General features: G+C 68.0%; 52 protein-coding genes, 2 pseudogenes and 2 riboswitches. Of the genes and pseudogenes, 23 read left to right on the forward strand and 31 right to left on the reverse strand.

All coding sequences use genetic code 11. From position 1 onward, the window contains the following. A partial coding sequence (locus FV230_RS00665) for a hypothetical protein (RefSeq protein ID WP_147840811.1) occupies nucleotides 1-291 on the reverse strand: 291 nt, incomplete at its 3' end. A gap of 308 nt (nucleotides 292-599) precedes the next feature. On the opposite strand from FV230_RS00665, the gene FV230_RS00670 reads away from it, so the two are divergent. Further along, nucleotides 600-935 (forward strand): hypothetical protein, encoded by a 336-nt coding sequence (locus FV230_RS00670; RefSeq protein WP_056250420.1) that lies wholly within the window; start codon nucleotides 600-602, stop codon nucleotides 933-935. A 107-nt stretch (nucleotides 936-1,042) separates the two neighbouring features. Here FV230_RS00670 and FV230_RS00675 read toward each other — a convergent pair whose 3' ends face one another. Beyond that, nucleotides 1,043-1,288, reverse strand: coding sequence for a hypothetical protein (locus FV230_RS00675; RefSeq protein WP_147840812.1), 246 nt, complete (start codon nucleotides 1,286-1,288; stop codon nucleotides 1,043-1,045). 187 nt (nucleotides 1,289-1,475) lie between these two features. Between FV230_RS00675 and FV230_RS00680 the strand changes: the two are divergent. After that, a pseudogene (locus tag FV230_RS00680) lies at nucleotides 1,476-2,546 on the forward strand (IS630 family transposase). A gap of 245 nt (nucleotides 2,547-2,791) precedes the next feature. Further along, nucleotides 2,792-5,398: an AAA family ATPase gene (locus FV230_RS00685; RefSeq protein ID WP_147840813.1), complete on the forward strand. Its 2,607-nt coding sequence runs from the start codon at nucleotides 2,792-2,794 to the stop codon at nucleotides 5,396-5,398. A gap of 735 nt (nucleotides 5,399-6,133) precedes the next feature. Here FV230_RS00685 and FV230_RS00700 read toward each other — a convergent pair. The 4 genes from FV230_RS00700 to FV230_RS00715 all read right to left on the reverse strand — a co-directional run bounded on the left by FV230_RS00700 (nucleotide 6,134) and on the right by FV230_RS00715 (nucleotide 8,624). Then, nucleotides 6,134-6,847 carry a hypothetical protein gene (locus FV230_RS00700; RefSeq protein ID WP_147840815.1) on the reverse strand — a complete coding sequence of 238 codons (714 nt, stop codon included), beginning with the start codon at nucleotides 6,845-6,847 and terminating at the stop codon, nucleotides 6,134-6,136. A gap of 198 nt (nucleotides 6,848-7,045) precedes the next feature. Next, the gene (locus FV230_RS00705) at nucleotides 7,046-7,711 is read right to left on the reverse strand and encodes a hypothetical protein (protein ID WP_147840816.1); all 666 of its coding nucleotides are present in this window, start codon (nucleotides 7,709-7,711) and stop codon (nucleotides 7,046-7,048) included. Further along, nucleotides 7,708-8,310, reverse strand: coding sequence for a type II TA system antitoxin MqsA family protein (locus tag FV230_RS00710; protein ID WP_147840817.1), 603 nt, complete (start codon nucleotides 8,308-8,310; stop codon nucleotides 7,708-7,710). The genes FV230_RS00705 and FV230_RS00710 overlap by 4 nt, the downstream gene beginning before the upstream one ends. Further along, nucleotides 8,307-8,624, reverse strand: coding sequence for a type II toxin-antitoxin system MqsR family toxin (locus FV230_RS00715; RefSeq protein ID WP_187275328.1), 318 nt, complete (start codon nucleotides 8,622-8,624; stop codon nucleotides 8,307-8,309). Before FV230_RS00715 ends, FV230_RS00710 begins: the two co-directional genes overlap by 4 nt. Nucleotides 8,625-9,011: 387 nt before the next feature. Between FV230_RS00715 and FV230_RS00720 the strand changes: the two genes are divergently transcribed. The 3 genes from FV230_RS00720 (at nucleotide 9,012) to FV230_RS00730 (ending at nucleotide 14,114) form a co-directional block, all read left to right on the forward strand. Continuing rightward, nucleotides 9,012-9,410, forward strand: a complete 399-nt coding sequence (locus tag FV230_RS00720) for a hypothetical protein (protein WP_243924975.1) — start codon at nucleotides 9,012-9,014, stop codon at nucleotides 9,408-9,410. Between the two features lie 139 nt (nucleotides 9,411-9,549). After that, a complete protein-coding gene (locus FV230_RS00725) occupies nucleotides 9,550-10,857 on the forward strand; it encodes an efflux RND transporter periplasmic adaptor subunit (RefSeq protein ID WP_147840819.1) in 1,308 nt (435 codons plus the stop codon). Between the two features lie 11 nt (nucleotides 10,858-10,868). Then, nucleotides 10,869-14,114 carry a CusA/CzcA family heavy metal efflux RND transporter gene (locus FV230_RS00730; RefSeq protein WP_147840820.1) on the forward strand — a complete coding sequence of 1,082 codons (3,246 nt, stop codon included), beginning with the start codon at nucleotides 10,869-10,871 and terminating at the stop codon, nucleotides 14,112-14,114. Between the two features lie 222 nt (nucleotides 14,115-14,336). Here FV230_RS00730 and FV230_RS00735 read toward each other — a convergent pair whose 3' ends face one another. Further along, on the reverse strand, nucleotides 14,337-14,738 hold the full coding sequence (locus FV230_RS00735; protein ID WP_147840821.1) for a helix-turn-helix domain-containing protein: 402 nt from the start codon (nucleotides 14,736-14,738) through the stop codon (nucleotides 14,337-14,339). 99 nt (nucleotides 14,739-14,837) lie between these two features. On the opposite strand from FV230_RS00735, the gene FV230_RS00740 reads away from it, so the two are divergent. Further along, nucleotides 14,838-17,021 carry a heavy metal translocating P-type ATPase gene (locus FV230_RS00740; protein ID WP_147840822.1) on the forward strand — a complete coding sequence of 728 codons (2,184 nt, stop codon included), beginning with the start codon at nucleotides 14,838-14,840 and terminating at the stop codon, nucleotides 17,019-17,021. Nucleotides 17,022-17,025: 4 nt separating this feature from the next. Beyond that, nucleotides 17,026-17,553 (forward strand): signal peptidase II, encoded by a 528-nt coding sequence (gene lspA, locus FV230_RS00745; protein ID WP_056250438.1) that lies wholly within the window; start codon nucleotides 17,026-17,028, stop codon nucleotides 17,551-17,553. Nucleotides 17,554-17,700: 147 nt separating this feature from the next. Here the strand turns inward: lspA and FV230_RS00750 are convergent, their stop codons facing one another. From FV230_RS00750 to FV230_RS00770, 5 genes are all read right to left on the reverse strand, one after another. Then, complete coding sequence (locus tag FV230_RS00750) at nucleotides 17,701-18,447, reverse strand: phosphatase PAP2 family protein (RefSeq protein WP_147840823.1); 747 nt, start codon at nucleotides 18,445-18,447, stop codon at nucleotides 17,701-17,703. Nucleotides 18,448-19,019: 572 nt separating this feature from the next. Next, entirely contained in the window at nucleotides 19,020-20,933 is a 1,914-nt protein-coding gene (locus FV230_RS00755; protein WP_147840824.1) for a potassium transporter Kup, read from the reverse strand. Nucleotides 20,934-21,004: 71 nt separating this feature from the next. After that, complete coding sequence (locus FV230_RS00760) at nucleotides 21,005-21,205, reverse strand: Na+/H+ antiporter NhaA (RefSeq protein WP_243924977.1); 201 nt, start codon at nucleotides 21,203-21,205, stop codon at nucleotides 21,005-21,007. Between the two features lie 142 nt (nucleotides 21,206-21,347). After that, entirely contained in the window at nucleotides 21,348-21,749 is a 402-nt protein-coding gene (locus tag FV230_RS00765; RefSeq protein ID WP_147762561.1) for a DUF190 domain-containing protein, read from the reverse strand. Next, a complete protein-coding gene (locus FV230_RS00770; protein ID WP_147840825.1) occupies nucleotides 21,746-23,149 on the reverse strand; it encodes a voltage-gated chloride channel family protein in 1,404 nt (467 codons plus the stop codon). The genes FV230_RS00765 and FV230_RS00770 overlap by 4 nt, the downstream gene beginning before the upstream one ends. Nucleotides 23,150-23,172: 23 nt before the next feature. Then, a riboswitch (Fluoride riboswitch) is annotated at nucleotides 23,173-23,245 on the reverse strand. A gap of 192 nt (nucleotides 23,246-23,437) precedes the next feature. On the opposite strand from FV230_RS00770, the gene FV230_RS00775 reads away from it, so the two are divergent. From FV230_RS00775 to FV230_RS00785, 3 genes are all read left to right on the forward strand, one after another. Next, nucleotides 23,438-24,043: a TMEM165/GDT1 family protein gene (locus tag FV230_RS00775; protein ID WP_147840826.1), complete on the forward strand. Its 606-nt coding sequence runs from the start codon at nucleotides 23,438-23,440 to the stop codon at nucleotides 24,041-24,043. A gap of 50 nt (nucleotides 24,044-24,093) precedes the next feature. Beyond that, a riboswitch (Fluoride riboswitch) is annotated at nucleotides 24,094-24,165 on the forward strand. Nucleotides 24,166-24,907: 742 nt separating this feature from the next. Continuing rightward, entirely contained in the window at nucleotides 24,908-26,662 is a 1,755-nt protein-coding gene (xoxF5, locus tag FV230_RS00780; protein WP_243925037.1) for a lanthanide-dependent methanol dehydrogenase XoxF5, read from the forward strand. 91 nt (nucleotides 26,663-26,753) lie between these two features. After that, nucleotides 26,754-27,392, forward strand: a complete 639-nt coding sequence (locus tag FV230_RS00785; RefSeq protein ID WP_147840828.1) for a 2,3-bisphosphoglycerate-dependent phosphoglycerate mutase — start codon at nucleotides 26,754-26,756, stop codon at nucleotides 27,390-27,392. Here the strand turns inward: FV230_RS00785 and FV230_RS00790 are convergent. The 3 genes from FV230_RS00790 to FV230_RS00800 are packed head-to-tail and all read right to left on the reverse strand — an operon-like array spanning nucleotide 27,382 to nucleotide 29,167. Then, nucleotides 27,382-28,185 carry a phosphatase PAP2 family protein gene (locus FV230_RS00790; protein ID WP_147840829.1) on the reverse strand — a complete coding sequence of 268 codons (804 nt, stop codon included), beginning with the start codon at nucleotides 28,183-28,185 and terminating at the stop codon, nucleotides 27,382-27,384. The genes FV230_RS00785 and FV230_RS00790 overlap by 11 nt on opposite strands. Next, a complete protein-coding gene (locus FV230_RS00795; protein ID WP_147762555.1) occupies nucleotides 28,182-28,394 on the reverse strand; it encodes a hypothetical protein in 213 nt (70 codons plus the stop codon). Before FV230_RS00795 ends, FV230_RS00790 begins: the two co-directional genes overlap by 4 nt. A gap of 8 nt (nucleotides 28,395-28,402) precedes the next feature. Then, nucleotides 28,403-29,167, reverse strand: a complete 765-nt coding sequence (locus tag FV230_RS00800; protein ID WP_147840830.1) for a TMEM165/GDT1 family protein — start codon at nucleotides 29,165-29,167, stop codon at nucleotides 28,403-28,405. Between the two features lie 148 nt (nucleotides 29,168-29,315). Between FV230_RS00800 and FV230_RS00805 the strand changes: the two genes are divergently transcribed. Beyond that, the gene (locus FV230_RS00805; RefSeq protein WP_187275329.1) at nucleotides 29,316-30,164 is read left to right on the forward strand and encodes a MurR/RpiR family transcriptional regulator; all 849 of its coding nucleotides are present in this window, start codon (nucleotides 29,316-29,318) and stop codon (nucleotides 30,162-30,164) included. Between the two features lie 49 nt (nucleotides 30,165-30,213). After that, nucleotides 30,214-30,981, forward strand: coding sequence for a hypothetical protein (locus FV230_RS00810; protein ID WP_147840832.1), 768 nt, complete (start codon nucleotides 30,214-30,216; stop codon nucleotides 30,979-30,981). Nucleotides 30,982-31,397: 416 nt separating this feature from the next. Here FV230_RS00810 and FV230_RS00815 read toward each other — a convergent pair. Next, nucleotides 31,398-31,976, reverse strand: a pseudogene (locus FV230_RS00815) (STAS domain-containing protein); the annotation flags it as partial. A 206-nt stretch (nucleotides 31,977-32,182) separates the two neighbouring features. Here FV230_RS00815 and FV230_RS00820 point away from each other — a divergent pair. The 6 genes from FV230_RS00820 (at nucleotide 32,183) to FV230_RS00845 (ending at nucleotide 38,622) form a co-directional block, all read left to right on the forward strand. Then, nucleotides 32,183-33,280: a putative sulfate exporter family transporter gene (locus tag FV230_RS00820; protein WP_147840833.1), complete on the forward strand. Its 1,098-nt coding sequence runs from the start codon at nucleotides 32,183-32,185 to the stop codon at nucleotides 33,278-33,280. Nucleotides 33,281-33,381: 101 nt separating this feature from the next. After that, a complete protein-coding gene (locus FV230_RS00825; RefSeq protein ID WP_147840834.1) occupies nucleotides 33,382-34,521 on the forward strand; it encodes an adenylate/guanylate cyclase domain-containing protein in 1,140 nt (379 codons plus the stop codon). 194 nt (nucleotides 34,522-34,715) lie between these two features. After that, on the forward strand, nucleotides 34,716-35,939 hold the full coding sequence (locus FV230_RS00830; protein WP_147840835.1) for a molybdopterin-dependent oxidoreductase: 1,224 nt from the start codon (nucleotides 34,716-34,718) through the stop codon (nucleotides 35,937-35,939). 11 nt (nucleotides 35,940-35,950) lie between these two features. Next, a complete protein-coding gene (locus FV230_RS00835) occupies nucleotides 35,951-36,289 on the forward strand; it encodes a cytochrome c (protein WP_147762548.1) in 339 nt (112 codons plus the stop codon). 184 nt (nucleotides 36,290-36,473) lie between these two features. Then, on the forward strand, nucleotides 36,474-37,457 hold the full coding sequence (locus FV230_RS00840; RefSeq protein ID WP_147840836.1) for a beta-propeller fold lactonase family protein: 984 nt from the start codon (nucleotides 36,474-36,476) through the stop codon (nucleotides 37,455-37,457). Nucleotides 37,458-37,536: 79 nt separating this feature from the next. Further along, complete coding sequence (locus FV230_RS00845) at nucleotides 37,537-38,622, forward strand: sulfite oxidase (RefSeq protein WP_147840837.1); 1,086 nt, start codon at nucleotides 37,537-37,539, stop codon at nucleotides 38,620-38,622. A 3-nt stretch (nucleotides 38,623-38,625) separates the two neighbouring features. On the opposite strand, the gene FV230_RS00850 is transcribed toward FV230_RS00845, so the two are convergent. Genes FV230_RS00850 through FV230_RS00870 form a run of 5 tightly spaced genes read right to left on the reverse strand, consistent with a single transcriptional unit; the run spans nucleotide 38,626 to nucleotide 41,623 of the window. After that, nucleotides 38,626-38,997: a DUF202 domain-containing protein gene (locus tag FV230_RS00850; RefSeq protein WP_056203338.1), complete on the reverse strand. Its 372-nt coding sequence runs from the start codon at nucleotides 38,995-38,997 to the stop codon at nucleotides 38,626-38,628. Further along, entirely contained in the window at nucleotides 38,994-39,884 is an 891-nt protein-coding gene (locus tag FV230_RS00855) for a LysR family transcriptional regulator (protein WP_147840838.1), read from the reverse strand. The genes FV230_RS00850 and FV230_RS00855 overlap by 4 nt, the downstream gene beginning before the upstream one ends. Further along, the gene (locus FV230_RS00860) at nucleotides 39,881-40,690 is read right to left on the reverse strand and encodes an anti-sigma factor (protein WP_147840839.1); all 810 of its coding nucleotides are present in this window, start codon (nucleotides 40,688-40,690) and stop codon (nucleotides 39,881-39,883) included. Before FV230_RS00860 ends, FV230_RS00855 begins: the two co-directional genes overlap by 4 nt. Next, nucleotides 40,687-41,196, reverse strand: coding sequence for an RNA polymerase sigma factor (locus FV230_RS00865; RefSeq protein ID WP_147840840.1), 510 nt, complete (start codon nucleotides 41,194-41,196; stop codon nucleotides 40,687-40,689). The genes FV230_RS00860 and FV230_RS00865 overlap by 4 nt, the downstream gene beginning before the upstream one ends. A gap of 43 nt (nucleotides 41,197-41,239) precedes the next feature. Further along, nucleotides 41,240-41,623: a hypothetical protein gene (locus tag FV230_RS00870; RefSeq protein WP_147840841.1), complete on the reverse strand. Its 384-nt coding sequence runs from the start codon at nucleotides 41,621-41,623 to the stop codon at nucleotides 41,240-41,242. Between the two features lie 181 nt (nucleotides 41,624-41,804). Between FV230_RS00870 and FV230_RS00875 the strand changes: the two genes are divergently transcribed. Together FV230_RS00875 and FV230_RS00880 are read left to right on the forward strand one after the other, a co-directional pair. Next, entirely contained in the window at nucleotides 41,805-42,260 is a 456-nt protein-coding gene (locus FV230_RS00875) for a DUF305 domain-containing protein (RefSeq protein WP_147840842.1), read from the forward strand. Continuing rightward, nucleotides 42,257-43,693, forward strand: coding sequence for a YncE family protein (locus FV230_RS00880; protein WP_147840843.1), 1,437 nt, complete (start codon nucleotides 42,257-42,259; stop codon nucleotides 43,691-43,693). Before FV230_RS00875 ends, FV230_RS00880 begins: the two co-directional genes overlap by 4 nt. A 225-nt stretch (nucleotides 43,694-43,918) precedes the next feature. On the opposite strand, the gene FV230_RS00885 is transcribed toward FV230_RS00880, so the two are convergent. Continuing rightward, nucleotides 43,919-44,688, reverse strand: a protein-coding gene (locus FV230_RS00885) for an IS5 family transposase (protein ID WP_147840844.1) whose coding sequence is annotated in 2 segments (ribosomal slippage) — nucleotides 43,919-44,373 and nucleotides 44,373-44,688 — 771 coding nt in all. Because the reading frame shifts where the segments join, the coding sequence is not laid out codon by codon here. 220 nt (nucleotides 44,689-44,908) lie between these two features. Between FV230_RS00885 and FV230_RS00890 the strand changes: the two genes are divergently transcribed. Next, nucleotides 44,909-45,280, forward strand: a complete 372-nt coding sequence (locus FV230_RS00890) for a response regulator (RefSeq protein ID WP_147840845.1) — start codon at nucleotides 44,909-44,911, stop codon at nucleotides 45,278-45,280. A gap of 170 nt (nucleotides 45,281-45,450) precedes the next feature. Here the strand turns inward: FV230_RS00890 and FV230_RS00895 are convergent, their stop codons facing one another. The 8 genes from FV230_RS00895 to FV230_RS00930 form a co-directional block, all read right to left on the reverse strand. Next, nucleotides 45,451-48,618, reverse strand: coding sequence for a CusA/CzcA family heavy metal efflux RND transporter (locus FV230_RS00895; protein ID WP_147840846.1), 3,168 nt, complete (start codon nucleotides 48,616-48,618; stop codon nucleotides 45,451-45,453). Further along, nucleotides 48,615-50,120, reverse strand: coding sequence for an efflux RND transporter periplasmic adaptor subunit (locus FV230_RS00900; protein WP_147840847.1), 1,506 nt, complete (start codon nucleotides 50,118-50,120; stop codon nucleotides 48,615-48,617). Before FV230_RS00900 ends, FV230_RS00895 begins: the two co-directional genes overlap by 4 nt. Next, nucleotides 50,117-50,512, reverse strand: a complete 396-nt coding sequence (locus tag FV230_RS00905; protein WP_056251379.1) for a FixH family protein — start codon at nucleotides 50,510-50,512, stop codon at nucleotides 50,117-50,119. Before FV230_RS00905 ends, FV230_RS00900 begins: the two co-directional genes overlap by 4 nt. 82 nt (nucleotides 50,513-50,594) lie before the next feature. After that, entirely contained in the window at nucleotides 50,595-50,990 is a 396-nt protein-coding gene (locus FV230_RS00910; protein WP_147840870.1) for a hypothetical protein, read from the reverse strand. Between the two features lie 44 nt (nucleotides 50,991-51,034). Beyond that, on the reverse strand, nucleotides 51,035-52,198 hold the full coding sequence (locus tag FV230_RS00915) for an MFS transporter (protein ID WP_147840848.1): 1,164 nt from the start codon (nucleotides 52,196-52,198) through the stop codon (nucleotides 51,035-51,037). Between the two features lie 7 nt (nucleotides 52,199-52,205). Beyond that, complete coding sequence (locus FV230_RS00920; RefSeq protein ID WP_147840849.1) at nucleotides 52,206-53,501, reverse strand: arsenic transporter; 1,296 nt, start codon at nucleotides 53,499-53,501, stop codon at nucleotides 52,206-52,208. Nucleotides 53,502-53,537: 36 nt separating this feature from the next. Further along, nucleotides 53,538-53,963, reverse strand: coding sequence for an arsenate reductase (glutaredoxin) (arsC, locus tag FV230_RS00925; protein WP_055959023.1), 426 nt, complete (start codon nucleotides 53,961-53,963; stop codon nucleotides 53,538-53,540). Further along, the gene (locus FV230_RS00930) at nucleotides 53,963-54,310 is read right to left on the reverse strand and encodes a metalloregulator ArsR/SmtB family transcription factor (RefSeq protein WP_056251363.1); all 348 of its coding nucleotides are present in this window, start codon (nucleotides 54,308-54,310) and stop codon (nucleotides 53,963-53,965) included. Before FV230_RS00930 ends, arsC begins: the two co-directional genes overlap by 1 nt. Nucleotides 54,311-54,357: 47 nt before the next feature. On the opposite strand from FV230_RS00930, the gene arsH reads away from it, so the two are divergent. Further along, nucleotides 54,358-55,110: an arsenical resistance protein ArsH gene (gene arsH / locus FV230_RS00935; RefSeq protein WP_147840850.1), complete on the forward strand. Its 753-nt coding sequence runs from the start codon at nucleotides 54,358-54,360 to the stop codon at nucleotides 55,108-55,110. A 517-nt stretch (nucleotides 55,111-55,627) separates the two neighbouring features. Here arsH and FV230_RS29295 read toward each other — a convergent pair. Further along, nucleotides 55,628-55,786 (reverse strand): hypothetical protein, encoded by a 159-nt coding sequence (locus FV230_RS29295; RefSeq protein WP_156629667.1) that lies wholly within the window; start codon nucleotides 55,784-55,786, stop codon nucleotides 55,628-55,630. Nucleotides 55,787-56,578: the final 792 nt, after the last annotated feature.

The raw sequence follows: 56,578 nt of genomic DNA on the forward strand, positions 1-56,578 counted from the left end.
GGCCGATGCCCTTGCCGCTGAGGCCGCCGCGGCGCGCTGCAGGGCGGCCCCGAGGAGGAGGCGGAGCTCGGCGGCCTCAGCGGCAAGGGCATCGGCCTCGGCCTCGACCGCGACGGCATCCCGGCGGGCTTGCCCGAGGCGGCCGGCGAGGCGCGAGACGGCGTGCCGGTCCGTGTCCTGCCGAGCGCGCAGGCCGTCGAAGGCACCCTGGATCGCGGAGTGCCCGAGAGCCAGGCCCTGGCCAACGCGGATGCTGCTGTCGATCGCGAAGCTGCGGGTCTGGTGCGACATGGGCGTCTCTCCTGGCGGGGCGGATCTCACCGCCCAATTCGCGCCTGGGCGGGACTCCCCGTCAACCCGGTGCCACGTGGATCCACATGGGATGGTGAACACCCCGTTTCCGGGGGGGCTGCAGCATGCGTCCTGAACGGATCGCGATTTCGCTCTTGATGAATCGCCGATCATGCAGACTGAAACGCCCAAAAATATGCTGAGGAAATGCTGAGCTCAGCACGACGTGCGCACGAGGGAGTGCCGAGCGAGTGCCGATGCCGTGACATGTCATGGTGCCTTGCACCTCGTCACGGCATCCTACGCCCATGACCGCACCCCGCACCTCATCCTCGGCCGCCCGTGCACGCGAGGCAAACCGCGCCGTCAAGGCGGCCTCCCGCGCCCGGGCGGCGGAGGCGGGCGCGCCCGACCCGGCGACGCTCGACCGCGCGATCGCTGACGGGCTGGCGGTCGTCATCGCAGGCGCGCCCAAGGGGTACCGCCTCGCGAGCCCGATCGACGCGGGAAGGGTTCTGCTGGCGGCGGCCGCCGCGCTCAAGGCCCGCACGGAACGGGCCATCGCGGCCGGAAAGCCGGCGGTCGTCTACCGGCGCGAGGCCGTCGCGACCGCCCTCGCGGCCCGCCTCGGACTGGATCCCTGAGGTCCGGGAGTTCGCAATTCCCGCGTTACACCGGATAGGAGTAACGGGGGGAGGAGATGGCCTGGTCGAAAACACTCGACTGACGCGACGCCCCTTCGGAGGGGTTCTCAGCCCTTGGAGCGCGGCTTCAGCGTCACTTCGAGATCGCAGCCCATCGCGTCGGCCACGGAGCAGAGCCGGGCCCAATGCCAGCCCGCCAGGTGCCCTGCCCTGAGCTCCGTCCGGACGTGGCTGTCCTTCATCCCCTCGGGGTAGCTGAGGCGGCAAGGCTTGGCGGATGGGGCGGCCGGCTTCACCCGCTCGCAGAAGGCCTCGATGGTGCCGGCGTGGGAGACTGCGATCTGCTGGGCCACCCCGTCGCGGGCCCGATCGGCGATCGCCGCGCCCCGGGCGGCGTCGTAGCGCTCGATGATGCGGTCGCTCCGGATGCCGAGGAGGCGGTCAGTGGCTAAATGGCCCGGGCGGCTTGGGCGCGGGCGACCTAGTGCACTGACGCGATCAGAGGATTCACGTGGTGGGTGACGTGTGCGAGTCTGTGCGATGGCTCAGACCGTTTGCGTGCTCCTCGATGACACCGCCCAGTCACAGCTGACCGAGATCGCCGGGGATCGATCACGGCCCCTCAAACACATCCTGCGGGCCCGTATCGTTCTGCTCTCGGCCGAGCGTCTCAACGTACAGGACGTGGCCCGGCAGGCCGGTGTCAGTCGGCCCGCCGTCTGACGCTGGCAGCAGCGCTTTGCTGAGGAGGGCGTCGAAGGCTTGCTGCGCGACAGGACCCGCCCGCCAGGCATCCCACCCCATCCGACCCGAACGGTGGCCAAGGTGCTGGCGCTGACCTGCTCGGAGCCCCCCGGCGAGGTGACCCACTGGACCGGGCGCGCCGTCGCCCAGCAGACCGGGATCTCGTTGCGCTCCGTGCAGCGGATCTGGCAGGCGCATCGCCTGCAACCGCATCGGGTTCGCACCTTCAAACGATCCCACGATCCGGCCTTTGCCGAGAAGGTCGAGGATGTGGTCGGCCTCTACATGGATCCGCCCGCCCATGCGGTCGTGCTCTCCATCGACGAGAAGAGCCAGATCCAGGCCCTGGAGCGCACCCGTCCCGACCAGCCGCTCGGACCAGGGCATCCCGCCGCCCAGACCCATGACTACAGCCGTCACGGCACCACAACCCTGTTCGCCGCCTTGAACGTCTTGGAGGGCACCGTGCTCGGCCGCTGCATGCAGCGCCATCGCCATGGCGAGTTCATCCGCTTCCTGAACGCGGTCGAGGCCGCCGTGCCGGCGGGCAAGGTGATCCACGCGGTGCTCGACAACTACGGCAGCCACAAGCACCCGAAGGTCCGCGCCTGGCTCGCCCGCCATCCGCGATGGACTTTCCACTTCACCCCGACATAGGCCTCATGGCTCAACGCCGTCGAGGGCTTCTTCTCCGCCCTCACACGCCGCCGGTTGCGACGCGGGACCTTCACCGGACTCGTCGACCTGCAGGCGGCCATCAAACGCTACATCGTCGAGCACAACCAAAGGCCCAGACCCTTCGTCTGGACCAAACCCGCCGCTGCCATCTTCGACGCTCTCAACCGAACCCTTGAACCATCCGTCTGAGTCAGTGCACTAGTCGACGGAGCTTGAGTAGCATGGCGCTCCACCAAGAAGGCCATTGACGCTCTATTGCCACGCAAGAAGATAGAGATGCGCTTGAGCCACGGGAACTTCTCCAACAAAGTGGACAAGGCCTACAGGCGGCGTCCCGAGGACTGACGGGTCGGAGCCAGCGACGCCGCCGGCGCCCCTTACGGATCCGAGGGTTCTGCTGCTAAGCTCGAACCCGTGCGGGGGAACGAGTCTCGATGGCGGCGACGGGTTCGGTCTTCGAGATCATCCTGCAATGGTCGAGGAATAAGCCTGACTGGCAGCGGGACGCCCTACGTCGCATAGTGGCCAAGCGCACCCTCGACGCCGACGATCACCAAGAGCTTGCACTGCTCTGCAAGAGGGGATGTGGCTTTCCCGGTATCGAGGTGACACCGTCGCCCTTGGGCGCCGAGCATGTTCCGTCCATGGCCACCGCCGGTGAGAAGGTAGCGCTGACCTCGATCAGGGATGTCATGGGCGTCAATCGGCTCGCTCCCGGCCAGGAACTCTCGTTTGAACCCGATGGAATTACGATCGTCTACGGCGACAACGGGGTAGGAAAATCCGGGTATGCCCGCATCCTGAAGCGGGCGTGCCGGGCACGTTCCCCCGGCGAGATCCTGCCGAATGCCTTCGGCGGCGGTGCCGATGCGGGATCCGCTACGATCGGATGCGTCGTATCGGGCGATCCGATCGCGCCGCTGGCCTGGACCGACGCGGGCTCTCCCCACGCCATCCTTTCCAGCGTCAGCGTCTTCGACCGCGAATGCGGAATGGTCCATGTGCGCGAGAGGAACGAGGTCGCGTTCCGTCCGTTCGGGCTCGACATCCCCGATGAGCTCGCCGGTGTCTGCCAAGCGATCCGCACGGCGCTGACGGCGGAACAGGGGGCGCTTGAGCAGGCGCGGGATTCGGCGTTCACGGAACCCGCGTTCGGGTCTGGGACCCGGGTCGGGCGGCTTCTCGGCGCGCTCGCTCCGGGTACCGACCTCGGACCCCTGGAAAAGCTGTCGAACCTGTCAGCGGAGGAGCGCGCAAGGCTTCGCCGGCTTGAGGAGGACCTGGCCCGCGACCTGGTCCGGGCCTCAGGGGAGCAGCGCGAGCTGGCCCGGGCCGTACGCCGCCTCTCCGAGGAGCTTGATAGGGTCTTCGGGGCGGTGTCGGATGCGGAGCTCGCGCAGCTTGCGGCGCTCGCCGGGACCGCCCGCTCCAAACGCTCCGCCGCCTCGCTCGCGGCCGAACGCGCCTTCGGCGGAAGCGCCCTGAAGGGGGTCGGGGAGGCGACCTGGCGAGCCCTATGGGACGCGGCGCGGCATTACTCGGAGCATGTCGCCTACGAGGGGCACGACTTCCCGCGGACGGACGCGGAAGCGGTCTGCGTGCTCTGCCACCAGCCGATCTCCGAAGGGACCGGGGATCTGAAGCTGACCTTTGAGGAGTTTGTGAAGGCCGACAGCGAGCGCGAGGCGCGGAAGGCCGAGGTCGCCTACGAGGAAGCCCTGGGGAAGCTGTCGGGTCTGTCGCTGCGGATGTCCGGGTTTCCGCTGCGCCGCCAGCTGTCGGTGACCCATCCAGATGTCGCCGCCGCGATCCTGCGCGGGCTGGCGACCGTCCGGCTTCGGCGATGGATCTGCACGCGGGCACTCGCCGACCGCGGGGCGGGTCCAATGCCCGTGGTTGCGGCCGGCATCATCGGCACGCTGACGACTCTTGCGGATGATACGCAGGCCTATGCCAAGGAGCTTCTGACGGCGGTCGATCCCGCCGGTCGGGTACGGCTGGTTGCGGAACGGGACGAGTTGCGTGACCGCGCACTCTTGGAGGCACTGCTGCCGAAGGCGAGGATCGAGGTGGCACGGCTGAGCGAGCTGGCGGGTTTGAAGGACTGCCTGTCCGAGATGGCGACGAATGCCATCACGACGCTCGGCAACACGATCGCCGACAAGGTCATCACGCCGAAGGTCCGCGATCGCTTTCAGGAAGAAATCCAGAAGCTGGCCGCCCACAGGGTGAGGGTCGACATCGTCCGTTCGGGCGGCAGGTACGGCTCCCCGCAGTACCAGGTCCGGCTGTTCGCCAACGAGAGGGCGAAGGTCGGCGAGATCCTGAGCGAGGGCGAGCAGACCTGCGTGGCCCTGGCCGCCTTCCTGACCGAGCTCGCTACCGCGGCTCATGGATCGACGCTGGTCTTCGACGATCCGGTCTCCTCGCTGGACCATCGGTGGCGGCGCAAGGTCGCCGAGCGGCTGGTCGAGGAAGGGGGCGTCCGGCAGATTATCGTCTTCACGCATGACCTCGTCTTCCTGAACGACCTGCATGCGCTGTCAATCGACGGCAGGATCCCGGTCTCCCTGATCTCGCTCACCCACACCTCTGCCGGCGCGGGCGTCGTGAACCAGGGACTGCCCTGGATCGGGGCTAAGGTCCGGGAGCGCCTCGACGCTCTTGAGAAGGACGCACGGGCGGCCAAGGTCCTCTACGACGACAATCGGGATGATGAGTACGGGGCTGCGGCCTCCCACTTCTTCAGCAGGTTACGAAGCACGTGGGAACGGGCCCTTGAGGAGGTGGCCTTCAACTGCGTCATCCAAAGGCACCGCGACTACATCAGCACCAAGGACCTGAGAAAGGTGGCGAGCCTGACCGTTGCCAACGTCGAGGATTTCGCCGCCGGCTTCAAACGGTGCTGCGATCAGACGGAAGCCCACGATCCATCTCCCGGGCGGAACGCTGCTCCCCTGCGCCCAGACGAACTGCTCAAGGCCGTCGGGGACCTGAGGGCCTGGGTGGACCAGCTTCGTGAGCAGCAAAAGGGCGTTTGACGGCCTTCTGTCATCGTCGCCTACCGCAGTAGGTGCCGCGGCCACCTGGTTGAGATCGACGGCGCCCTCCGCCGCGGCAGCCTGGCCCTGCTAGCCCCCGACACCATGCAAGGCCCCTTTCTAATGATCGCCGAGCGGATCCCCGACGCGCTGACCACCTCGACCTTCGAGCGGGATGCCGACCGGAACATCGCAGGCCGCGACGAGCCCTGATGCGCCTTAACGGTTTTCACCTATCAATCGGATTTGGAGGTACGGGCCCCGGCCTACCGCCGATAGGCATCGTGCCAGGAGTGGTCGTCCCACCATCGACGAGAAGGGTGTCGCCGACGATGTAGTCGGACAGGTCGCAGGCTAGGAACGCGATGGCTGAGGCGATGTCCTCGACCCGTCCGATGCGACCATACGGGATCTGCGACACCGCACTGCGCAGATTTTTACCCTGCATCTGGCCCGCGTTAATGCCGGTCCTCACGGCGCCGGGTCGATGGCGTTCACGCGCAACCCGCGCGGGGCGAATTCCTGGGCGAGGGTGCACATCAGCGTCGTCGTGCCGCCCTTCGAGGCCGCGTAATTAACGTGATCGCCCCACGGGATGCAGTCGTGTGACCTGAAGGCTCCCGACGCGATGGGAACCAGCGTCGTCGGCTGACTTCCCGGCTATTGAGCCAGCCCCGGCTTCTGTTCACTTCCGGCCGTTTGTAGTTCGCGCCGATCAGTGTAACAGGCAATTTTTCAAATATCAAAAATCGCCTTTTCATCGTCTATCGAAGGTAACCGGGGGCTCCTAAGCAGTCTCAATCTTTCATGTCTTACATATGCTGCCCTTTCAATTTGTCCTCTTAGTGAACTTTGCATGATTTCACCGGGGACAGTTTCGAGAATATCTGAAATTGTTTGATATTTTATTGGTAAAAACAACCTCTTTTTCAGGACGCTTTTATTGAGAGGTTCCTTCCCCCAATATGTTTTTAAATCACGAATGACAGGCTGGATTTGATCGAGCACGGCTGCTCCGTGTAATCGTGTGAATTCTAAGTGATCCATATCTTGATCGTCATCGTGCATCCGATTTATATCTCTCAAACAACATGCAGGAAATCCGTTTACATACAGATTCGACTCTGGTCTTGACAGACTAAATCTGAGATCAGTTGATATTTCTTGACAGTCAACTATTCCGAATGCGACGGCCTTAACGAGTAGGTCAACATCTTCAGTAAGTCGCTTGGGTCCAATTTTTATGAAAGGTAGCTTCTGTTCTCGCTGATACATACAGGCTTGTACGAAGCCGACAGCATCCAAATCAAAATTATGCCCAGTGAAGATTGCGCGAATTCTGAGTTCGATGTCGGACGGCGCAAGCTGATTTATATCAGCAAATACTCGAGGTTTTTCTATTTCCTCGTGAAATATTTTGTAGAATTCTGCGCTTCCGATACCTATCATGCCATTATTATCTCTCGTTGAGAGTTTCGCGTAGCGAATGCGTGATAATTAGTCCGGGATGGATATGTACAAGTACAATACAATCCGATGAGATAGATCGCGTGACAACGCTTATAGCTTCTTAGATGCGCTTTCATCAAAACCCCGTCACCAAGGTTACAGCAAATCGCCGCGGCACACCGAAACTGATGCCCGGGCTCAGGCCTTGAGCGCCTCGATGCTGTCGAGGAGGTCTGGGCCGCCGGTCCGGCGGGCGCTCCACTTGCGGAAGATCGCGAGGACACTGCGATCGGTGATGCCGTGGCGGGCTGGGTTGTTCTCGTCCAGGACGCGCCGGAGCCGGGCGGGGACGTCGCGGTGCCAGAACTTGGTATGGTTCGGGCCGACCTCGCGTCCGAGTTCCTGGTAGGCGCCGTTGCCCGCCCAGCGCAGGCCCTTGGCGCCGAGCAGGGTACCGATCTCGCTGGCGCGGAAGTCGAGCTTCCGGCCGATACTGCCCGCGGTACAGATGTAGACCACTGCGGACTCCGCGGAGACGGTGGGCAGGTCCGGGGCGGCGCTCTCGCCGCCGACGCGGGCGAAGGCCTCCTCCGCCTTGCCGGTCCGGACGCCGTGCATCTCGGTGACGAGGAGCTCGACGCCGCGGGTGAGCCGCTCAATGAGCTCGCCTTGCCGCTGGAGGCGCTCATCCTGTTCCCGGACACGCGCTAGATGCTCACCGCGCTCGGCGCGGAGGATCTCGTTCTGCTCCCGGAACTGTGCCGCGATGGTCTCTCCCACGTCGCGCCGGAAATCCTCCATATCCGCGAGGGGTTTCCTCGGCGGAAGGTGGTGGAGCACGCCCATGGGAGGCTTCTCGCTCATGCGGCGACGGCTTCCGGGTTCGCGTGGTTACCGTGGAAGGCGTCGAAGGCCGCGTCGGCAGCGAGGGCGGCGAAGCGCTCGTGGTCGATCTCGGTGCGCCGCCCGAGGGCGTCGCGCATGACGGCGTGGGCGCGCTTGCGATCGTCAAGCTCGATCTGGGCGAAGACGCCCTCGGCCTCCGGGTTTACGACCCCGGCCGCAAGCATCTCGCGGCGGGCGAGGTAGGGGTCCCGGGCTAGGGCTCGGATGTAGCGGTCGGCGACCTTGCTCTGAGGAACCTTGCCGCGCTCCCAGCGGGTCCAGGTCTTCGGGCCGGTGGAGAGGATCTGTTCCATGTCGGCCTGGCGGAGCTTGTACTTGAGGCGGATGGCGTTGAGCTCGGCGGCGGACAGGAGCCCGTCCATCTCTCGCACGGCGTTGGCGACGGCGAGCTCGTGCTCGGAGATCTGAGAGCCCTGATAGCTGACGTTCCCGCATTCGGCACAGGCCATGCGACGGTCCTGGATGGCGAGGCTCTTCCCCGACCGTTCGACCACGAAGGGCTCGACGCGCTCGCAGACCGCGATCGCCTCGCAGGCTTGGCAGGCCTCCATCGTCATCGATCGATATCCTTCTTGAATGAGGTGACGACCAGGACGTCAGCGCCGGTGACCAGCAGCTTCAGGAACATCCAGTCGGCGCAGTCGTCGACCCAGATCGAGTAGTAGTCCGACACGGTGGTCGGGTGGTGTCTTCGCGTCGGCTCGGACTTGCTGAAGTGCGCCTCGCCCAATTCCGTCTGGATGATCGCCCGCAGGTCGTCCGTGTCGAGCTTACGGGTCCTGAGCTCTTCGAGGACGGGAGAAAAGAACGAACAGGCCTCCTCGTCGGCGGCGAGCGCGCGGACCTTTGCCAGGGGATTGTGCGGCGTCATCCAGCCTCCAAGAGGTAGCACCATGCTACCCGAACTTCAACCGCGGCATTCTGCTGAGGCTGGCGGCCCGGCTCCCTTGGTTGATCCCCGGTAAGCGTGGCCTGGAGGGTTTTACGCATGGGCCGGTGCGCGGTTCCGTCCCTTCGTGGAAGGGGCCGCCCGTGCCTAACCCAGCTCCATCTTCGGCTTGTCGGACGATCGCCAGGACCGGTTCCAAACTAGGTGCGCAGCATGTCCGATGCCCGGTCCCGCTCCTCGCCGACCTGCTCGGGCGGCCGGGAATCGCGACGCTACGGCGACCCCAGACGCAGAGGGGGGCGACGTCTCCGCGGACGCACCCCCGAGCATGTCGGCATTCGGATAGGCGCCCTGGGACGCCCGTCCGGCATGTACGAGCGCCTCCGGATCGTCCATAAGGCAGTCATGAGCGCGGGATTCCCGATCAGGGCCTACGAGGCGTCGCGCGGCTGGTGGGCGACCGCCGTCCGCCTGCTGTCGTTCGTCCTCCTCCTGGCGCTCATGGCGCCCTGTGCGATTTCCTCCGCCGACGCCCATCGCCTTCCTGATCACGCGCCCGCGTTCGCCACGTCCTCGCATAAGGGTGCGCCGGACCAGCCCGACGGGTGCCCGGCCTGCCATGCGACCTGCGGCTGCCATCTGGCCATTGGCATCGAGGCGTCACCCGGGATTCCGATCGCCACCGCCGGACGCCCGTCCTATGCCACGGCCGACGTCACCGTAGCCTCGATCTCCGCCGGTCGCCTTCCAAGGCCCCCTCGCGCCTGAGGCGGCACCGCCACGGCCGTGGCGGATGCAGACCGGACATCCCAGCGGATGCCGGCTCCTTGAGCGAGCTTGACTTGAACCGGACCGTCGACCCAGCCCCAGGCGGTGACCGCGGTCCTATGCGAACGGCCTCCCTTCCATGCGTGCAATCATATCCGTGGCCCTCCTGGCCATAGGCGTCGCCATCGGCGGTGCCGTCCCCCGCGTGTCCGAGACCGTGCGGGGCGCGCTGGCCGCCGCCGGCCTGTCCTCCACCGCGGCCAAGACTCCGGCGACCAACGCGGCCGTGACCGGGGCGCAGGCCACCAAGGTCGACGGCGACCACAAACACGCCGAGGGCGAGGCGCACGGCCACGACGAGGCAAGCGAGGGCAAGATCAAGATGACGGCCGAGCAGGCCGCCGAGCAGGACATCAAGCTGGCGCATGTCGAGGGCGGCATCCTCTCGCGCCATCTCCTGGTGCCCGGCACCATCACCCAGGACGCCGACCGGATCGCCCGGGTGCCTGCGCGGGTCGCCGGGACAGTGGCGGAGATGCGCAAGCGTCTCGGCGAGGACGTCGCCAAGGGCGAGATCGTCGCCGTCCTGGACAGCCGCGAGGTCGCGGATGCCAAGAGCGACTTCCTCACCGCGACGGTCAAGGCGGATCTGGAAAAGACCAACTTCGACCGGCAGCAGGCCCTCTGGGACAAGAGGATCTCGGCGGAATCGGCCTTCCTGAACGCGAAGGCCGCCTACTCCGAGGCGGGCCTGCGGGTCGATCTCTCCCGCCAGAAGCTATCGGCCCTCGGGCTGAACGCGACCGAGGTCGCCGCCGCGGCCAAGAAGGACGAAACCACTCCGAACTTGTCGTCGCTTCGCCGCTTCGAGCTCAGGTCCCCCCTCGCGGGGCGGATCGTGGAGCGCAAGGTCGACGTCGGAACGAAGGTCGGCAGCGAGGGGGACCCGGCCGACGTCTATACCGTGGCCGACCTCTCCTCCCTCTGGATCGAGCTCCCCGTCCCCACCACCGAGCTGTCCAAGGTCCGCGAGGGCGCCAGGGTGACTATCGTCGGGGGCGAGGACGCTCCCCGCCCCGAGGGCAAGGTCGTCTTCGTCAGCCCGATCCTCAACCCGGAGACGCGCTCGGCCCGGGTCATCGTCGCCCTGCCGAACAAGGACATGTCCTGGCGCCCGGGCACCTTCGTCACGACCGAGATCGAGATCGCCCAGGACAAGGTCGCGGTGCGGCTGCCGAAGTCCGCCATCCAGACCATCGGCGGCGAGAAGGTGGTGTTCGTGCGGACCGAGGAGGGCTTCTCGAAGCGAGAGGTGACCCTCGGCAAGGCGGACGACGATGCCTACGAGGTCGTCGCCGGCCTGGAGCCCGGCGACGAGGTCGCGGTGGCCAACTCCTTCGTCCTGAAGGCCGAGCTCGGCAAGGCCGAAGCCGACCACGACCACTGAGGGCGGCCGCCATGATCTCGAAGATCCTCGACTTCTCCGTCCGCCAGCGTTGGCTCGTGGTGCTCCTGTCGCTGCTCGCGGCCGGGTTCGGCGTGTTCTCGCTGACGAAGCTTCCCATCGACGCGGTGCCGGACATCACCAACAACCAGGTGCAGATCAACACCACTGCGCCCTCGCTCTCGCCGAACGACATCGAGCGCATCATCACGTATCAGGTCGAGACCGCGCTCGCAGGCATCAAGGGCCTGGAATACACCCGCTCGCTATCCCGGAACGGGTTCTCCCAGGTCACCGCCGTCTTCTCCGAGGCGACGAACATCTACTTCGCCCGCCAGCAGGTCGCCGAGCGTCTTCAGGAGGCCGAGGCGGCGATGCCGTCCGGGGTCGAGCCGCGCATGGGGCCGATCTCGACGGGCCTGGGCGAGATCTACATGTGGTCGGTGCACTACGCGAAACCTGCTGAGCGCAAGGTCTCGAAGCCCGGCAAACCCGGTTGGCAGCCGGACGGCAGCTACCTCACACCCGAGGGCCAGAGGCTCTCGACGGAGCTCGAACGCACGGCCTACCTGCGCACGGTCCAGGACTGGATCATCCGCCCACAGGTGAGGACCGTCCCGGGCGTGGCCGGCGTCGACGGCATCGGCGGCTTCGAGAAGCAGTACCACGTCCAGCCCGATCCGATGAGGCTGACGGCCCTCGACCTGTCCTTCGCCGACATCGGGCGGGCGCTGGAGGCTAATAACGCCAACCAGGGTGCGCGCTACCTGGAAGACAACGGCGAGGGCTACGTCGTGCGCGCCGCCGGCCGCTTGGAGAGCATGGAGGACATTGGCTCCGTCGTCGTGACCACGCGCGGCGGCGTGCCGGTCCGCATCTCCGACGTCGCCGAGGTGCGGATCGGGCGCGATCTGCGCACCGGGTCAGGCAGCGAGGACGGGCAGGAGGTCGTCATCGGCACCGCCCTGATGCTCATCGGCGAGAACAGCCGCACCGTCGCCGCCGCGGTCGACGCGCGCATGACCGGCATCCGGCGCACGCTCCCGCCCGGCGTCGAGGTCCAGACGGTCCTCAACCGCACGGTCCTGGTCGAGGCCACCATCCGGACGGTCGCCAAGAACCTGGCCGAGGGCGCGGCCCTCGTCGTGGTCATCCTGTTCCTGCTGCTCGGCAACATCCGCGCGGCCATCGTCACGGCCCTCGTCATCCCGGTGGCGATGCTGATGACCATGACGGGCATGGTCCAGGGCCGCATCAGCGCCAACCTGATGAGCCTTGGGGCCCTCGATTTCGGCCTCATCGTCGACGGGGCAGTCATCATCACCGAGAACGCCCTTCGCCATCTCGCCGAACGCCAAGGGGAACTCGGGCGAAAGCTCGACCTGGAGGAGCGCCTCGCCACCGTGCGGGCCTCGGCCGAGGAGATGATCAAGCCCTCCCTCTACGGGCAGGCCATCATCATCCTCGTCTACGTGCCGCTCCTCACCTTCACCGGGGTCGAGGGCAAGATGTTCGAGCCGATGGCGCTCACCGTCATCATCGCCCTGGTCGCGGCCTTCGTCCTGTCGCTCACCTTCGTCCCGGCGATGATCTCCATCGTCATCACCGGCAAGGTCACCGAGACCGACAACCTCTTCGTCCGGGCGATCAAGGCCGCCTACCGCCCAGTCCTCGGGGCCGCCCTGCGCGTGCCCATGCTGTTCGTCGCGGTCGCCCTGGTGTTGCTTGTCGGGGCAGGCATCCTGTTCAGGGGTCTGGGGCAGGAGTTCATCCCGCAGCTCGACGAGAAGAGCATCGCGTTGAACGCCCAGCGCATCCCGTCGACGTCCCTGTCGCAATCGCAGGCGATGCAGCTGAAGGTCGAGCAGGCCATCGGCCGGTTCCCCCAGGTCGCCTACGTCTTCTCGAAGACCGGGACCGCCGAGGTCGCCTCGGACCCGATGCCGCCGAGCTCGTCGGACACCTTCGTCATCCTGAAGCCGCAAGCCGAATGGCCGGACCCGGACCTGTCCAAGGCCGAGTTGCAGGAGAGCATCGAGAAGGCCCTCGGGGCGCTCGCGGGCAACGTCTACGAGTTCTCCCAGCCCATCCAGCTTCGCTTCAACGAGCTGTTGGCCGGCACACGCGGCGACCTCGCCGTGAAGGTCTTCGGCGATGACCTAGGCGCGATGACCGCGGCCGCGAACCAGATCGCCGGCATCCTGCGCGGGGTCGAGGGCGCGGACGACGTGAAGGTCGAGCAGACGGCTGGGCTGCCGTTCCTGGAGATCGGGATCAACAAGGCCGAGGCGGCCCGCCTGGGCCTGAGCACGTCCGCGATCCAGGACGTCATCGGGGCGGCCATCGGGGGCCGCGAGGCGGGCGTCGTCTTCGAGGGCGACCGGCGCTTCCCCATCGTCGTGCGCCTCAACGACAAGGTGCGCGAGGACCGCGAGGCCCTGGAGAACATCCCGGTGCCGTTACCTCCCGGACCGAACGGGCGCGCCGCGTCCGTGCTCCTGAAGCAGGTCGCGAGCTTCTCGGTGACGGAGGGCCCGAACCAGATCTCGCGCGAGAACGGCCGGCGCCGGGTCGTGGTCACCGCCAACGTGCGGGGCCGCGACATCGGCTCGCTCGTGGCCGAGGCGCAGGACAAGGTAACCTCGGGGGTGTCGCTCCCGGCCGGCTACTACGTGACCTGGGGCGGACAGTTCGAGAACCTGGCTTCCGCCCGCCAGCGCCTGATGGTGGTCGTCCCGGTGTGCTTCTTCCTGATCTTCCTGCTGCTGTTCTCGGCCCTGAACTCGGCCCGGGACGCGCTCCTGGTGTTCAGCGCGGTTCCTTTGGCGCTGACCGGGGGCATCGCCGCCCTATGGCTGCGGGGCATGCCGTTCTCGGTGCCCGCGGCCGTCGGCTTCATCGCCCTGTCCGGGGTGGCGGTGCTCAACGGCTTGGTGATGCTGACCTATATCAAGCAGCTCATCGCCGAGGGACGGCCAAGGCGCGAGGCCATCATGGAGGGCGCCATGACCCGGCTCCGTCCAGTGGCGATGACCGCGCTGGTGGCATCCCTCGGGTTCGTACCGATGGCGCTGGCGACCGAGACCGGGGCAGAGATCCAGCGCCCCCTGGCGACGGTAGTCATCGGCGGCCTCATCTCGGCGACCCTTCTGACCCTCGTGGTCCTGCCGGCCCTCTATGCCAGGTTCGCCGGTGCGGTCGCCCCCGAGAGGAAGGATCGGCCCAAGCCGGTCCAACCGCATCTCCGCGCCGCCGAGTAGGAGGGTCGGCATGAGCAAGAAGGTCGCCCGAACCATCGCCGACTGGGGCGGCGGCGGCCCACGTCGCCGACGCCGCGTCAGGCCCCACGTCCGTCGCGCGGCCGGCCGGGCGTTCGCCCTGGCCCTCATCGCCATCCCGGCCTGCGTCTACGTTCTGTACTGCCTCTGCAACATCGGCGGGAGGACGCACTTCCACCTGATGCCGACGGGGCCGATCCATCCTCAGGACGGATCCCCGTGGGGAGACAAAGCCTCGATGATGCGGCAGTCGGCGACGGACCCGCAGCCGCACTGACCGATGACGTCACGCAGCTCATGCGCCAACCGGGTCAGGTCGGCCAGCTTGCGCTCGACCTGCGCCAGGTGGGCGCGGGCGATGGTGTCGACCTCGGCGCAGGACCGGTCGCGGTCGTCGGCCATGGCGAGAAGCTCCCGGATCTGGTCGACCGTGAAGCCGAGGTCCCGTCCCCGCCGGATGAAGCTCAGGCGGCGCAGGTGCTCCGGACCGTAGAGACGGTAGTTGCCCGCCGACCTTTCCGGCGCCGGCAGGAGCTTCATCTTCTCGTACCACCGGACCGTCTCGACGCGGGTGTTCGTCGCCGCGGCCAGGTCGCCGATGGTCATGGGGGGTGCCTGCGCCATGGCCTTGACCCTGTAGTTGCTACAGGGTGCATGTAGGGCCTCAGACCCTTCGGCGCGAGGCCCGGGTCGACGGAGCTTGCCATGTCAGGGCCAGGAACATCGGGAGCGGTCCCCGCGGGCGCCGCGCTGCGCTACCGCGTGAAGGGCATGGATTGCCCGAGCTGCGCGACCAAGATCGAAACGGCGGTAACCCGCCTGCCCGGCGTCCGCGACGTGCGCGTGAACTACACGGCCCAGGTCCTCGACCTCGTGCTCGACGAGGGCTCGACGCCCAGGGCGGACCTGGAGAACCGGATCACGGGGCTCGGCTATGGCGTCGGGTCCCTGCCGACCGCGGCCGACCTCGCCCGCTCGCAGACGACGGGCATCGCGGCCCCGGCCATCGTCGAGGAGGAGGCGGAGACCCCCGCCTGGCGCAGCCGCAAGGGGCTTTTGGCGCTGGGCATCGCCGTCCTGTTCGCAAGCGGATTTCTCCTGCAGACGGTTCGGCCCGGGCTGGCCGGGGAATACGCCTACTGGCCCGGCGCGCTCCTGGGTCTCGCCTTCTACGGACGCCGCGCCATCGCCGCCGCCCGCAACGGCTCGCCCTTCTCCATCGAGATGCTGATGTCGGTCGCCACCATCGGGGCGCTCGCCATCCATGCCGCCGAGGAAGCGGCGGTGGTGGTCCTCCTCTTCACCGTTGGCGAGATGCTCGAAGGCTTTGCGGCCGGCCGGTCCCGGGCCGGCATCAAGGCCCTCGTGGGCCTGGTGCCGAAGACGGCGCGCCTGGTCGAGGGGGACGGCGCCGTGCGTGAGGTGGCGGCCGCCTCCCTGGTGATCGGCCAAACCGTGCTGGTGCGCCCGGGTGACCGCGTCCCTGCGGACGGCGAGGTCACGGACGGCACGTCGAGCCTCGACGAGTCCCCGATCACGGGGGAATCGGTGCCCCGGCCAAAGGAGGTCGGGGACGCCGTCTATGCCGGCAGCGTCAATGCGGACGGGGCCCTGCAGGTCAGGGTCACCCGGATGCCGTCGGACAACACCGTCGCCCGCATCCTGCACATGGTGGAGGAGGCGCAGGCGTCGAAGTCGCCGACCGCCCGGTTCATCGACCGCTTCAGCGCCGTCTACACCCCGGTCGCCTTCGCGGTCGCCGCGCTGGCGGCGCTTGGCCCGCCGCTGCTGCTCGGCGCCGACTGGGGCACCTGGATCTATCGCGGACTGGCGTTGCTCCTCATCGCCTGCCCCTGCGCCCTCGTGCTCTCGACCCCGGCCGCCATCGCCTCGGGTCTTGCCGCCGGAGCGCGGCGGGGACTGCTGGTGAAGGGCGGCGCCGCCCTGGAGACCATCGGACGGGTGCGTACCGTCGCGTTCGACAAGACGGGGACGCTCACGGCAGGGCGTCCAAGGGTCACCGACGTCCTCCCATTTGCCCCGGACATGACGGATCGAACCCTGCTCGGGCTCGCGGCGACGGTGGAGGCCGGATCGAGCCACCCCATCGCTCGTGCGATCCTCGAACGTACGGAGGCCGACGCCATCCCCCTGCGCCCCGTACGCGATGCCCGTGCGGTTCCCGGCAAGGCCGTCCAGGCCACGGTCGCCGGTCGCACGGTCGCGGTGGCATCCCCGCGCCACGCCGCGACGCTGGCCAGCCTCTCGCCGGAAGCGGAAGCGACGGTGCAGGCCCTTGAGGAAGCCGGCAAGACCGCCGTCGTCGTGGTTCGGGACGGAGAGGCGCTCGGCGCCGTGGCGGTCCGGGACGAGCCCAGACAGGATGCGGCCGCCGGCGTCGCGGCCCTGCGCCGGCTCGGGGTCGAATGCGTGATGCTGACCGGCGACAACCGGCGCACCGGCGAGGCCATCGCCAAGGGCCTGGGACTATCGGTCCGGGCCGACCTGCTGCCGGCCGACAAGCTCGCCGAGATCGGCGCGTTGAAGGAGGTCGGCCCGGTCGCTATGGTCGGCGACGGCATCAACGACGCCCCCGCGCTCGCCTCCGCCAGCGTCGGCATTGCCATGGGCGGCGGCACAGACGCGGCACTGGAGACGGCTGACGCGGCCATCCTCAACGACCGGGTCTCGGACGTGGCCGCCCTCGTGGCGCTGTCCCGGGCGACGCTCGGCAACATCCACCAGAACGTGGCCATCTCGCTGGGGCTTAAGGCCGTGTTCCTGGTGACGACGCTCGCAGGCATCACTGGGCTATGGCCGGCCATCCTGGCGGATACCGGGGCGACCGTCCTAGTGACGGCCAACGCCCTTCGCCTGCTCCGGGCTTGAGCCGATGCGTCTCATACGGGAAAGGGCCGAGGTCGGCGCCCTCGTCGTAATCGCTGTGACCGCGGCGGGCACCGACCTGTGGACCAAGGCGCTGGCGGTCGACAGGCTTTCCGACGGAACCGTGCACGCGGTACTGCCGATGCTCGACCTCAGGCTCGCGTTCAATCATGGCATCAGCTTCAGCCTGCTTCCGGCGCATGACGCGACGTCCCTGGTCGTCCTTCTTGCGCTTCAGGGAATGCTGACGGCCCTCGTTGCCGGGTTGGCATTCCGCGCGACCGGAGCGTCGGAAGGAGTTGGTTTCGCCATCATGACCGGCGGTGCCCTGGGAAACCTCATCGACCGATGTGCGGACGGCCGCGTCACGGACTTCCTCGACCTGCACCCGGCGGAGGTGCATTGGTTCACCTTCAACATGGCCGATATCTGGATCAGCCTCGGGGCCGCCTTGATAGCTTGGGAGGCAGTCGGCAAGCCGGGCCGGCCGAGACCACCAGCGCCGCTTGATCCGGCCGCCCTACGGGCCCCCTAACGGCATCATTTCGGTCGTGCCCGTAATGGTCGGACGGCCTGGCCGCAGGCATCGACGATGCGGTCCTGCTAATCGAACGAATACTGGGATGCGTCCGTTCCTTCAGTCAGGCGGAGGATGCGTTTAGGAAGAACGACGCATGGGGTCCTATGCCTCGATGCCGGCCTCGCCCGCGACATGGTCGGGCTTCTCGACCTTACCGCGTCGCTGGAGCTGGAGGGCCACGACCCAGCACAGGACCGCCCAGGCCGACCCCACGCACCAGCCCGCCAGCACGTCGGTCGCGTAGTGCACCCCGACATAGACCCGGCTCATCCCGACCACCACCGTGAGGAAGACGGCCAGCCCCATGAAGTATGCCTTGAGGCGAGCGCCCGCCGCCACGCGCGTCATGAGGGCACCGAGCGTCAGGTAGGTGACGGCGGAAAGCATGGCGTGGCTGCTGGGGAAGCTGGCGGTAAACACCTGGATGCCGCCGGGGATCTCGGGTCGCGGACGGTTGAAGAGGAGCTTGAGGCCAAAGCTGATGACCGTCCCGCCCAGGATTGAGCCTACCACCAGGACCGCTGCCCCCTGCTTGCGGATCAGGAGCAGGTAGCCTGCCACAGCCGCGATGAGAAAGCAGAGAACCACCATGCTGCCCAGGGAGGTCACGTCCCGGGCCATCTCGTGCAGCCAATCCGGTCCAATCGGACCAGCCGCGCCGGGTGGACGGAAGAAGTGGGCGACGCGGGTGTCGAACCCCATCGTGCCGCCCTCCATGACCTTGTCGGCCAGGAGACCAAACCCGAGGATGAGGGCGGCGACGCAAAACAGCGTCACGGGCAGACCAATCTCCCGTTTGCCGAGGCGCGCCATGATACCGGCACGGGCGGACGGAGAGGATTGGTTCATGCGCCCGAACTCCTGGATCGGTCCCTTGACGGTTGCTGGCTCGGGACACTCACCGCCTCATGCGGCAGAGCCGAAGAACCCGTTCGGATCCTCGCCCGTTCCCCCGCGGTGAGCGGCGAGCCAAGGAGAACCCGCACCTTTGTTGCCCGCAATGGTCGCATCCACGCCGAGATCCCTGCGGAGGAGGACCTGAAACGTCGGATATCGACCCCGAGGCCTAGTGGTCGAAACCTGACGCTTGATACCGTCCGCTTCCGACCCTTCTCGGACCCTCAGAGTGTCCGCTTCCGGGCAGCCTGATAGACCAGATGCTTATGACCGGGATGGGTGGAGAGCAGTCTGGCCGCTTTCGGCGGCGTGCTGTGCTAAGACAGACATAGGTGGCCCTGCCGACCGTGGAAGCACCGCGGTGCTACCGCGCGAACGGACTACGAGCCGAAGTCTGCCGGTCATCCAGGATGGCCAAGAGATGCGTAGGGCGAAGGAAACAGCCTGATCTGACGCGTGGCGAGCACGACCGCCGCTGGCAATGGATCGAAAACAATCTCGACCGCACTCGGACCTCCCCGGGATCAGATGTCGATCCGGGCGCCGATCTCGACGGCACGGTCGACCGGGATGCGGAAGTAGCGGGACGCGTCCGTGGCCGCACGGGCCATGGAGATGTAGAGCCTGTCCTGCCACACCGGCATGCCGGTCTCCGGCGAGGCCACCAGCACCCGCCGCGTCAGGAAGTACGACAGGTCGCCCTTGTCCAGGCCCGCGGCCGCAAGGGCGCGCGGAAGGTCGGGCAGTTCGGTGAACCCGAAGCGCACCGTCACGCAGGAGAAGGCGTCGGACAGCTTCCTCACGGCGACGCGCTCGGCGTCTGCCACGCGCGGCAGGTCCTCGGTGACCACGTGCAGGATATAATTGTTCGCGTGCATCACCCGGTTGTGCCTGACGTTGTGCATCAGGGCCCCTGGGGTATCGCCGGGCGTTCCCGTCAGGAACATGGCCGTTCCCGGCACCCGTTGGATCGAGCCGGTCTCCACCATCCGCGTGAACTCGGAGAGCGGCACGCGCCGACGGTGGATCTCCTCGGCGATCAGGGCCGAGCCGCGCCGCCAGGTCCACATCGCCGTGACCAGGGCGGCGCCGATGGTCAACGGCACCCAGCCCCCGTGCAGGATCTTGAGCGCGTTGGCCGAGAGGAACACCAACTCGATGAGTAGGAACGGCGCGATGACCGCGGCCGCGACCGCAGGCGACCAGCGCCAGACCTTCCAGGCGACGACGAACAGCAGGCAGGCGGTGATGACCATGTCGCCGGTGACCGCGATGCCGTAGGCGGCCGCCAAGCCGCTCGACGACTTGAACAGCACCACCACGAACACGACCGCGACGAGCAACCACCAGTTCACCCGAGGGATGTATATCTGCCCCTTCTCGGTCTCGGAGGTGCGCAGGACCCGCATGCGCGGCAGCAGGCCGAGTTGCATCGCCTGCTGGGTGATCGAGAAGGTGCCGGTGATCACCGCCTGGCTGGCGATGACCGTCGCCACGGTGGCGAGTAGCACCATCGGCAGCAGAGCCCAGGACGGATAGAGCAGGAAGAACGGGTTCTCGGCCCGCTCGGGGTGGGCGAGCAGCATGGCGCCCTGGCCGAGATAGTTCAGGGCGAGCGCCGGCAGCACCAGCCCGAACCAGGCCGCGCGGATCGGCGTGCGACCGAAGTGTCCCATGTCGGCGTAAAGCGCCTCCGCGCCGGTCACAGCGAGGAACACGGCACCGAGCGCCAGCAGGCCGGCCGTGCCGTGGCTCAGGATGAACGAGACGCCGTGGGCGGGGTTAAGCGCACCCAGAATGCTCGGGTCGTCGACGAGGTGGCCCAGGCCGCCCAGCGCCATGACGATGAACCAGAACGCCGTGAGGGGGCCGAAGAAGGTCGCCACCCGCGCCGTCCCGTGGCTCTGCAGGGCGAACAGCCCGATCAGGATGGCGAGGCTGATGGGCAGGACGTACGGGTCGGTGGCCGGGGTCACCAGCTTCAGCCCTTCGACCGCAGAGAGCACTGACATGGCCGGAGTGATGATGGCGTCGCCGAAGAACAGTGAGACGCCGACCATGCCCAGCACGATCACGAACCCGCCGGAATGGCCCAGCGCCCGCTGGGCGAGCGCCACGAGGGACGGCGTGCCGCCTTCGCCGTCGTTGTCGGCCCGCATCACCAGCAGCACGTACTTGAGCGTGACGATGAGGATGAGCGCCCAGAGGATCAGCGAGACGACGCCGAAGACCATCTCGCGGGTCGGCGCGTGCCCCCCTCCGGCGGTGGCGTGGAGGGACTCCTTCAGGGCGTAGAGCGGGCTGGTGCCGATGTCGCCGTAGACTACGCCGACCGAACCGAGCGTCAGCGCCCAGAACCCCGCCCTCGGGCCATGTCCCTCATCGGAGGGCAGCGGGGTCTCGGACTTCGCGAACTCGGTCCTGGCGATTGCGGGCATCCACTGGCTCCACGTCAGCGAACGCGGGAAGCTCGCAAGGCAAGCCTCCAACGGCCTGGGGCCGGGAACGTTCAGGTAACACGAAGACGAATGTCCCCGTTCAGGCAGGCCGTCGCGACGTATGTCTTGAGGACTGAGAAGTAGACGCCCGACCAGCCGGAGTTCGCGATGGCCAGCGCCAGGGCGGCGCTCGCCATCAGGATCAGGCCGCCTGAGGCCTCGCCCCGGAGGACGTTACGCAGGGCCGAGGTCGGGCGAAGGCGCCGCGGCATGGGCATAGATCTCCCGCGCTGGCGGCCCGACCAACGCTGAAGCCTGCCGGTCCGAAGGTCGGACCGCGCACCCATGGCCGGCTATCGCATTCGTTGGCCTATCCGGCAATCCGAAGCCCGGAGCGTCCCGGGACGGTTCATGTCATGCAGCCCGGCCCGCCGCACCGACGCCGACTTGGCTGACGCTCCAGTGCTCCAGGTGCTTGTAGACGATGACCTTGTTCGCGAGTTGGGCACCGTGCCGGCTGCAGAAGCCTTCGAGCTGCTCGCGGGTGCCGATCAGTTCGACGCACATGGTCAGCTCGGGGTTGAGCGACTCGGCGCCGTCGTCCTGGATCGGCCCATGGTTGCTGTAGCCGTGGTGGGACTGGTGGGCGACGGCGTTCATGAGGCCCTCCGCCTTGGCCTGGGCGACGAGCTCCCGATAGAGCGGCTTCGAGCCAGAGAACCACCGGCCCTTGCCGGCGCCGCCGCGCTCGCCCGGCTTCATGTAGATACGGATCATGCCGGTGTCGGCGGCGACGACGCGATGCGATGGGGTCATGACGTCTCCTCGGTGATGGGGCGCTCGGCCAACGGTGCGACGGTCGGCACCCGGCCCGTACGGGCCTGGCGCAGGGTCATGCCGTCCGGGATGTTGGCCGCCGCCGACTTCGGGACCGCGATGCGCTGCGACAGGTAGATGCCGTTGTGACCCGAGCAGAGGTAAGCCAGGAAGCACGCGACGGCGAGATAGACCCCGTGCGTCGCGCCGAAGAGCTCGATGCCCATCAGCGTGCAGGCGAGCGGCGTGTTGGCTGCGCCGGCGAAGACCGCGACGAACCCCAGCGCCGCGAACAGGTCCACCGGCGCGCCGAGCAGCCCGGCCAGGGCGTTGCCGAGCGCCGCGCCGATGAAGAACAGCGGCGTGACCTCGCCGCCCTTGAACCCGGCGCTGAGGGTCACGACCGTGAACAGGATCTTCAGGGCCCAGCTCCAGGGATGGATGTCCGGCCCGAAGAAGGTGTTGATGGTCATCCCGCCGGCGTCGGCGGCCGAGACGCCGAGCCCGAGGTAGTCCCGCGTACCAAAAGCGTAGACGAGGCCGATGACCGCGAGGCCGCCGATCACCGGGCGGAGCGGCCCGTACGGGACCAGGCGCTTCAGCCAACCACCGAGGAGGTGGTTGGCTTCCGCGAACAGCAACCCGACAAGGCCGAAAGCGACGCCGGCGAGCGCGACCTTGGCAAGGAGCAGCGGATCGACGGTCAGGGCCTTCGCGCCGCCGGCGAGGAAGTCCACGTGGTAGAAGCCGTGGTGGATGCCCCATGCCTGGCAGGTCCAGTCGCCGACCACCGCGGCGAGGAGGCAGGGCACCAGCGCGGCGTACTCGACGCGACCGACCGCGAGCACCTCCAGCGCGAACACCGCGCCGGCGATGGGCGTGCCGAAGACTGCGCCGAAGCCGGCGGCGATACCCGCCATCAGGAGGACCCGGACCCCGGCCGCATCGACCCCGAAGAGCTTGCCGAAGGCGCTGGCAAGGCTGCCTCCCATCTGGACGGCGGTACCCTCGCGCCCGGCCGACCCGCCGAACAGGTGCGTGACGATGGTGCCGAGGAAGATAAGCGGCGCCATCCGGAGCGGCACGCCGCCGTCCGGCTCGTGGATCTCCTCGACGATGAGGTTGTTGCCGCCTTCAACGCTCTTGCCGAACAGGTGGTAGAGCAAGCCGACGGCACAGCCCCCGAGCGGAAGCAGGAACAGGAACCAGGGATGGTCGAAGCGCGCCTGGGTGGCCGCGTCGAGGCTCCACAGGAAGGCCGCGCAGAGGGTGCCGACCGCCGCGGCCATCGGCACGAGGATGGCCGACCATCGCGCCACCGAAACGGCATGGGCGTGCCGCGTGCGGACGAACGCCGCGAGGTTCAGGCTGTCGAAGAGATTTTGGAAGGTCGCGCGCATGAGTCCCCCTTGTTGCGGCGCCGCAAAAGGTAGGAGTCATTAGCCCAGGGGGCGGTTTGGCCGAAAGGCCCGGCAGATTCCATTGCCGTGGACGGGAGATGCCTTCGCCTCGCCCGTTCGTCAAGATCCAACTCCCGCGCGCCCGGGCCCCATCCCGAGTGGGGATGGGGCCCGGGTCGTTCGAAAGCATCACGAAAGACGGTGGCTGGTCCAGGGCCCGGGGCATGTCTATGCCCTCCGCGGCCGAGGCCGGCGCGTTCGACGCCGGCCCGGGGCGGAGCGCATCCCATGACCCTTTCCTGGCTCGGAGCCGTCATCACCTTCCAGGTGACCTTCACCGAACTCTTCATCGCCGCGACGGTGATGATGGCCGGGGCGTACCGGTTCGGATGGCGCAGCGTCCTGGCGGGCTCCATCCTCGGCGGGCTGGCGGTGTCGATCCTCGCGGTCGTCCTGCGCAAGGCGGCCTACCTCCTGGCCCTGAACGTCCTGGATTGGATCTCGGCGGTCTTGCTGCTCGGGTTCGGCCTGTACCTGCTCTACGAGTTCATCGACGGGCTCTCGAAGCGCGATGCCGGCACGGCCCCCGGCTCGACGGACGCGAACTGGTCGCGGCCGATCAACGCCGCGGGCCTCGGCGTCGCCGCCTGGGCCCTGGTCGCCGAGGGGCTTGAGATCCTGGTGGTCTGGCTCGGCGTCTCGCTTCGGGAGGGCGCGGGAACGGCGACCCTCGGGGTCGGCATCGGGGTCGTGCTCGTGGCGACCTTGGCTTTCGCCCTCGGCGGCACCGGGATCTTCCGGAAGGTGCCGCCCTACGTCCTCGACGGGGTCGCGGCCCTCATGGTGACGGCCTACGGCGCCTATTTCCTCTCCCTTGCCGTGACCCGCGCGTGATCGGTCGACGAAGGGATTGACCCGGACGACGGATTAATCCACGTTGCCGGACGTGGGATGGGGATGAAGCTCCCCGATAACTGCCGGCCCCCTATGGGCCGGACGATAGCTTCTACCGAGCGCTTCGGCGCGGGTAGAGCTATGTGTTGACCCGCACCGTCACGCTCATGACCGCAACCGGATCGCCGCAAGGCGGCCCCTCATGAGCCGACCGATGACCCTGCCCGATCCAAGACCGTCCTGATGCCCGCCGTCGCCCACCAGGCGCGGTCCGGGCCTTTTCCCGTTCGCGCACGAAAAAAAAGGCGGAGCCATAAGGCTCCGCCGCGACCAGGACACATGCCTCCGAGCGGTCACAAGAATACATGTGCTTAGGTCTAGTCTGTCGCAGGAATAAGGATAGCCACTCGATAGTCTGAGTCAACGCAAAAAAGCGATGTCTCGGAATAATAAAGATCGGCATCTTTATTTAAAAAACAGCACTATTTGCGCCCCTGATAAAGCCATGGCTTTTTCGGGCGACGTCGTATTGGTTAAATCAGCATCTGCATGATAATGACTGGATAATTCTGTCGCACTTAGAAAATGCTTATTGCGCTGATCTTATAATTCGATACTTCTACCGGCGCTCCACTTGGGCTCCCGGACGATGATCTTGGGGCTCGAGGGGAATGCAGCCCCGGTCCGGGGCCCGGCGCGGAAGCGCGCAGGGCCGACACGTCGCCGCCGACGGACCGGGATGCGGTGAGGAGACCCCTGGCGGACACAACGTCCGGGTTCGAACGCTCAAATGGAGGAACACCTATGAGGAAGATCGCCCTTGCGGCGTCCGTCGCCTACGCCGCGACGCTCCTGCCGGCCGCCATGCCGGCCATCGCGAACGAAAACCTGATGAAGCTGATGCAGGACCCCAACCAGTGGGCGTTCCCGGGCCTCGACTACACGAACCAGCGCTATTCGAAGCTCGACCAGATCAACAAGGACAACGTCAAGAACCTCCAGGTGGCCTGGACCTTCTCGACCGGCGTGCTGCGCGGCCATGAGGGCGCCCCGCTCGTCATCGGCAACATGATGTACGTCCACACCCCGTTCCCGAACATCGTCTACGCGCTCGACCTCGACCACGAGGCCAAGATCGTGTGGAAGTACGAGCCCAAGCAGGACCCGTCGGTGATCCCGGTGATGTGCTGCGACACGGTCAACCGCGGCCTGGCCTACGCCGACGGCGCCATCATCCTGCACCAGGCCGACACCACGGTCGTCTCGCTCGACGCCAAGTCCGGCAAGGTGAACTGGTCGGTCCAGAACGGCGATCCGAAGAAGGGCGAGACCAACACCGCCACCGTGCTGCCGGTGAAGGACAAGGTCATCGTCGGCATCTCGGGCGGCGAGTTCGGCGTACGCTGTCACGTGACCGCCTACGACCTCAAGTCCGGCAAGCGGGTCTGGCGCGCCTACTCCGTCGGCCCGGACGACGAGATGCTCGTCGACCCGGAGAAGACCACCTACCTCGGCAAGCCGGTGGGCAAGGATTCTTCGCTGAAGACCTGGGAAGGCGACCAGTGGAAGACCGGCGGCGGCTGCACCTGGGGCTGGTACTCGTACGACCCCAAGCTCGACCTGATGTACTACGGCTCGGGCAATCCCTCGACCTGGAACCCCAAGCAGCGTCCGGGCGACAACAAGTGGTCGATGACCATCTGGGCGCGTAACCCCGACACCGGGCAGGCCAAGTGGGTCTACCAGATGACCCCCCACGACGAGTGGGACTACGACGGCATCAACGAGATGATCCTCACCGACCAGAAGGTCGACGGCAAGGAGCGCCCGCTCCTGACCCACTTCGACCGCAACGGCTTCGGCTACACCCTGGACCGCGCCACCGGCGAACTCCTCGTCGCCGAGAAGTTCGATCCGGTCGTCAACTGGGCCTCCAAGGTCGACATGGACAAGGGCTCCAAGACCTACGGTCGCCCCCTCGTCCAGGCCAAGTTCTCCACCGAGCAGAACGGCGAGGACACCAACTCCAAGGGTATCTGCCCGGCCGCGTTGGGTTCGAAGGACCAGCAGCCCGCCGCCTACTCGCCGAAGACCAACCTGTTCTACGTGCCCACCAACCACGTCTGCATGGACTACGAGCCGTTCCGGGTGACCTACACCCCGGGCCAGCCCTACGTCGGTGCGACCCTGTCGATGTACCCCGCGCCGAACAGCCATGGCGGCATGGGCAACTTCATCGCCTGGGACGGCGTGAAGGGTAAGATCGCGTGGTCCGATCCCGAGCAGTTCTCGGTCTGGTCGGGCGCCCTCGCCACCGCCGGCGACGTTGTCTTCTACGGCACGCTGGAAGGCTACCTGAAGGCCGTCGACTCCAAGACGGGTAAGGAACTGTACAAGTTCAAGACCCCGTCGGGCATCATCGGCAACGTGATGACCTACACCCACAAGGGCAAGCAGTACGTCGGCATCCTGTCGGGTGTCGGTGGCTGGGCCGGCATCGGCCTCGCGGCCGGCCTGACCGACCCGAACGCCGGCCTCGGCGCGGTGGGCGGCTACGCCGCCCTGTCGAGCTACACCAACCTCGGTGGCCAGCTCACCGTGTTCGCCCTGCCGAACTGATCGGTCGCGAACACCAAGGAGCCTAGGGTGCCGGCGCGGGTCCTCCGCGCCGGCATTTCCCTGTCCGCACCACCCTTCGCCCGGAGCCCGCGTGATCGCCTCCCCAGTACCCCCGCCGGGGCGATGTCTCGTCCTCGTCCGCCATGGCCAGAGCCAAGCCAACGCCGACGGCCTTTTCACGGGACTGCTCGACTCACCCCTCACCGAGCGGGGCCGACAGGAAGCCTGCTCGGCCGGGCTGCGGCTCAAGGACGAAGGATTTCGCTTCGCCTCAGCCTTCACGTCGACCCTCGCGCGGGCCATCGCGACCTCCCGGCTGGCGCTCGATGCCCTGGGGCAGGCCGATCTGGTGCCCCTCCGGGATGCCGCCCTGGACGAGCGCGACTACGGCGACCTCAGCGGCCTTGGCAAGCAGGGCGCCTACGAACGTTTCGGGGCGGAGCGGATCGAGGGCTGGCGGCGCTCCTACAAGGGTCAGCCGCCGAACGGCGAGAGCCTCCGGGACACCGTCGCCCGGGTCGTGCCCTTCCACCTAAGGCATATCCAGCCGGCGGCGATGCGCGGTCCAACGCTGGTCGTCGCCCACGGCAACTCGTTGCGGGCCTTGGTGATGGTGCTCGAAGGACTGGGCCCAAGGGAAATCGAATCCGTCGAGATCGCGACCGGATCGATCCGGGTCTACGAGTTCGGTCCGGATACCACCATCGCATCCCGCCGCATCATCGACTGAGCTCCGGCTCCGTGCCCGTTCCGGATCGAGCCGGTGCGGCCTCGGCTACTTCCCGCTCGATCTCGCCGCGGGATTGAAGCCAGAGGGCGAGGATCCAGCAGGACACCGCCCAGGCCGCGCCCACGCACCATCCGGCGAGGACATCGCTCGGGTAGTGCACGCCGAGGTAGATCCGGCTCAGCCCAACCGCCACCGTCAGGAACACGCTCAGGCCCATGAAGTACGACTTCATACGGCGGTCGGCGCTCCCTCGGGTCAGGAGGACGCCGAGTGTCAGGAAGGTGACGGTTGCAAGCGTTGCGTGACCGCTCGGGAAGCCCGGCGTGAAGACCCGCACCGCGTTCGGGAAGTCCGGCCTGGGCCGGTCGATGCCGTACTTGAGCAAGGTGCTTGCGATTGCGCCGCCGAGGACCGCGGCCACCATCACCATCGCGAGGCCGCGCTTGCGGACCAGCATGAGGTAACCAACGGTCGCGGCCGAAAGGAAGCCGAGGAAGACGAAGCTTCCCAGCGCGGTGACGTCCCGTCCCGTCTCCTGCACCCAGGCCGGTCCTATGGGGATGGCGAGATCCTTGCCCGTTCGAAGCGCGGTGAGCACCGCCAGGTCGAACCGTGCTGTTCCGCCCTCGATCACCTCGTCGGCGAGAAGCCCGAAGCCGAGGAGCAGTGCCACGACGAGGAAGGCGCCCGCCGCCAGCCCGAAGTCGCGCTGCCCCATGCGTGCTAGGAGCGATGGGGTGATCTCGGCGGCCTTGATCTCATCGGTCGCGACCGGCAGCGAGGGCCGGGTCATCGCGGCGCCCCGGAACGCCTGAGGACGCTTTCCACCAGGATCAGGCCTAGCCCTCCGAACAGGAAGATCGCGGCCGATGTCGTGCCGGCCTGTCCGTAGGCGCGCACCAGCCAAGCCGCCCCGACCCAGGCGACGATGGAGGCGGCGAAGCCGACATCGTCCACGACCAATCCCAGGAGTTCGCGAAGGACGGTTCCGAGCCAGTGCATGCGGATGCCTAGAGGTTGGGAAGGGGACGAAGGGCGGCGGCACGTCGACGGCACGTCGGCACGGCCAGAACCGAGAGGCCGAGGAAGCCCGCGGTCAGCGCCGCGACCGCCCAGTCGCCGCCGGGCCAGTCGAGGCCGATGCCCTCGCCGACCCAGAACGCGCCGAAGGCCGACAGGAGGACGCCGACCGTGAACTTGAGCGTGTTCTCCGGCACCATCGACAGGGGGCGGTGAAGCGCGACGCCGAGCGCCACCACGACGATCAGGGCGCCGAGCGCCCCGAGGCTGGCGGGGACCAGGAGTCCCGCCCCGCCCGCACCGACGGCGACGACGATGAAGACGACTTCCAGGCCTTCGAGCATGGTGATCTTGAAGGCGGTGGTCACGGCCACCGCATCCCATCGAAGGCGGCCGCCGCCTCCGGTGCCCAGCGCGGCCGCCTGCTTGCCGTAAGCCTCGTCCTCGTCGTGCAGGGCGATGACCCCGGCGGAGCGGAGGATGGCCTTGCTCAGCCAACGCATGCCGAACAGCAGCAGCAGGCCGCCGACGACGAGTTGTACGTCCCGCAGGGGGATGCGGGTCAGCAGTGGGCCGAAGAGCAGCACGATGGCAAGGAGGACGGCGAGGGCGCCCGCGGCGCCCGCGAGGGCGTTCCGCCAACCCCGGGTCGCGCCGACGGCGAGCACGATGGTGAGGGCCTCGACGAACTCGACGATGGAGGCGAGAAACGCCGCAAGTGCCGTGGGCCATGCATGCACCCAGTCGATGGCCATTCCGATCCTCCCTGCCACTCGACCGCTTGGCCGGACGCGGTTTCCGTCGGGAGGAAATGTCGCTCTTGCTACCGATGTCAACATCATTGTAGAAAATGCTACATCATGGTTCCAAACGGGGCACCACCGACTGGCGGAGTCGAAGCCGATGGCGGACGAGTTCGGCGACACGGTCCGGCGGCTGATGCCATCCCTGTCCCCCGCCGTTGCCCGGGTTGCGGGTTACCTGGATCAGAACCGGGCGACGGTTCTCGCAAGTTCGGCCCAGCAGATCGCCACGCATCTCGCGACATCGGACGCGACCGTGATCCGCGCCGTCCAGGCGCTGGGGTTCGATGGCCTGCCCGATCTCAAGCAGGCGCTCGCCGCCGGACTCGACGGCCGACGGACGCCGGCGACCGACATGCGTCGAACGCTGGCGGAAGTCGGCGCCACCACCGGCGATGCCATCGATGCCGTGCTGGAAGCGCACCGGGAGGGGATGGAAGCGCTCCGGACCGAGGACGGACGCGCGGGTATCCTCGCGGCGGTCACCGCCCTGCATCCAGCGACCCGGATCGGCGTCTTCGGGATCGGCCCCTCCGCGCATCTTGCCCGGTACGTGGCCTTCCAACTTACGCGCTCGGGACGGCAGAGCCTGCTTCTCGATGCGACGGGATGGTCGCTGGCCGACCAGTTGCTGGGCCTGCATGCCGACGACGCGGTCGTACTCCTGGCCTACGGCAAGCCCTACCGCGAGGTGCAGGCCGTGATGGGCGAGGCGCACCGTCTGGGCCTGCCCGTGGTCCTCGTGACCGACACGGAGACCAGCACCATCGCCCGCAAGGCCACGGTCGTGCTGTTGGCCCGTCGCGGCCGCGCGAACCAGGTCGCCCTTCACGCCACCACGCTCGTCGCCCTGGAGGCCGTCATCCTCGGCCTGGCCGCGGCCGACCGCGACACCGCCCTTCGGCAACTCGCCAACCTCGACCGGCTGAGGAAGCTGATCGGGTCCTGAGCGGCAGCCGTGACGCCGCCGACCCATCGACCTGACGGAGGACCCATCCATGGCCGACGACCGAACCGGTATCGAAGTGAGCAAGGTCCCGGAGATCACGCTGGCCTTCTGGGGGATCAAGATCGTTGCCACGACCCTGGGCGAGGTCGGCGGCAACGCCGTCACCCTGACGTTGGGTCTGGGCTACCTCGTCGGCACCCTGATCTTCGCGACCCTCCTGGCTGTCGCCGTGGCGGCCCAGATCAACGCCAAGCGGTTTCACCCGTCCCTGTACTGGGCCGTCATCACTGCGACGACCTTGGCGGGAACGACGATGGCCGATCTCTTCGACCGGTCGCTGGGCATCGGCTACCTTGGCGGGTCGCTATCCCTCCTCGCGCTCGTGCTGGGCTCGCTCGGCCTCTGGTACAGGTCGGAGGGGACGGTCGCGGTCGAGACCGTCGCGACCCCGAAGGTGGAATGTTTCTACTGGCTGACCATCATGTTCTCGCAGACGCTCGGCACCGCGTTGGGCGACTGGATGGCCGACGACACCCCACTCGGCTACAACGGAAGCGCCCTGCTGATCGCCGGCGCCCTGGCCGTCACGGCCGGTCTCTACTTCTTCACGAAAACCTCCCGCACGGCGCTGTTCTGGGCCGCCTTCATCCTGACGCGTCCGCTCGGTGCGACGGTCGCGAACTCGCTCGACAAGCCCTCTGCCCAGGGTGGCCTGGGGATCAGCGACCTGACCATCTCGGTGGTGCTCGCGGCGTTGATGGTCGTATGCGTTCTGGTCGTTCCCCAGAGGGCCGGCCACCATCCGGCGTCGGCTTAGCCTCGACGTTCCGAGGAAGGCCGAGGCGGGAATTTCGCGGGTCGTCGATTTCTGTGCCTCCACCCTTGAGGCAGATCGAGGACCGGCGTCGCTCCCATGTGGGCCTTCCCCCTGATCGCGAAAGCGTCGGGGATACGGTCGCGCGGATCGTCCCGTCCCACCTGACACTCGTCCAACGGAGCGCGATGCGGGGCGCGGCCGCGGTCCCCGGCCAGGGCAAAGCGTTGCGGGCGTCGGCGATGGTGCCGAAAGGCCTTTGGCCGAGAGAGGTCGAGGGTCATCGAGGTCGCACCTCCCGACAAACGCCGCAAACCTGCCGACCCGACTTTCAGACCGCGCACCCGAGGGACCTGTCGCACCGGCGGATGAAGACGGCAGCCCGCATCCGTCCGCCCTTGCGAAGGATGACGCCACGGTCAGTGGCCGCCCACGGCGAAGGTCGCCCCCGGCTTGTCGTGGGTGCCGACGCGCTCGACCATCGTGGCCGTCGCCTCGTTCATGCCGACGACGTCGACCGCGATGCCGTGATGACGGAACTTCAGCACGACCCGGTCGAGGGCGTTGATGGCCGAGATGTCCCAGAAGTGCGCCGCCTGCAGGTCAGTCACGACCGCCCGCAGGGCCTCCTCGCGAAAACCGAAGGCGGCGTGGAAGGCTTCGGCCGTCGCGAAGAAGATCTGCCCGGTGACCTGGTAGGTCCGCACGTCGCCCTTACCGTGGGACGACCGGACGGCGAAGAACCTCGTAACCTTGTGGGCGAAGAACAGACCGCTGAGGACCACGCCGAAAAGGACGCCCTTGGCGAGGTCGTGGGTGGCGACCACCACCGCCACGGTGCCGAGCATCACGAAGCTCGACGCCTTCGGGTGGGTCACCAGGGTCCCGTGCGACTTCCACTGGAAGGTGTTGATGGCCACCATGATCATCACCGCAACGAGGGCGGCCATCGGGATCCGGGCCACGTAGGGACCAAGCACGACGATCAGGAACAGCAGTCAGGATCTATGAGCTTGCTGCGGACACGACGATCACGGCCCGCTGGATCGACGGGTGAATCCGCCTGTCGGCCCCTCACAATGCGTCTCCGCAAACTCTGAAGGGGTCCGCATTTCATCTATTTCAGTGATGAAAAGCATCTAATCATTCCGTTGGAGTGAATGAACGGGACCTGGGATCCTCCGGCATCACATCGGAGCCATCCATGTCCGCGCCCAGACTTTTCTCCCACTCTCGTCCGACGCGTGCCTTGGCCGGCACGAGAGCCATCCTTCCGGGACTGGGCCTCTGCGTGGCGGTCACCGCCGCAGCGATCGGCTTCGAAGCCGCCGAGGCGCACCTGTTCGGTCGTGCCTGGCTCGAAGCCCTGGTGCTCGCGATCCTGCTCGGCAGCGCGATCCGCACCATTTGGACCCCGTCGCAGCGTTTCTTTCCCGGCATCGCCTTCGGGGCCAAGACCGTGCTGGAGATCGCGGTCGTACTGCTCGGCGCGTCGCTCAGCCTCGCGACGATCCTCGCCGCCGGACCGGGCCTGCTCTTCGGCATCGCGGGCGTCGTCGTCGTGGCGATCCTGTCGAGTTACGGCATCGGCCGAGCGCTCGGGCTGCATCCGCGCATGGCGATCCTCGTGGCCTGCGGGAACTCGATCTGCGGCAACTCGGCGATCGCGGCCACGGCCCCGGTGATCGGCGCCGACGGCGAGGACGTCGCCGCCTCCATCGCCTTCACCGCGGTGCTGGGCGTGCTGGTGGTGCTCGGCCTGCCGCTGCTGGTGCCGCTGCTCGGTCTGTCGCCGATGCAGTACGGCGTGCTCGCCGGCCTCACCGTCTACGCTGTTCCGCAGGTCCTCGCCGCCACCGCGCCGGTCGCGGCGCTCAGCGTCCAGGTCGGAACCCTGGTGAAGCTCGTCCGGGTGCTGATGCTAGGCCCGGTCGTCCTGGTGCTCTCCCTCGGCGCGAGCCGGCTGCGCGAGGAGACCGACGAGGCTGCCCCCGGCGTCACCGCCGGCGACCGCCCGGCCCGCGGCGGCCTCGCGATCCACCGCCTGGTGCCGTGGTTCATCCTCGCCTTCCTGGCGCTCGCGGGCCTTCGCTCGGCCGGGCTGGTCCCGCAGGTTGCGCTCGCGCCGATGTCGGAGACCGCCAACGTGCTGACCGTGGTCTCGATGGCGGCGCTCGGCCTCGGGGTCGACGTGCGCAGCGTCGCCAAGGCCGGGGCGCGGGTGACCCTCGCGGTGGTCGCCTCGCTCCTTGCGCTAGGCGCCGTCAGCCTCGGCCTGATCCACGTGCTCGGCCTCGTCTGATCCGCGCTATGGCATCGATCCGAATTCTTGATGAAAGAACTGCCGTGACACGTTCGTCCCAATCTTCGTCCGAGGCGGTCGCGCAGGCGACGGGATGGTTGATGGGGCCGGGTCGCGAAGCGGCGGACGCGGCAGCCCTTCTCGACGGGTTCAGCGCGTGCCTCTCGGGGCTCGGCCTGCCACTGGCCCGCGCCACCACCCACGCGCCGACCCTGCATCCGTCGTTCCGGTGGGTGATGCGCGTCTGGCATCCCGGAGCGTCGAGCCTAGCCCTGCGTCGCCGCCACGGCATCGAGGGTACGCCGACTTTTCACGGCAACACCGTCGAGCACGTGGTCGAGACCCGTACCCCATTCCGATGCCGTCTCGACGGGGATGGGCCGCTGCCGTTTCCCGTGCTGGGCGAGCTTCGCGACGAGGGTCTGACCGACTACCTCATCGTGCCGCTGCGCGCCGCGCGTGGACGCATGGGCGCCGCCTCCTGGGCCACGGCGAGACCGGGCGGCTTCACGCCGATCGAGATCGACACGTTGCTGGCGCTGGTCGGGTCTTTCTCGCTGCTGTTCGAGATCAAGGCGCTCGACGACATGCTCGGCGCGGTGCTGAGCGCCTATGTCGGGCGCGACCCGGCGCGGCAGATTCTGGCCGGCACGGTGCGGCGTGGCGACGTGCGCCTGATGCGGGCCGCGATGATGCTGACTGACTTGCGCGGGTTCGGTGAACTGTCCGACCGGCAGAGCCCAGACTGTGTCGTGGCCGCCCTCAACCGGATGTTCGATGCCATCGTGCCGGCCATCGAGGCGGAAGGCGGCGAGGTGCTGAAGTATATCGGCGACGGGCTACTGGCCGTGTTCGATGCCGATCGCAACGAGGCCGCGGCGCGCCGTGCCGCGTTGCATGCCGCCGAGGCCGCACTCGCTGCGCTTGCGACCCTGCGCGACGGTGACACAGCTGCCTTCGAGGTCGGCGTCGCACTTCATGTCGGGGAGATCGCCTACGGCAATATCGGCGGCGGCGACCGGGTCGATTTCACGGCGATCGGCCGCGATCTCAACGTGCTCGCTCGAGTCGAGCGCCTGTGCAAGACCTACGACACGCCGCTGATCGCCACCGACACCTTCATCGACGGGTTGGCACATGCCCTCGAACCTCTCGGCACCGTCGCCCTTCGCGGTTTTTCAGAGCGTCACGCCCTGTTCGGGCATCGCAGGACCGCGCCCGTCGGCGCGCCGGCGGCGTGACGCCGAGACGGCGTCCTTGATCGTCCCATCGTAGATCGAAACTTCTCAAATCATCGCGTTTGGAGATCATTCACATCGCGAAAGACCGTTGGAAGGAATAAATCGTATCCCGTAGCATCTCCATGGTCGCGAGGAATCGCGACGGGTCCGATGCCCTCGAACGCATCGACGCCGACATTCTTAGGGGAGAGACCATGCACGGACTGGACAGACCGACGAACCGCCGCCTCGTCCTGGGTGGCCTAGGGCTCGGCAGCCTCGGCGCCGCCATGCCGGCCTGGGCGGCGGGCTCGGTGAAGCTTCCGCTGCCGGGCGGCCCGGATGAGCGGGCGTTGACCACGGCCTTTCCGGACAAGGGCGAGATGATCCTGCAGCGCACTCATCCGCCGCTGCTGGAGACGCCGTTCTCGGTATTCGACGAGGGCGTGTTCACACCCAACGACCGCTTCTACGTCCGTTGGCACTGGGCCTCGATCCCGACCGAAGTCGACGCCGGCACCTTCCGTCTTAAGGTCCACGGCCACGTCGATAAGGAACTCTCGCTCTCCCTCGACGCCATCGCCGGCCTGCCCCGCTTCGAGATCGCCGCGGTGAACCAGTGCTCGGGCAATTCACGCGGGCTGTTCGAGCCGCGTGTGCCCGGCGCGCAATGGGCCAACGGCTCGATGGGCAACGCCCGCTGGACCGGGGTGCGCCTCAAGGACGTGCTCGAACGCGCTGGCGTGAAGTCTGGTGCCTTGCAGGTGCGCTTCAGCGGCCTCGACGAGCCCGTGGTCGACGACGCGCCGGACTTCAAGAAGTCCCTCGATCTCGACCACGCCAACAATGGTGAGGTGATGATCGCCTACGCGATGAACGGCGAGCAACTTCCGCTGCTCAACGGTTTCCCGCTCCGCCTCGTGGTGCCGGGCTGGTACTCGACCTATTGGGTCAAGATGCTGTCCGACATCGAGGTGCTGGACAAGCCCGACGACCAATATTGGATGAAGACCGCCTACCGCATCCCGGACGTGCCGGGCGCCAACATTAAGCCCGGCCAGACCGGCTTCAAGACGGTCCCGATCAACAGGATGGTGCCGCGCTCCTTCGTCACCAACCTGACCGATGGCGCCAAGGTGGCGGCCGGAACGCCGGTGGCCCTTCGCGGCATCGCCTTCGGCGGCGATTGCGGGGTGAAGACGGTCGACTTCTCCGGAGATGGCGGAGCGACGTGGTTCCCGGCGCAGCTCGGCGCGGACGAGGGCCCCTACAGCTTCCGCCGCTTCGAGGGCAGCCTACCGGCGCTGGCCTCCGGCACCCACACGATCAGGGTCCGCTGCACCAACACCAACGGCGTCGCGCAGCCCATGGACCGGGTCTGGAACGGCGCCGGCTTCATGCAGAACGGCATCGAGGCCGTGTCCTTCCAGGCCGCTTGAGGAGAACAGCCATGAACCCAATCCGCCCTGCGGCCCTCATCGCCGCGCTCATACTGTCTCCCCTGGTGGCGCTCGCCGCCCCGGCTCCCGAGCCGATGCGCTTCACCTCGCAATCGATCGAATTCCCGACTTCCGACCGAATGTTCCCCGACGGACCGGGGGCCGAGGCGGTCAATAACAACTGCCTCGCCTGCCACTCGGCCGGGATGGTGCTGACCCAGCCCAAGCTCACGAAGGCGCAGTGGACCGAGACCGTGAACAAGATGGTCCACGTCTACAAGGCGCCCGTCGATCAGGCCGACGTGCAGACCATCGTCGACTACCTCACGGCGTTGAAGCCGACGCCCTGAACCCCCGAATCCCGAGGCCGCCGCGCTATTTCGCCGGCCTCGGGGAATAAACCGCGCCTTCTGGCGTCTCCTCAGGGCGATGCACGGCCGGCCCGGCCTTGCACCACGGATTTCCGATTTCGAACCAGCCCTCACGGCAGGCCCCGGCCGCCGAACGAGCGCGCATGCCCGAGAGACCCGCTTCATGACCCATATCCGCACCAGCCTCCGCACCCTCCTCACCGGAGCCGCCTTGCTCCTAGCCCAGGCCCAGCCCGGGTTCGCCGCCGGCTTCGACGGCGCGATCAAGAACAACGCCCTGGCGCTGAACGCCGCCGGGACCGTCGCCGCTGTTTCGAACAGCGAGGAGAGCGCCGTCGTCGTCTACGACGTCGCCAAGGGCACGGTGCTGCGCCGCCTCGACGGCTTCGTCACGCCGCGCAACATCGTGTTCGCGCCGGACGGCGCCCGCTTCTACGTCTCCGACAGCGGCACCGGCCGGATCACGGTCTACGAGACCGCCACCGGCAAGGAGGCCGGCGTTCTCGCCGCGGGCCCCGGCTCGTTCGGTACGGTGCTCTCGGCCGACGGAGGCAAGCTCTACGTCAACAACGAGGCCGCGAGCACGCTGACCGTGTTCGACACCAGGACCATGCTCGCCGAGGCCGTGATCCCCGGCTTCGCGCAGCCGCGCCAGGGCGTGAAGCTGTCGCCGGACGGCAAGACCGTGTTCGTGACGAACTTCCTCGGCGACAAGATCACGTTGGTCGATACCGCTACCAACAAGATCACCGGCGAGATCGCCGGGTTCGACAAGCTGCGCGCCATCTCGATCACCAAGGACGGTAAGACGCTGTTTGCCGCCAACAGCGGCCGCAATACCATCGGCGTGGTCGATGTCGCCGCCCGTAAGGTCACCTCCGAGGTGGCAGTGGGCAAGGACCCCTACGGCGCCGCGCTGACCCCGGACGGGCGCTTCGTCTATTCGGGCAATCTCAAGGACAACTCCTTGTCGGTGATCGACACCGGCACTCTCAAGGTCGTCGCAACGGTGACCGGCCTGAACGAGCCGCGCCAGGCGATCGCGTTCTCGACCGACAACGCCCGCGCCTACGTCCTCAACCGCGACCTCAGCGTCGCCGTGGTGGACCGGGCGAAGAACGCGGTCATCTCGACGATGAAGCCCTGAGGCGACGCGCGCCGGGGGCCTTATCGGTTCCCGGCGCGTTCTCGTCGTCGACACGTCACGAACGCAGGACAAAGACCCCATGCTCGGCCTGTTCCAGCGCAAGGACCGCCTCATCGTCCACGGCAAGGCGCCCTACAACGCCGAGCCGCCGCTCGATCGCCTGCGCGCGACCTTCATTACCGAGCAGGCCGACTTCTACGTCCGCAGCCACGGCGACATCCCGGACATCGACGCCGACAGCTACCGCCTGACCGTCGACGGGATGGTCGCGACGCCGCTCGACCTGTCCGTCGCCGACCTCAAGGCGCGGTTCGCACCCATCACCGTCACGGCAGTAATGCAATGCGCCGGCAACCGCCGGGCCGACATGCTGGCGGTGGCCCCGGTCGCCGGCGACCCGTGGGCGGCCGGCGCCATCGGCAACGCGGAATGGACCGGCGTGCGCCTCGCCGACGTGCTGCGCGCGGCCGGCCTCGACGCGGGGGGCGCACGTCACGTCGCCTTCGAGAGCCACGACCGGATCGCCCATACGGACACGCGCTTCGGCGCCTCGATCCCGCTCGCCAAGGCGCTCGCCCCCGAGACGCTGCTCGCCTTCGCGATGAACAGCGAGCCTCTCGCCCCCGAGCACGGCCATCCGTTGCGCGTGGTGGTGCCGGGCTTTGCCGGTATCCGCAGCCCGAAGTGGCTCGCCCGCATCACGGTGCAGGATCACCCCTCCGACAACCCGATGCAGGCCGACGACTACAAGCTGTTTCCGCCCGACGTGACCGCCGAGACCGCGGACCCCGCCCACGGCATCACCATCGAGGCGATGCCGCTCAACAGCGCGATCTGCGAGCCCGCCCGCGGCGCAGCGTTGAAGGCCGGCCGGCACGCGATCCGCGGCTACGCCATCGCCAGCGACCGAGCGGTCGCCCGCGTCGACGTCTCGACGGATGGCGGTCGCAGCTGGGCGCAGGCCCGGATCGACCGCGATGCGGACGCGCCCTACGCCTGGACGTTCTGGGAGATCGACTGCGAGCTGACGACCGGCGAGCACGAACTCGCGGTGCGGGCCTGGGACTCCGCCGGCCAGACCCAGCCTGCGGCGCCGGACGACACCTGGAACTACAAGGGCTACCTCAGCGCCGCCTGGCACCGGGTGCGGGTCACGGTGGCCTGACCGTCACGCCCAGAGCAGGGCAGTGGCCGCGAGGCCCGAGATCGCGATGAGTAGGGCCGCAACCCCGACGGTGAGGATGCGCGGCATCATCGGGATCTCGGCATGGGCGAGTCGCGCTCGGATCGCCCGGTCCCGCCATGCGGCGCCGGCGAACGAAGCAAGCGCGCAGGCGATCAGCGTGAGCGACAGCACCTTCAGTGGCCAGACCGCCAGCACCTCTCGCAGGAAGCGCTGCGCGGCCAGGCCGACGCCGAGGAAGGCGAGCCCGGTGCGAAGCCACGCCACGAAGGTGCGCTCGGCTGCCAGCACCGTGCGGTCCTCGGCGAGCCTGACCCGCGGGTCGTCGGGGGGAACGGGCTTCGCAGGTTCCCTCATCCGGCAGCCGCCTCCTGGATCAGGTCGAGCAGCGCGTCGGCTGCCCGACTGCGATAGCGCTCCTTGTGGCGCAGCACCCGGAAGGGCCGGCTCGGCAGGGCGAACGCCGCCCGCACCAGCGTTCCGGCCCGTAGCGCGGCGGCGACCACGGTCTCGGACAGGACGGCGGCCCCGCCCCCGGCCTCGACGGCGGCGCGCACCGCCTCGTTCGAGGGCAGTTCGAGCGTGACCCGGAGTTGGGCCGTGGAGAGGCCAGCCTCCATGAGCGCTGCCTCGAAGGCCGAGCGGGTTCCGGATCCCGCCTCGCGCAGCACCCAATCGGCCCCGGCGAGGTCCTCGGGTGCGAGCGCGGTCGCCCCCGCGAAGGGATGTGTTGGGGCAACCACGAGGACGAGTTGGTCCCGCGCGATGGTGGTGCTCGCAAGCGTCGGGTCGTCCAACGCTCCCTCGACGAAGCCGAGTTCGGCCTGCCCGGCGCGCACCGCGTCGGCGGCATCGGTGGTGTTGCCGACCGCCAGCCGGATGGCGATCTCAGGGTAGGTGCGGCGGAAGGCGACGAGGTGGCGCGGCAGCCAGTCGCTGGCGATGGTCTGGCTGGCGTAGAGCGCCAGCGTCCCGCGTCGCAGGCAGCTGAGGTCGGCGAGCACCAGTTCGGCGGCTTCCGCCCGGGCGAGCACCGCGCGAGCCTCGATGAGGAATACGCGCCCCGCCTCGGTGAGTTCGATCCCGCGGCCGACCCGGTGAAACAGCTTCGTCGCGTGCCGCCCCTCGATGTTGGCGATCGCCGTGCTGACCGCCGACTGGACGATGTTCAGCGCCTCGGCGGCTCGCGTCACGTGCTGCCGCTCGGCCACCGCCACGAAGATGCGAAGCTGGTCGAGGGTCACGGCTGCCGACGATCCGGCGCGAGGCCGCGGACGTGCGCATCGACCGCCTGCGCGACGGTGAGCAGCCGGGCCTCGTCGGTACGGCCGGTGACGACGTAGGACATGCCACCATCGACCCAGGAGAAGGCAGCGATGTCGCCCTCTCGGGCGAAGCGGAAGAGCGTTCGCCCATCGCCGTCTCCGACGCGGCTGTAAAGCGTCAGGCGGGTTCCGCGGTCGTCGTCGTACATTAGCATCGCTGCGGATTCAGCGCCGGCCGGCAGCAGCCGCCCGCCCATCAGGCGAAACCCTTGGGCCGCGAGATCGGGGGCCGCGACCGCGTGACCGAGGCGCTTCGAGAGCCACGTCACGAGGTGGGGCTTCTCGTCGGCGCGCACCTCCACCGGATGCACCACCTCGACCACGAAGGTGCGAAAGGCCGCGACCGCGTCCTGCGTCGCCGGTGACTCCGTCACCATCGCCGTTGCGGGTCCGCCGCGCAGGGCATGGCCGACCCAGCCGCCGGCACCGCCGAGCGCAAGGCAGAGCACGGCTGCAGCCGCCATGGGGAACCAGCCCCTGCCGACGAACCGACGTCGCGGGCGAATGTTGGCCACCCGGAGCCGCGCCGGGATCGCCTCCTCGGCGATCGGCGCGAGGCGGGCACGCAGGCGCTCGCGCAGAGCGCGATCCGCCGAGACCTCGGCCGCACGCGCGGGGTTTCCTTTGAGCCATGCCTCGACCAGCGCCTGCCGCTCCGGTTCGAGGCGGCCATCGATCAGGCCGTGCAGGTCGTCCTCGCCGACCGGGCGTGGATCCCCGCTCATTTCACCCTCCTCAAGAGGCCGGTTCGGCCTGTTTCCAGAAAACTTCGCATCCGCGTCCGCGCCCGGCTCAACCGCGACATCACGGTGCCGAGCGGTACGCCAAGCACCTGGGCCGCCTCGGCATAGGACAGATCCTCCACCGAGACGAGGAGCAGCACCGAGCGCTGTTCCTCGGGCAGGGCGTCGAGGCCGGCGAGCACGTCGCGGGCCCCCATCGCGGCCTCCGGGTCGATACCTGGGTCGGGCACCTGCTCCAGCGCTTCCGCGCCGCAATCGACGCCGCGCCGGCCCTGGCGCCGGACGGCGCCGAGGAACAGGTTGCGCTCGATCGTGAACAGCCACGCTCGGAGGTCGCTGTCGCGGCGGCGCCCGGACCAAGCGGACAAGGCCCGCTCCAGGGTGTCCTGGACGAGGTCGTCCGCCGCCTCGCGGTCTCGCAACAGCGCGACGGCGTAGCGCCGCAGGGCCGGGATTTGCGGTTCGATCAGGGCGGCGATCTCGTCCAACGATGCTTCCCGGTCAGAGGGGGCCGATCAAGGCATTCACCGATCAAGGCTTGGCGATGTGCCACGCGCCATTGAGGAAGCCGTCGCCGGTGATGTCGCCGGGCTTGGTGTCCTTGGCAAAGGTGTAGAGCGGCTTGCCCTTGTAGGCCCACTGCATCGTGCCGTCGTCCCGCGTCACCATCGTCCAGTCGCCGCTGGCGGCCGAGCCGGAGGCGGCCATCAGGGCCGGCCAGTTGGTGGCGCAGGGGCCGTTGCACATCGACTTGCCGCCCATGTCCTTGTCGAAGGTGTAGAGGGTCATGCTCTTGGCATCGACGAGCGCCGGCCCCTTGGCGGTCTCGGCCGTCATGGCAGGCGCGGCGGCCTGGGCGGCCAAGGCGGAGAAGGCGACAGCCGCGAAGGCGCCGCGGATCAGCAGAGTGCGCATGGGTGAGGTCTCCCGCGGTCGAGCATGACCGCATCGGGAGGGATGCCGAAGAGGCGCCTCTATTCCACGCGTCTTCTCGACGACAGATCACGAAGGCGTGAACGGGCTCTCAGCCACATCCGCGGAATAAAGCCGCGCCCCAGGCATCCTTCCCATCGACACCGGATCAAAAGGAAGCCGCATGCGCGGAGCACTGGGATTTGCCGTGACGGCGGCGCTGATGGCGAGCGGCCTCGTCGGCGGCCGGATGATGATGCGCCCGACCTTGGCCGCCACCGAGCCAGCGGCAGCTCCGTCTGCGTCCTTCGACGCGATGATGGCGCAGTCGATGGCGCAGATGCATGCCGACATGATGGTCCCGCCCTCGGGCGACCCCGACCGCGACTTCGCCGCGATGATGATCCCGCACCACGAAGGCGCGATCGCGATGGCGAAGGCGGAGCTGCTCCACGGCGAGGATCCGGTCCTGCGCCGCCTCGCGCAGGGGATCGTCGTCGAGCAGGGCCAGGAGATCGATGTGATGCGCCGCGCGCTCGCCGATCGCCTCGCGATGCCGGGTCGGGCCGCCGGCGCCCCTCCCGTTCACCACCATGGCGCGGCACCTGCCGCCGAGATGCCTTCGGAGCACCGCCGATGAAGACCGCCCTGACCGTTCTCGCCCTTGTGCTGCTCTCCGGCTCGGCCTTCGCCGGGCAGGCTCCAGGCCCCGCCTCGGCGCCCGACGTGCCCATCAGCAGCAAAGACCGGTTCTACACCTCCGATCAGTTCTCCAATACGGTCTCTGTGGTCGATCCCGCCGCCAACACCCTGCTCGGGGTGATCCGGCTCGGCGACCCGACGCCGACAAACCTGAGCCCGCTCTATCGCGGGCAGCTTCTGGTTCACGGCATGGGCTTCTCGCCGGACCACAGGACCCTGCTCGCGGTCTCGATCGGTTCGAACTCCGTGAGCTTCATCGACACGGCGACCAACGCGGTCCGCCACACCGCCTATGTCGGCCGCTCGCCGCACGAAGCCTTCTTCACGCCGGACGGCCGAGAGGTCTGGGTGAGCGTGCGCGGCGAGGACTATATCGCCGTGCTCGATGCCGCGACCGCCATGGAGACCCGCCGGATCACCGTACCGAACGGGCCGGGCATGACGATCTTCTCGCCGGACGGCACCTACGGTTACGTCTGCTCCAGCTTCAGCCCCGAGACCGTCGTCATCGACACCAAGACCCACGCCATCGTCGGCCGCGTGAAGCAGGAGAGTCCGTTCTGCCCCGACATCGCCGCCACGCCGGACGGCAAGCAGGTGTGGTTCACCCTCAAGGATGTCGGCCGGACCCAGGTGTTTTCGGCGCGTCCGCCATTCGCGCCGCTGAAGACGATCGAGACCGGGCCGATCACCAACCACGTCAACATCGTCTCGACCAAGGCCGGCCAGTTCGCCTACGTGACGATTGGCGGCCTGAACCAGGTCAAGGTGTTCCGCACCGACGATTTCTCCCAGCTCGCAACGATCCCGACCGGCGCCCTGCCGCACGGGCTCTGGCCCTCGGGCGACGGCAGCCGCGTCTATGTCGGTCTGGAGAACGCCGACAAGGCCGCGGTGATCGACACCGCGTCGAACACGGTGATCGCCGAGGTGCCGATCGGGCAGGGTCCGCAGGGCGTCGCCTACGTCCCGAACGCCGTACCGGAGGGCGACGGAATGCAAAACCTGCAGCCGCTGGGGGCCGCAGGCCAGACCAGTGCGCTGACGCTCGCGGGCAGCGACGGCAAGCCGGCGACGCAGGTCACCCTGTTCGACCAGGGCGTGCTGCAGACGCTGCAGGCCGCGATCACGGGACTGGCGCCGAAGATGCCGTTCGTGCTGGCGCTGTCCGCAGATCCGAAGGGCGCGACCGGCCTGGAGCCACTCGCCGCCTTCACCACCAACCCGGCCGGCGCGGCCATCGTCAACGCGATCGGCCCGATCCGGCAAGTCACCCGCAAGGACGCCGGCCCGAGCCGCCGTTACCTCGTGGTCGCGGCGGGCAAGCCCGGCAAACTCGGCGGCGTCGTGCAGGTGCAGATCACGGATTAATCGAGCGGTGTCGCCAGTCCGGAAGGCGAACATCTCAAACAATGCCTCCGTGACGCGAGCCCAGCCTCGATGTCTGCTTTCGAGAACAGCGTCAGCCCGCTTCTATGGCGTAGTTGGGTCGGATGCGGAATGTCCGCTTGCGGGCGGCCGGTTACCTTCCGCATTCCACCCCAAGCTGACCTCGCGAATGGGTACCAAGCGTCAGGTTTCGACCACTAGGGCGTGTCATCGCTTGAGCCAATCGAGGGCGGCGGCGAGGTAGAGGACGCCCATGAAGCTGACGGCGGTCTTCTCGTAGCGGGTGGCGATGGCGCGCCACTCTTTGAGCCTGGCCCAGAGGCGCTCGACCTGGTTACGGTTGTTGTAGATCCAATCCGGGCAGGCCACGGGCGCTTCGTGGCGCTGAGGCGGGATCGCAGGCCGAGCGCCCATGTCCCAGATGTGTTCGCGAAAGACGTGGCTGGTATAGCCGCGGTCTCCCACGACCCATTTGGGCACCCCCGGCAGTTGATCGAGCAGGGGAACAGCGTGAGGGAGTTCATGGGCCTGACCGGGCGCCAGCCGGAAGGCGATGGCGCGGCCCTGCCCGTCGGCGATCACGCAAGCCTTGGTACTATCGCCGCCACGCGAGCGGCCAAGAGCTTCACGAGCGTCTCGCTCGGCCGCAGATCCCCCCTTTTGGCGGCTCCCGCCGCCTTTTGGTGCGCCCGCACGTTCGTGCCGTCGAGGAACACCATGCCGAGTTGGACGCCGCGTTCCTGCACAAGGTGAAGAAGCCGCTCCCAGACGCCGGCACGCGACCAGCGGATGAAGATCTGGGCGGCCCGCCACCAGGGTCCCAATTCCTCGGGAATGGCCCGCCATTTGGCCCCGTTCTGATGCCGCCAGAGAATGGCCGAGAGCGTGCGCTGCAGATCCTGCGGAGGCGTTTTGGCCTTGGGCCGGCAGGCTTCAACCAGAGGCTCCAGATCAGCCCATTGCGCGTCGCTCAGCATCGTCCCTCCTCCATCAGAGAGACGAAAACGCAAGCCCAGCCAATCTGTTCAGGCGACGACAGGCCCTAGGGGCCCGCATCCACGGGACCTACGGAAACGTCGCCAGGCAACCGGGCTTCAAGGACGCAAAAGAAACCTATGTTATGCGGCAACCTACCGGCCAGGCCGGCCTTTGGTATCCATGCCCCTGCCTGACACCGCCGATGCCCCCCATGTCCTCGTGGTCGACGACGACGCCCTCATCTTGATGGATGTGTCCGACATCCTGGAGGATGCCGGTTTCGTGGTTCTTGAGGCGATGAACGTCGCCCAGGCGATGCGGGTGCTAGACGAGCACCACGGCAAGGTGCAGCTGCTGTTCACGGACGTGCAGATGCCCGGCCCGGACAACGGCTTCGACCTGGCGCGGCGGACGGCCGTGACGTGGCCCCACATCGCCATCGTGGTCGCCTCCGGCAATGTGCGACCTGAACCCGGGGACCTGCCCTATGGGGCGACGTTCATCGGGAAGCCGTTCAGCCCCTCCTTGGTCCGGCACCACGTGCGCGAGACGATGCCGCCGGAGAAGCACCCCGGGCCCCTTCGGAGGTAAGCCCGGGATCGGTTGGCCGGAGCCCCATGCCTCCTCCCGGCTCTCCTCGATCATCGACCGGATGCGAGCGACCCTCGATGTCGGGTTAGGCGAGGTCTTCGAGAATGTCGGAGACCAACCTGCCTACCTTCGGCTCGTCTTCGACCACCAGCATGGTCTCGTCCTCGTTGTCATTCCGCGGCCAAGGGCATCGTGTGCCCCTCGACGGATTCCGGCCGCATGTCGGATCTCGGCAGTCCCCATCCCTTCACCAGCCCGTACACTGCCGGGATCACGACGAGGGTCAGGACGGTCGACGACACCATGCCGCCGATCATCGGCACCGCGATGCGCTGCATGACCTCGGAGCCCGAGCCGGTGCTCCACAGGATGGGTAACAGCCCGGCCATGATGGCGACCACGGTCATCATCTTGGGCCGCACCCGCTCGACCGCGCCGACCATGATCGCCCGCCTCAGGTCATTTCGCGATAGGGGCCGGCCCTCCCGCTCGCACTCCGTCCGGACCTCGGCCAGCGCATGGTCGAGGTAGACCAGCATGATCACCCCGGTCTCGGCGGCGACCCCGGCGAGCGCGATGAAGCCCACGGCCACGGCGACCGACAGGTTGAAGCCGAGCCACCACATCAGCCAGACGCCGCCGACCAGGGCGAAGGGCAGCGACAGCATCACGATGAGGGTCTCGGTCAGGCGCCGGAAGTTCAGGTAGAGCAGCAGGAACACGGTCAGGAGGGTCAGGGGCACCACGATCTTGAGCCGGGCCGTCGCGCGGTCGAGGTACTCGACCTGCCCGCTCCACTGGAGGGTGGTCCCCGGCGGCAGGCTCACCTCGCCGGCCACCGCCGCTCGCGCCTCGGCCACGTAGCCGCCAAGGTCGCGTCCGGTGACATCGACGTAGATGAAGACCGCGAGTTGCCCGTTCTCGGTCCGGATCTGGGTCGGGCCCCGGGTCAGCGCGACCTTGGCGACCTCACCCAAGGGGACCGTGCCTCCGCCCGCGATGGGTACCTGCACCTCGGTCGCGATGGATTGTGGGCTCGACCGGAAGGCGCGCGGGTAGCGAACGTTCACGGTGTAGCGCTCGCGGCCCTCGACGGTGTTGGTCACGCTCTCACCGCCGAGCGCCATGGCGATCACGTCCTGAACCTCGCCGACCGTTAGGCCGTAGCGGCCCAGAACCTCACGGTCCGGCGTGATGTCGAGGAAGTACCCGCCCTGGACGCGCTCGGCATAGGCGCTCGACGTGCCCGGCACCGCCTTCACCACCGCCTCGACCCGGCGGGCGACCTTCTCCATCTCGGCGAGGTCGGTTCCGAGCACCTTGATGCCGACGGGGGTTCGGATGCCGGTGGCGAGCATGTCGATGCGGGCGCGGATTGGCTGGGTCCAGGCGTTCGAGACGCCCGGGAACTGGAGCGCGGCATCCATCTCGGCCTTGAGGCTCGCCAACGTCACGCCCGGGCGCCACTCCGCCTTCGGCTTCAGGTTGACGATGGTCTCGAACATCTCGGAGGGCGCCGGGTCCGTGGCCGTGTTGGCCCGGCCCGCCTTGCCGTACACAGACAGGACTTCCGGGAAGCTCTTCAGGATGGTGTCCTGTCTCCCTAAAAGCTCTCCGGCCTTGGTCACCGAGATGCCCGGCAGGGTGGTCGGCATGTACATCAGGGTGCCCTCGTCGAGGTCGGGCATGAACTCGGACCCGAGCTGCAGGGCCGGCCAGACCGAGGCGCCTAGAACGCCCAGCGCGATCAGGATGGTCAGCACCCGCGCCCGCAGGACGCCGGCGATGATGGGACGGTAGAGCCAGATCAGGAGCCGGTTCACCGGGTTGCGGTGTTCGGGCACGATGCGGCCGCGCACGAACAGGACCATCAGGGCCGGAACCAGCGTCACCGACAGCACCGCCGCCGCCGCCATCGCGAACGTCTTAGTAAAGGCCAGCGGCCCGAACAGACGCCCTTCCTGGCTCTCCAGGGTGAAGATGGGCAGGAAGCTGACCGTGATGATGAGGAGCGAGAAGAACAGCGAGGGACCGACCTCGGAGGCGGCCTCTATCAGGACCTGGACCCGGGGCTTGCCGGGGTCCGCCCGCTCCAGGTGCTTGTGGGCGTTCTCGATCATGACGATGGCGGCGTCGATCATGGCGCCGACCGCGATGGCGATGCCGCCCAGGCTCATGATGTTGGCGCCCAAGCCCAGCGCCTTCATGCCCGCGAACGCCATCAGGATGCCGACCGGCAGCATCAGGATGGCCACCAGCGCGCTGCGCACGTGGAGCAGGAAGACGACGCAGACGAGAGCGACGATGGCGCTCTCCTCGATCAGGGTGCCCTTGAGGGTCTCGATGGCCGCCTCGATCAGGTGCGAGCGGTCGTAGACGGGCAGGATCTCGGTGCCCTTCGGCAGGCTGGCGGCGACTTCGGCGAGGCGCGCCTTGGCGCTCGCGATGACGTCGAGGGCGTTCGCCCTGAAGCGCTGGAGGATGATGCCGCCGGCGACCTCGCCGTCCCCGTTCATCTCGGTGATGCCGCGGCGCTCGTCGGGACCGAGCTCGACCCGGGCGACGTCCTTCACCCGCAGGGGTGTGCCCGCCTCCGTCCTCAGGACGATGCTCCCGATGTCGGCGACGCTCTTGAGGTACCCGCGGCCACGGACGACGAACTCGAACTCGGACAACTCGACGGTGCGGCCGCCGACGTCGGCGTTGCTCGACCTGATGGCCTCCCGGAGCTTGGACATGGTGATGCCCTGCGCCCGCAGTCGGTTCGGATCGACGACGACGTTGTACTGCTTCACGAAGCCGCCGACGCCGGCGACCTCGGCCACGCCCTCGGCGCGGGACGCCCCGAAGCGGACGACCCAGTCCTGGAGCGAGCGGAGTTCGGCCAGCGACCGCTCCTTGGCGACCACGACGTACTGATAGACCCAGCCCACCCCTGTCGCGTCCGGTCCCAGCGTCGGGGTCACCCCTGCCGGTAGGCGCTTGGCCACCGTGTTGAGGTATTCGAGCACCCGGCTGCGGGCCCAGTACGGGTCGGTGCCGTCCTCGAAGATGACGTAGACGAACGAGACCCCGAAGAACGAGAACCCCCTCACCACCTTCGACCGCGGCACCGTCAGCATGGCCGTGGTCAGCGGGTAGGTGACCTGATCCTCGATGACCTGGGGCGCCTGCCCGGGGTACTCGGTGTAGACGATGGTCTGGACGTCCGAGAGGTCCGGGATCGCGTCGAGCGGCAGGGTCCTCAGGGCGTAGAGCCCGGCTCCCACCGCGAACACGGTCCCGATCAGGACTAACACCAGATTCTTTGCCGACCAGGCGATGAGGCGGGAGATCATGGCGCCTTCCCCTCGGCGGCGGCCTGCGGGCCCGGGTCGGGTTTGGGCTCCGAAAGCCCCTGCAGCGCCGCCTTCAGGTTGCTCTCGGCGTCGATCAGGAAGTTGGCCGAGGTCACCACGCGGTCGCCCGCGGCGATGCCGTCGCGGACCTCGACGTAGCCGTCGCCGCGGACGCCGAGCCTGACCGGTCGCGGTTCGAAGCGACCCTCGCCCTTGTCCAGCAGGACGACCTGTTTCGTGCCGGTGTCGATGACCGCGTCGTCGGGCACCGCGACCACCGGCCTGTCGCTGCCGGTGGCGATCGTCACGTCGGCAAACATCCCCGGGCGCAGGTCGCCGTTCGGGTTGGGCATTTCGATGCGCAGACGGGCTGTCCGGGTCCCCATGGCGAGGTGCGGGTAGATCCGGGTCACCGCGCCGGTGAAGACGCGGTCCGGGAACGTCCTGGCGCGCACGGTCGCCATCTGGCCTTCTGCCACGGCCGCCAAGTCGCGTTCGGTCACGTCGGCGAGGACCCAGACCTTGGAATGGTCGACGAGCTTGAACAGCGTGTCGCCGGACTTGGCGCGCATGCCGTCGGAGACGTTGCGCTCGACCACGACGCCGTCGCGGGGCGCCGACCAGGTGATGGTCGAGGGCACTTTTCGGGATCGCTCGATCTCGTCGATGACCTCGGGCGGGATGCCGAGGTTCTCCAGGCGCCGGCGGGCGCCCTCGTAGCCGATGCCGGTGAGGTACTGCGCAGCCGCCGCGTTCATCTCCGGCGAGAACAGGCGCAGGAGCGGCTGGCCCTTGTGCACGTGGTCGCCGGTGGTGACGGCCTCGACCTTCTCGATGAATGCGTCGGTGCGCATCGCGATGACCGAGATCCGGCGCTCGTCCTCCTCGATGGCGCCGGGCGCGCGCACCGGCATCGACAGGACGCGTCGGTCGACGACCGCCGTCCGGACCCCGGTGCGCTGTAGCTTGCCGGGCGAGATTTTCACGGTGCCGTCCTCGGTGTCCTCCCCCTCGTAGACGGGGAGGTAGTCCATCCCCATCGAGTCCTTCTTCGGGGTCGGCGAGGTGTCCGGCAGGCCCATCGGGTTGCGGTAGAAGCGCACCTTGCGGGCCCCCGCAGGCGTGGTGGCCTGACCCATGGCCATGTCGCCGTGCCCGGCGTCGGGCATCGCCTCCGCCTCGTCGGGTTCGTCGAAGCGCACCTCCTCGCTGGCGCGGACGGCGCGATAGTCGCGACCGTCCGCCGTGCGCCTCGGCTCGGAGGCGTAGTCCGGCTTCCCGTCCGGGTCCTGGTAGAAGACGACCGGTCCCGTCGCCTTCGCCGCGACCGATGCCTGTATCGGGGATGCCGGCCGGGGCGTGCTCGGCAGCCAGTGGGTGAACCCGGTCCGCGCCTGCTGGACGAGCGCCGGTACGGGGCTGCCCTCATGCCCCGCGCCATACCCCAGGGCCCCCGCCGCGAGCGCGGCGAGGGTCCCGGCCAGCCATGCCATCCGGCTCACTTGGTGGCCTTGAACACCAGCTTGTTCTCGACGGTGCCGGTCTCGCCCTGAACCTTGGCTCCGAGCGAGAGGCGCCAGCCGCCGGCCATCGTCAGCTTCGCCTTGAACCGGTAGAGGCCCGGCTCCGGCGACGGTAGCTGCTCGATCCTGGAGGTCATCTCCTCCATGCTGTCGGGCGCCATGTCGATGCGCTTGGCGAAGATGACGGCGTTCGGCACGGGCTTGGACGTGCGCTTGTCGACGAGGCGGACGTCGAGGATGGCCTCGCCCTGCTTGGCCTCGTCCTTCACCAGTTGGAACTCGTAGTCCTTGGTGTCGGCCCGGGCCGCGGTGGTCAGGGCGAGACCGAGCAGCGCAGCCGTCAGGGCGCGTGAAAACGATGTCTTGGACACGGTGGATGATCTCCTGAAAACGATGTGACCCGGGCCTTCAGGCGCGCGGGATCGGCCGGCGCAGGCGCCGGCGGCATCGGGTTCAGGCTCGGGGAGGCTCGGTGGGCGGCCCTTGCGACAGGCTGTCGAAGGAGGCGGTGACGGCCCGGGCGGGCCCCTCGATGACGGCAACGCGGCCCGGAAGTCCGACGGCGACCGGCAGGCCGGTGGCGACCTTCGCCAGGCAGAGCGCCATCAGCGGGCAGCCCTTCGAGCAATCGGGCAAGTCCGGCCGCTCCTTGGGGCAACACGGCATCTCGTCCATGGCCATCCCGGCCATGTCGTCCATGGCCTCGTCGGGCATCGCCATGACGTGACCCTGAACGGCCATCGGCGCGCGCATGCCCGCGGCGGCCGCGGATGCGGTCACCGGCGCAAGGGCGAGGCTGAGAACCGCCAGGAGCGGAAGCAGCCTGCGAAGGGCGAGCCAGAAGGTCACCGTCGGACGATGCCACATCGTAGACCGGCGAGGAAGGGACGGGACTACCGGACGCGCCAAAGGGATACGGCGAGCGCGACGTTTGCGAGGGCGAGTACGGAAAGGAGGACATAGGTCGCGTCGGCGCCCGCCTGCGTCAGCACGACGGCCCCGAGGGAGGGCGCGAGCGCCTGCGCCACCAGCCCCGGACGGGCGAGCCGGCCGACGAGCGGGGCGTAGCGCTCGGGACCGAACAGCGCGAGAGGCACCGTGCCGCGGGCAATCGAGTAGATCCCGTTGCCGGCCCCGTAGAGGACGAGCGCCAGTCCGACCACGGGCAAGCCCGCTGCCAGCATCGCGATCCCGGTCGCCACGAGAACCATCGCCGCCGTGAGGGTCCAGAGCGGGTGGTGCCGGCCCTTGCCGGCCATCTCGACGATGCGTGCCCCCACCTGGGCCGGTCCGATCAGGGCGCCGTAGGCCACGGCCGAGGTAAGAGCCACGCCACGGGCCTGAAGCAAGGTGATGAGGTGAACCGAGACCAGGGCCATCACGGTCCCGCCAAGGGTCAGCACCCCGGCCATGAGGAGGAAGGCGCGACGCTCCCGACCATCGAGACGAATGACTGGGCTCGGGCCTGCGGGTCGCGTGATCGGATGTGCGGGGGGCCGGGGGATCGCGAGCAGGACGAGCGGCAGCGTGACCGAAAGGTGCAGCCCGGCATAGGCGAGGCAGGTCCCACGCCAGCCAACCTGTTCGATCAGGAAGGCCGAGAGCGGCCAGCACACCGTGCTGGCGAAGCCGCCCCAGAGGGTCAGCGTGGTGATGGCAGGCCTTGCCTCGGCGCCGTAGAGGCGTCCGAGCGTGGCGAAGGCGGGATCGTACAGTCCGGTGCCCATGCCCAGGCCGATCAGGAGCCACCCCGCGAGGTAAGTCAGCAGGTTCGGAGCGAGGCCGAGGATGGCAAGGCCGACGGCGAGGGCGACGGCCGCGAAGGCCAGTACCGGCCGGCCGCCATGCTCGCCGATGTAGGTGCCGACCCGCGGCGAGGCCAAGCCCGCGACGAGGAGACCGAGGGACAGGCCGCCGATGACCCATCCCAGAGGCCATCCCGTATCCTTCGACATCGGCGCGGCCAGAACCGACAGCAAATAGAACGAGGAGCCCCACGTCAGGATCTGGACCACGCCCAGGGCCGAGATCACGGGCCATCGGCGCGCCGGGGCCATCGGATCGCTACCGGGCGCCGAGCACGGGTAGCCAGAGGGCCAGCGCCGCCAGGGTGACGAGCAGCACGGGCTGGGTGATGACCAGACCCACCCGCATGTACTGACCCCAGGTGATGTGCTGGCCCTTGGTGTCGAGGACGTGCAGCCAGAGCAGGGTCGCCAGACTCCCGATGGGCGTGAACTTCGGGCCGAGGTCGCAGCCGATGACGTTGGCGTAGACCATGAGCTCGCGCATCAGCGGCGAGAGATCCGGAGCCTGCTGGATGGAGAGCGCACCCACGAGCACGCTCGGCATGTTGTTCATGACCGAGGACAGGATGGCGGCGGCGAACCCGGTGCCGATGGTGGCGACGAACGGACCATGGCCCGAGAGCCAGACGAGCCCCTGCGCCAGATAGTCGGTCAGGCCGGCGTTCTTCAGGCCGTAGACCACGAGGTACATGCCGAGGCTGAAGAGCACGATCTGCCAGGGGGCCCCCGTCAGGACCTTGCGGATGGGAATGACGCGGCTGCGGTTGGCCAGCGCCAGCAAGACCAGTGCGCCGGCGCAAGTGACCACCGAGACCGGCACGCCGAACGGTGCCGTCACGAAGTAGGCGATCAGCAGCAGCCCGAGGAGCGGGAAGGCCGCCCGGAAGACCAGCGGGTCCTTGATCGCGTGGCGGGGCGCTTCGAGCTCGGCCACGGGGTACGTGGCCGGAAGGTCGCGCCGGTAGAACAGCCACAGCACCACCAGGGTCGCGGCCAGCGAGACGAGGTTCACCGGCACCATCACGGCCGCGTATCGGCTGAAGGAGATGTCGAAGAAGTTCGCCGAGACGATGTTGACGAGGTTCGAGATGACCAACGGCAGGCTGGTCGAGTCCGCGACGAACCCGCAGGCGACGATGAAGGCCAGCGCCGCCGCCGGCTTGAAGTTCAGCCGGAGCAGGATGGCGAGCACGATGGGGGTGAGCAGCAGTGCCGCGCCGTCGTTGGCGAACACCGCCGCGATCGCGGCCCCCAGCAGGATTACCAGCGGGAACAGCAGCCGTCCCCGACCCCCACCCCAGCGGGCGATGTGCAGCGCCGCCCAGTGGAAGAAGCCGGCCTCGTCGAGCAGGAGCGAGATGATGATCAGGGCGACGAAGGTGAAGGTGGCGTCCCAGACGATGTGCCAGACCACCGGGATGTCCCCGGGGTGGATGACCCCGGTGGCGAGCGCGACCGCGGCCCCGATCAGGGCGCTCCATCCGATCCCGAACCCCTTCGGCTGCCAGATGACGAAGACGAGGGTGACCACGAAGATGGCGAGGGCGAGCATCGGGACCGTTTCTTGTTCTTGGTCTTTCAGGGCGGGTCAGGCGGTAGCGACGCGGCGCCCGTGCTCGTCGACGACGCGCTCGCCATCCTCCTTGACGAACTCGCCCTGTTGGGCGGGAAGGAGGTCGAGGACCGCCTCGGAGGGGCGGCACAGGGCAACACCCAGTGGGGTGACGACCAAGGGGCGGTTCAGCAGGATCGGATGCTCGCCGATGGCATCCAGAAGCTGATCGTCCGTCAGGCTCGGGTCCGAGAGGCCGAGCTCGCCGAAGGGCGTACCCTTCTCACGGAGCAGATCACGGACCTTCACGCCCGCCCGCTCGGCAAGCTGGCGCACCAGGGTCCGGTTTGGGGGCGTCTTCAGGTACTCGACCACGTGCGGCTCGATGCCGGCGTTGCGGATGAGGGCTAGGGTATTGCGGGACGTGCCGCAATCCGGGTTGTGGTAGATCACGACGTCCATCAGGCGGTCTCCGTGCAACAGGCGGCGAGGGCAGCGACAGCCGGGGCGCAGACCTCGGGGCGTCCCTGGCAGCAGTCGCGCATCAGGAACTGGATGAGCTCGGACAGGTCCGGGTAGGCGGCGCTGTAGATGATCGAGCGCCCCTCCCGCCGGGAGGTGACCAGCCCCGAATGGCTGAGCTCCTTGAGGTGGAACGACAGGTTGGTGCCGGACACGCCGACCGCCTCGGCCAGCATGCCGGCCGCCATGCCCTCCGGCCCGGCGGTGACGAGCTGGCGCACGATGCGCAGGCGATGCTCCTGGCCGAGGGCCGCGAAGGCCGCCACGGCTTGCCGTTCGTCCATCATGATGTCAATATCTCAACCATCGTTGAAACGTAGAGGAACGAAACGTCTTGGACAAGCCCCTGCAGCCCTTCGCCGATGGAATGCCGAACCTGAGCGAGGGGCATTTCGTGGTCCCGACGACCGACGCCCTGCACGTGAAGACACCGTTCACCCACGCCCCGCGCTTCCTGATCCTGTACGGATCGCTCCGTGAGCGCTCGTTCAGCCGCCTCCTCGCCTACGAGGCCGCGCGCCTGTTGGAGGCGATGGGCGGCGAGGTGCGGATCTACGACGCGCACGGCCTGCCGCTGCCCGACGACGCCACGGCCGATCACCCGAAGGTCCAGGAACTCCGAAACCTCTCGATCTGGTCGGAGGGCCACGTCTGGGTCAGCCCCGAGCGACACGGCGCCATGACCGGGGTCATCAAGAGCCAGATCGACTGGCTGCCGCTCTCGGAGGGTTCGGTGCGCCCGACGCAGGGGCGGACGCTCGCCGTGATGCAGGTCTCCGGCGGCTCGCAGTCGTTCAACGCGGTCAACAGCCTCCGCGTGCTCGGTCGCTGGATGCGGATGATCACCATCCCGAACCAGTCCTCGGTCCCGATGGCGTACAAGGAGTTCGACGACGCCGGCCGGATGAAGCCGGGTCCGCTCTACGACCGGGTGGTCGATGTCTGCGAGGAGCTGATGAAGTTCACGCTCCTCACGCGCGAGCGATCCGACTACCTCGTCGACCGGTATTCGGAACGCAAGGAGCGCGAGCCCGAAAGGCTCAAGGCCGTCGCCGTCGACATCGGGTTCGTGAAGCGACCCTCCTGATCTGCACGTCCACGCCGACCTCTTCTACGCCATCGCCTCGCCCGGTAGGATAGCGATCCCTATTTCAAGGGCTCCACGACCGTAAGCACAAGAGTCTGAGCGCTGGGGCACGTCGGCCGCCACGATGGCGACCACGGGGGCCGTCTCGTCGGGGCGCCGACGATCGCGACGTGGACGGATCCTTCGCCAACGTCGACGGCGGTCAGCTTCACTAGGCTCAGCTGGAGCTTCCGCATGCCGCCTCGGTCAGCGAGGGGGACCGGACGGAGTGGAGCGTCCCCGAGACGTAGACGAGGTCGCGGACGTCCGTGCCCGGCGCGTCGGCCTCGGCGATGGAGGCGATCGGCTCCGCAGTCAGGAGCAGAAATTTCGCTAGGCATCACGTCCTCCTTGGCCTTGCGCCGAACGAACCCCGCCCAGGTCCGGACGGTCCCGTGCGTCGCTGTCTCCAGCACCGCCACTTCGGAGAGGGTCGACGCGGTCAGGCGGCGAGCGAGGATGGCCAGGAGTGGGATGGTCACGACGCCGCCTTCAAGACGATCGCGTCGACGTCGGCGAAGGCGCCGTCGACCTCCGCGGTGGTGATGGCGCCGGCGCCGATGCCGGCGGCGACCTGGTTGTAGACCGCCAGACAGACGCCAATGTGCCTCCGGATCTGCAGGCTCAGCACCTTCAAGCGGTCGTTCGTGAGGGGCCGATCTACCCCGTCGGCGAACGTCCACGGGTCGCTGTCCTTCCGGGCGTCGAGCAGCGTCGCGGTGACCTCGCTTAGCGTGCGCGTCAGGGCCCGCTCGTTGACGGCGACCGCCCAGCCGTCCCACGTCGTGCCGCCCGCCTCGGCCGCTAGGTGCGCCTCGTATGCGTAGGCCAGGACAGCGGCCGCGTCGGGCGGAGCCGGAGCGTTCGGATCGAGCCAGTAGCCATCGGCCTGTTGGGCCTACCTGAGCCACAGCCAGGCGCCGACCGCGTCGCAGATGACGTCGAGGGAGAGACTAACCATGTGAGATAGCGTGGACCGGGGGCGTTAAGGGGGTGAACGTCACGTGGGGCCCTGAAACATAACACCCCCCGACCCCGGGGGCCGGAGGGTGCGCTCAGGATGTGGTGCATCGCGAGGACGACGGATACGTCGACAGCCTAGAATATACCCCACCGAACAGCATCGGACAAGCAAAAAGAGGGCGAATAACGACGGTCTAGCAAGGGGTAAGCGGCGGTTCTAGACTTGGAACAACGGCGGTCCAGTAGGGGGTAGAGCCATTCCTACGACCCCCCCTGAGCGTCGACGGCCAGCCACATCCAGGGAGGGCGGCGCAGAACGTCACGGTAGTGAGCTACACCAGGGAACGGGGCGGGCGGCAGCGACGGGGAAGGTAGCAGGGGGACGACGGCGGGATGACGACCCGCGGGGAACCAGGAGGCCCGGGCCCAAGGGGACAACGGGGGCCCAGGGGCCCATATGTGGAAC

Source organism: Methylobacterium sp. WL6 (genome assembly GCF_008040095.1).
In the GTDB taxonomy this organism is placed as follows: domain Bacteria; phylum Pseudomonadota; class Alphaproteobacteria; order Rhizobiales; family Beijerinckiaceae; genus Methylobacterium.

Coding starts and splice junctions, on each gene's coding strand:
- FV230_RS00670 (WP_056250420.1), top strand. CDS start 600: ATGACCGCACCCCGCACCTCATCCTCGGCCGCCCGTGCACGCGAGGCA.
- FV230_RS00685 (WP_147840813.1), top strand. CDS start 2,792: ATGGCGGCGACGGGTTCGGTCTTCGAGATCATCCTGCAATGGTCGAGG.
- FV230_RS00700 (WP_147840815.1), bottom strand. CDS start 6,847: ATGATAGGTATCGGAAGCGCAGAATTCTACAAAATATTTCACGAGGAA.
- FV230_RS00705 (WP_147840816.1), bottom strand. CDS start 7,711: ATGAGCGAGAAGCCTCCCATGGGCGTGCTCCACCACCTTCCGCCGAGG.
- FV230_RS00710 (WP_147840817.1), bottom strand. CDS start 8,310: ATGACGATGGAGGCCTGCCAAGCCTGCGAGGCGATCGCGGTCTGCGAG.
- FV230_RS00715 (WP_187275328.1), bottom strand. CDS start 8,624: ATGACGCCGCACAATCCCCTGGCAAAGGTCCGCGCGCTCGCCGCCGAC.
- FV230_RS00720 (WP_243924975.1), top strand. CDS start 9,012: ATGTACGAGCGCCTCCGGATCGTCCATAAGGCAGTCATGAGCGCGGGA.
- FV230_RS00725 (WP_147840819.1), top strand. CDS start 9,550: ATGCGTGCAATCATATCCGTGGCCCTCCTGGCCATAGGCGTCGCCATC.
- FV230_RS00730 (WP_147840820.1), top strand. CDS start 10,869: ATGATCTCGAAGATCCTCGACTTCTCCGTCCGCCAGCGTTGGCTCGTG.
- FV230_RS00735 (WP_147840821.1), bottom strand. CDS start 14,738: ATGACCATCGGCGACCTGGCCGCGGCGACGAACACCCGCGTCGAGACG.
- FV230_RS00740 (WP_147840822.1), top strand. CDS start 14,838: ATGTCAGGGCCAGGAACATCGGGAGCGGTCCCCGCGGGCGCCGCGCTG.
- lspA (WP_056250438.1), top strand. CDS start 17,026: ATGCGTCTCATACGGGAAAGGGCCGAGGTCGGCGCCCTCGTCGTAATC.
- FV230_RS00750 (WP_147840823.1), bottom strand. CDS start 18,447: ATGAACCAATCCTCTCCGTCCGCCCGTGCCGGTATCATGGCGCGCCTC.
- FV230_RS00755 (WP_147840824.1), bottom strand. CDS start 20,933: ATGCCCGCAATCGCCAGGACCGAGTTCGCGAAGTCCGAGACCCCGCTG.
- FV230_RS00760 (WP_243924977.1), bottom strand. CDS start 21,205: ATGCCGCGGCGCCTTCGCCCGACCTCGGCCCTGCGTAACGTCCTCCGG.
- FV230_RS00765 (WP_147762561.1), bottom strand. CDS start 21,749: ATGACCCCATCGCATCGCGTCGTCGCCGCCGACACCGGCATGATCCGT.
- FV230_RS00770 (WP_147840825.1), bottom strand. CDS start 23,149: ATGCGCGCGACCTTCCAAAATCTCTTCGACAGCCTGAACCTCGCGGCG.
- FV230_RS00775 (WP_147840826.1), top strand. CDS start 23,438: ATGACCCTTTCCTGGCTCGGAGCCGTCATCACCTTCCAGGTGACCTTC.
- xoxF5 (WP_243925037.1), top strand. CDS start 24,908: ATGCCGGCCATCGCGAACGAAAACCTGATGAAGCTGATGCAGGACCCC.
- FV230_RS00790 (WP_147840829.1), bottom strand. CDS start 28,185: ATGACCCGGCCCTCGCTGCCGGTCGCGACCGATGAGATCAAGGCCGCC.
- FV230_RS00795 (WP_147762555.1), bottom strand. CDS start 28,394: ATGCACTGGCTCGGAACCGTCCTTCGCGAACTCCTGGGATTGGTCGTG.
- FV230_RS00800 (WP_147840830.1), bottom strand. CDS start 29,167: ATGGCCATCGACTGGGTGCATGCATGGCCCACGGCACTTGCGGCGTTT.
- FV230_RS00805 (WP_187275329.1), top strand. CDS start 29,316: ATGGCGGACGAGTTCGGCGACACGGTCCGGCGGCTGATGCCATCCCTG.
- FV230_RS00810 (WP_147840832.1), top strand. CDS start 30,214: ATGGCCGACGACCGAACCGGTATCGAAGTGAGCAAGGTCCCGGAGATC.
- FV230_RS00820 (WP_147840833.1), top strand. CDS start 32,183: ATGTCCGCGCCCAGACTTTTCTCCCACTCTCGTCCGACGCGTGCCTTG.
- FV230_RS00825 (WP_147840834.1), top strand. CDS start 33,382: ATGGGGCCGGGTCGCGAAGCGGCGGACGCGGCAGCCCTTCTCGACGGG.
- FV230_RS00830 (WP_147840835.1), top strand. CDS start 34,716: ATGCACGGACTGGACAGACCGACGAACCGCCGCCTCGTCCTGGGTGGC.
- FV230_RS00835 (WP_147762548.1), top strand. CDS start 35,951: ATGAACCCAATCCGCCCTGCGGCCCTCATCGCCGCGCTCATACTGTCT.
- FV230_RS00840 (WP_147840836.1), top strand. CDS start 36,474: ATGACCCATATCCGCACCAGCCTCCGCACCCTCCTCACCGGAGCCGCC.
- FV230_RS00845 (WP_147840837.1), top strand. CDS start 37,537: ATGCTCGGCCTGTTCCAGCGCAAGGACCGCCTCATCGTCCACGGCAAG.
- FV230_RS00850 (WP_056203338.1), bottom strand. CDS start 38,997: ATGAGGGAACCTGCGAAGCCCGTTCCCCCCGACGACCCGCGGGTCAGG.
- FV230_RS00860 (WP_147840839.1), bottom strand. CDS start 40,690: ATGAGCGGGGATCCACGCCCGGTCGGCGAGGACGACCTGCACGGCCTG.
- FV230_RS00870 (WP_147840841.1), bottom strand. CDS start 41,623: ATGCGCACTCTGCTGATCCGCGGCGCCTTCGCGGCTGTCGCCTTCTCC.
- FV230_RS00875 (WP_147840842.1), top strand. CDS start 41,805: ATGCGCGGAGCACTGGGATTTGCCGTGACGGCGGCGCTGATGGCGAGC.
- FV230_RS00880 (WP_147840843.1), top strand. CDS start 42,257: ATGAAGACCGCCCTGACCGTTCTCGCCCTTGTGCTGCTCTCCGGCTCG.
- FV230_RS00895 (WP_147840846.1), bottom strand. CDS start 48,618: ATGATCTCCCGCCTCATCGCCTGGTCGGCAAAGAATCTGGTGTTAGTC.
- FV230_RS00915 (WP_147840848.1), bottom strand. CDS start 52,198: ATGGCCCCGGCGCGCCGATGGCCCGTGATCTCGGCCCTGGGCGTGGTC.
- FV230_RS00920 (WP_147840849.1), bottom strand. CDS start 53,501: ATGCTCGCCCTCGCCATCTTCGTGGTCACCCTCGTCTTCGTCATCTGG.
- arsC (WP_055959023.1), bottom strand. CDS start 53,963: ATGGACGTCGTGATCTACCACAACCCGGATTGCGGCACGTCCCGCAAT.
- FV230_RS00930 (WP_056251363.1), bottom strand. CDS start 54,310: ATGATGGACGAACGGCAAGCCGTGGCGGCCTTCGCGGCCCTCGGCCAG.